The sequence below is a fragment of the Streptomyces sp. NRRL S-1813 genome (assembly GCF_000719605.1).
In the GTDB taxonomy this organism is placed as follows: Bacteria; Actinomycetota; Actinomycetes; order Streptomycetales; family Streptomycetaceae; genus Streptomyces; species Streptomyces decoyicus.
The window spans coordinates 228,079-282,973 of sequence record NZ_JOHB01000006.1 but is presented as its reverse complement, the minus strand read 5'-3'; the positions used below and the strand labels follow the sequence as shown (position 1 = coordinate 282,973).

The 54,895-nt window shown below is 70.4% G+C and carries 57 protein-coding genes and 3 pseudogenes (2 of these 60 running past the window's edge); 28 read left to right on the top strand and 32 right to left on the bottom strand.

Annotated elements, in window-relative coordinates:
• On the bottom strand, window positions 1-236 hold the 5' portion of the coding sequence (locus IF67_RS0112705; protein WP_030985115.1) for an exonuclease SbcCD subunit D. Its footprint begins 931 nt before the window's first position; 236 of the gene's 1,167 nt are visible here — the first part of the coding sequence; the start codon lies at window positions 234-236; its stop codon lies off the left edge, out of view.
• 202 nt (window positions 237-438) lie between these two features.
• Between IF67_RS0112705 and IF67_RS43675 the strand changes: the two genes are divergently transcribed.
• Complete coding sequence (locus tag IF67_RS43675) at window positions 439-606, top strand: hypothetical protein (RefSeq protein ID WP_158713078.1); 168 nt, start codon at window positions 439-441, stop codon at window positions 604-606.
• Between the two features lie 59 nt (window positions 607-665).
• Here the strand turns inward: IF67_RS43675 and IF67_RS0112695 are convergent, their stop codons facing one another.
• Window positions 666-2,171: an APC family permease gene (locus IF67_RS0112695; protein WP_030985112.1), complete on the bottom strand. Its 1,506-nt coding sequence runs from the start codon at window positions 2,169-2,171 to the stop codon at window positions 666-668.
• A gap of 172 nt (window positions 2,172-2,343) precedes the next feature.
• Window positions 2,344-2,970: a YigZ family protein gene (locus IF67_RS0112690; protein ID WP_030985110.1), complete on the bottom strand. Its 627-nt coding sequence runs from the start codon at window positions 2,968-2,970 to the stop codon at window positions 2,344-2,346.
• A 262-nt stretch (window positions 2,971-3,232) separates the two neighbouring features.
• Here IF67_RS0112690 and IF67_RS39100 point away from each other — a divergent pair, with 262 nt between their 5' ends.
• From IF67_RS39100 to IF67_RS0112675, 3 genes are all read left to right on the top strand, one after another.
• Window positions 3,233-4,009 (top strand): type VII secretion system-associated protein, encoded by a 777-nt coding sequence (locus IF67_RS39100; RefSeq protein ID WP_030985108.1) that lies wholly within the window; start codon window positions 3,233-3,235, stop codon window positions 4,007-4,009.
• A 223-nt stretch (window positions 4,010-4,232) separates the two neighbouring features.
• Window positions 4,233-4,640 (top strand): CoA-binding protein, encoded by a 408-nt coding sequence (locus IF67_RS0112680; RefSeq protein WP_030985106.1) that lies wholly within the window; start codon window positions 4,233-4,235, stop codon window positions 4,638-4,640.
• 25 nt (window positions 4,641-4,665) lie between these two features.
• Entirely contained in the window at window positions 4,666-5,250 is a 585-nt protein-coding gene (locus IF67_RS0112675) for a GNAT family N-acetyltransferase (protein WP_078889395.1), read from the top strand.
• 197 nt (window positions 5,251-5,447) lie between these two features.
• Here the strand turns inward: IF67_RS0112675 and IF67_RS0112670 are convergent, their stop codons facing one another.
• From IF67_RS0112670 to IF67_RS0112660, 3 genes are all read right to left on the bottom strand, one after another.
• Window positions 5,448-5,738, bottom strand: a complete 291-nt coding sequence (locus IF67_RS0112670) for a muconolactone Delta-isomerase family protein (protein ID WP_030985102.1) — start codon at window positions 5,736-5,738, stop codon at window positions 5,448-5,450.
• Window positions 5,739-5,873: 135 nt separating this feature from the next.
• Window positions 5,874-6,431 carry a YbaK/EbsC family protein gene (locus tag IF67_RS0112665; RefSeq protein ID WP_030985100.1) on the bottom strand — a complete coding sequence of 186 codons (558 nt, stop codon included), beginning with the start codon at window positions 6,429-6,431 and terminating at the stop codon, window positions 5,874-5,876.
• Window positions 6,432-6,473: 42 nt separating this feature from the next.
• Complete coding sequence (locus IF67_RS0112660; RefSeq protein WP_030985098.1) at window positions 6,474-7,046, bottom strand: helix-turn-helix domain-containing protein; 573 nt, start codon at window positions 7,044-7,046, stop codon at window positions 6,474-6,476.
• Window positions 7,047-7,152: 106 nt separating this feature from the next.
• On the opposite strand from IF67_RS0112660, the gene IF67_RS0112655 reads away from it, so the two are divergent.
• Window positions 7,153-8,022 carry a DMT family transporter gene (locus IF67_RS0112655; RefSeq protein WP_030985096.1) on the top strand — a complete coding sequence of 290 codons (870 nt, stop codon included), beginning with the start codon at window positions 7,153-7,155 and terminating at the stop codon, window positions 8,020-8,022.
• A 46-nt stretch (window positions 8,023-8,068) separates the two neighbouring features.
• On the opposite strand, the gene IF67_RS0112650 is transcribed toward IF67_RS0112655, so the two are convergent.
• Complete coding sequence (locus tag IF67_RS0112650; protein ID WP_030985094.1) at window positions 8,069-8,833, bottom strand: acyltransferase; 765 nt, start codon at window positions 8,831-8,833, stop codon at window positions 8,069-8,071.
• A 142-nt stretch (window positions 8,834-8,975) separates the two neighbouring features.
• Between IF67_RS0112650 and IF67_RS0112645 the strand changes: the two genes are divergently transcribed.
• Complete coding sequence (locus IF67_RS0112645) at window positions 8,976-9,515, top strand: gamma carbonic anhydrase family protein (protein ID WP_030985092.1); 540 nt, start codon at window positions 8,976-8,978, stop codon at window positions 9,513-9,515.
• A 75-nt stretch (window positions 9,516-9,590) separates the two neighbouring features.
• On the opposite strand, the gene IF67_RS0112640 is transcribed toward IF67_RS0112645, so the two are convergent.
• From IF67_RS0112640 to IF67_RS0112600, 9 genes are all read right to left on the bottom strand, one after another.
• Entirely contained in the window at window positions 9,591-10,352 is a 762-nt protein-coding gene (locus IF67_RS0112640; protein WP_030985090.1) for an enoyl-CoA hydratase/isomerase family protein, read from the bottom strand.
• Window positions 10,353-10,406: 54 nt separating this feature from the next.
• Complete coding sequence (locus IF67_RS0112635; RefSeq protein ID WP_030985089.1) at window positions 10,407-11,660, bottom strand: cytochrome P450; 1,254 nt, start codon at window positions 11,658-11,660, stop codon at window positions 10,407-10,409.
• 102 nt (window positions 11,661-11,762) lie between these two features.
• A complete protein-coding gene (locus IF67_RS0112630) occupies window positions 11,763-13,133 on the bottom strand; it encodes a cytochrome P450 (RefSeq protein WP_030985087.1) in 1,371 nt (456 codons plus the stop codon).
• Between the two features lie 10 nt (window positions 13,134-13,143).
• Window positions 13,144-13,734, bottom strand: coding sequence for a GTP-binding protein (locus tag IF67_RS0112625; RefSeq protein WP_030985085.1), 591 nt, complete (start codon window positions 13,732-13,734; stop codon window positions 13,144-13,146).
• Window positions 13,709-14,089 (bottom strand): DUF742 domain-containing protein, encoded by a 381-nt coding sequence (locus IF67_RS0112620; RefSeq protein ID WP_030985083.1) that lies wholly within the window; start codon window positions 14,087-14,089, stop codon window positions 13,709-13,711. The genes IF67_RS0112625 and IF67_RS0112620 overlap by 26 nt, the downstream gene beginning before the upstream one ends.
• Entirely contained in the window at window positions 14,086-14,499 is a 414-nt protein-coding gene (locus IF67_RS0112615; RefSeq protein ID WP_030985081.1) for a roadblock/LC7 domain-containing protein, read from the bottom strand. The genes IF67_RS0112620 and IF67_RS0112615 overlap by 4 nt, the downstream gene beginning before the upstream one ends.
• Entirely contained in the window at window positions 14,496-15,734 is a 1,239-nt protein-coding gene (locus IF67_RS0112610) for an ATP-binding protein (RefSeq protein WP_030985080.1), read from the bottom strand. Before IF67_RS0112610 ends, IF67_RS0112615 begins: the two co-directional genes overlap by 4 nt.
• Before the next feature lie 434 nt (window positions 15,735-16,168).
• Window positions 16,169-16,525 carry a DUF4333 domain-containing protein gene (locus IF67_RS0112605; RefSeq protein WP_030985078.1) on the bottom strand — a complete coding sequence of 119 codons (357 nt, stop codon included), beginning with the start codon at window positions 16,523-16,525 and terminating at the stop codon, window positions 16,169-16,171.
• Window positions 16,526-16,655: 130 nt separating this feature from the next.
• Window positions 16,656-17,654: an alpha/beta hydrolase gene (locus IF67_RS0112600; protein WP_030985077.1), complete on the bottom strand. Its 999-nt coding sequence runs from the start codon at window positions 17,652-17,654 to the stop codon at window positions 16,656-16,658.
• A 297-nt stretch (window positions 17,655-17,951) separates the two neighbouring features.
• On the opposite strand from IF67_RS0112600, the gene IF67_RS0112595 reads away from it, so the two are divergent.
• Both IF67_RS0112595 and IF67_RS0112590 read left to right on the top strand, forming a co-directional pair.
• Window positions 17,952-20,006: an ATP-binding protein gene (locus IF67_RS0112595; protein ID WP_030985075.1), complete on the top strand. Its 2,055-nt coding sequence runs from the start codon at window positions 17,952-17,954 to the stop codon at window positions 20,004-20,006.
• Between the two features lie 100 nt (window positions 20,007-20,106).
• The gene (locus tag IF67_RS0112590) at window positions 20,107-20,316 is read left to right on the top strand and encodes a hypothetical protein (protein ID WP_030985073.1); all 210 of its coding nucleotides are present in this window, start codon (window positions 20,107-20,109) and stop codon (window positions 20,314-20,316) included.
• A gap of 146 nt (window positions 20,317-20,462) precedes the next feature.
• Here IF67_RS0112590 and IF67_RS0112585 read toward each other — a convergent pair whose 3' ends face one another.
• Window positions 20,463-21,113, bottom strand: a complete 651-nt coding sequence (locus IF67_RS0112585; RefSeq protein WP_030985071.1) for a DedA family protein — start codon at window positions 21,111-21,113, stop codon at window positions 20,463-20,465.
• A gap of 257 nt (window positions 21,114-21,370) precedes the next feature.
• A complete protein-coding gene (locus IF67_RS0112580; RefSeq protein WP_030985070.1) occupies window positions 21,371-21,826 on the bottom strand; it encodes a DUF4442 domain-containing protein in 456 nt (151 codons plus the stop codon).
• A gap of 308 nt (window positions 21,827-22,134) precedes the next feature.
• Here IF67_RS0112580 and IF67_RS0112575 point away from each other — a divergent pair, with 308 nt between their 5' ends.
• Complete coding sequence (locus IF67_RS0112575; protein ID WP_078889393.1) at window positions 22,135-23,421, top strand: MFS transporter; 1,287 nt, start codon at window positions 22,135-22,137, stop codon at window positions 23,419-23,421.
• Between the two features lie 42 nt (window positions 23,422-23,463).
• Here IF67_RS0112575 and IF67_RS0112570 read toward each other — a convergent pair whose 3' ends face one another.
• The 4 genes and pseudogenes from IF67_RS0112570 to IF67_RS44205 all read right to left on the bottom strand — a co-directional run bounded on the left by IF67_RS0112570 (window position 23,464) and on the right by IF67_RS44205 (window position 26,837).
• Window positions 23,464-24,318: a spermidine synthase gene (locus tag IF67_RS0112570; RefSeq protein WP_030985066.1), complete on the bottom strand. Its 855-nt coding sequence runs from the start codon at window positions 24,316-24,318 to the stop codon at window positions 23,464-23,466.
• Between the two features lie 55 nt (window positions 24,319-24,373).
• Window positions 24,374-25,215: pseudogene (locus IF67_RS39095) on the bottom strand (patatin-like phospholipase family protein).
• Window positions 25,216-25,387: 172 nt separating this feature from the next.
• On the bottom strand, window positions 25,388-26,560 hold the full coding sequence (gene tuf / locus IF67_RS0112560; RefSeq protein WP_030985065.1) for an elongation factor Tu: 1,173 nt from the start codon (window positions 26,558-26,560) through the stop codon (window positions 25,388-25,390).
• Between the two features lie 109 nt (window positions 26,561-26,669).
• Window positions 26,670-26,837 carry a hypothetical protein gene (locus tag IF67_RS44205; protein ID WP_199812715.1) on the bottom strand — a complete coding sequence of 56 codons (168 nt, stop codon included), beginning with the start codon at window positions 26,835-26,837 and terminating at the stop codon, window positions 26,670-26,672.
• Window positions 26,838-26,961: 124 nt separating this feature from the next.
• Here IF67_RS44205 and IF67_RS0112550 point away from each other — a divergent pair, with 124 nt between their 5' ends.
• Both IF67_RS0112550 and IF67_RS0112545 read left to right on the top strand, forming a co-directional pair.
• Window positions 26,962-27,663: a TVP38/TMEM64 family protein gene (locus tag IF67_RS0112550; protein WP_030985063.1), complete on the top strand. Its 702-nt coding sequence runs from the start codon at window positions 26,962-26,964 to the stop codon at window positions 27,661-27,663.
• A 202-nt stretch (window positions 27,664-27,865) separates the two neighbouring features.
• Window positions 27,866-28,738, top strand: a complete 873-nt coding sequence (locus IF67_RS0112545) for an undecaprenyl-diphosphate phosphatase (RefSeq protein WP_030985061.1) — start codon at window positions 27,866-27,868, stop codon at window positions 28,736-28,738.
• Window positions 28,739-28,907: 169 nt separating this feature from the next.
• Here IF67_RS0112545 and IF67_RS39090 read toward each other — a convergent pair.
• Window positions 28,908-29,845, bottom strand: a pseudogene (locus IF67_RS39090) (SDR family oxidoreductase).
• A 125-nt stretch (window positions 29,846-29,970) separates the two neighbouring features.
• Entirely contained in the window at window positions 29,971-30,810 is an 840-nt protein-coding gene (locus IF67_RS40290; protein WP_030985059.1) for a hypothetical protein, read from the bottom strand.
• Window positions 30,811-31,069: 259 nt separating this feature from the next.
• Here IF67_RS40290 and IF67_RS0112530 point away from each other — a divergent pair, with 259 nt between their 5' ends.
• Entirely contained in the window at window positions 31,070-31,948 is an 879-nt protein-coding gene (locus IF67_RS0112530; protein WP_030985057.1) for a hypothetical protein, read from the top strand.
• Here the strand turns inward: IF67_RS0112530 and IF67_RS0112525 are convergent.
• Entirely contained in the window at window positions 31,945-32,826 is an 882-nt protein-coding gene (locus tag IF67_RS0112525; RefSeq protein WP_030985055.1) for an SCO6745 family protein, read from the bottom strand. The two genes, IF67_RS0112530 and IF67_RS0112525, sit on opposite strands and share 4 nt — an antisense overlap.
• A 107-nt stretch (window positions 32,827-32,933) precedes the next feature.
• On the opposite strand from IF67_RS0112525, the gene IF67_RS0112520 reads away from it, so the two are divergent.
• A complete protein-coding gene (locus IF67_RS0112520; protein WP_030985052.1) occupies window positions 32,934-33,824 on the top strand; it encodes a S41 family peptidase in 891 nt (296 codons plus the stop codon).
• Between the two features lie 113 nt (window positions 33,825-33,937).
• Here IF67_RS0112520 and IF67_RS0112515 read toward each other — a convergent pair whose 3' ends face one another.
• The 4 genes from IF67_RS0112515 to IF67_RS0112500 all read right to left on the bottom strand — a co-directional run bounded on the left by IF67_RS0112515 (window position 33,938) and on the right by IF67_RS0112500 (window position 36,686).
• Window positions 33,938-34,168: a hypothetical protein gene (locus tag IF67_RS0112515; RefSeq protein ID WP_030083811.1), complete on the bottom strand. Its 231-nt coding sequence runs from the start codon at window positions 34,166-34,168 to the stop codon at window positions 33,938-33,940.
• A 2-nt stretch (window positions 34,169-34,170) separates the two neighbouring features.
• A complete protein-coding gene (locus tag IF67_RS0112510; protein WP_030985050.1) occupies window positions 34,171-34,407 on the bottom strand; it encodes a DUF6400 family protein in 237 nt (78 codons plus the stop codon).
• Window positions 34,408-34,636: 229 nt separating this feature from the next.
• Window positions 34,637-35,935, bottom strand: coding sequence for a PP2C family protein-serine/threonine phosphatase (locus IF67_RS0112505; RefSeq protein WP_234341062.1), 1,299 nt, complete (start codon window positions 35,933-35,935; stop codon window positions 34,637-34,639).
• 46 nt (window positions 35,936-35,981) lie between these two features.
• On the bottom strand, window positions 35,982-36,686 hold the full coding sequence (locus IF67_RS0112500) for a TetR/AcrR family transcriptional regulator (RefSeq protein ID WP_030985047.1): 705 nt from the start codon (window positions 36,684-36,686) through the stop codon (window positions 35,982-35,984).
• A gap of 288 nt (window positions 36,687-36,974) precedes the next feature.
• Between IF67_RS0112500 and IF67_RS0112495 the strand changes: the two genes are divergently transcribed.
• The gene (locus tag IF67_RS0112495) at window positions 36,975-38,501 is read left to right on the top strand and encodes an APC family permease (RefSeq protein ID WP_030985045.1); all 1,527 of its coding nucleotides are present in this window, start codon (window positions 36,975-36,977) and stop codon (window positions 38,499-38,501) included.
• A 113-nt stretch (window positions 38,502-38,614) separates the two neighbouring features.
• Window positions 38,615-40,330: an amidohydrolase gene (locus IF67_RS0112490; RefSeq protein ID WP_030985043.1), complete on the top strand. Its 1,716-nt coding sequence runs from the start codon at window positions 38,615-38,617 to the stop codon at window positions 40,328-40,330.
• Window positions 40,331-40,432: 102 nt separating this feature from the next.
• Here IF67_RS0112490 and IF67_RS0112485 read toward each other — a convergent pair whose 3' ends face one another.
• A complete protein-coding gene (locus IF67_RS0112485) occupies window positions 40,433-41,752 on the bottom strand; it encodes an ROK family transcriptional regulator (protein ID WP_037839220.1) in 1,320 nt (439 codons plus the stop codon).
• 152 nt (window positions 41,753-41,904) lie between these two features.
• On the opposite strand from IF67_RS0112485, the gene IF67_RS0112480 reads away from it, so the two are divergent.
• Genes IF67_RS0112480 through IF67_RS0112465 form a run of 4 tightly spaced genes read left to right on the top strand, consistent with a single transcriptional unit; the run spans window position 41,905 to window position 46,412 of the window.
• Window positions 41,905-43,218, top strand: coding sequence for an ABC transporter substrate-binding protein (locus tag IF67_RS0112480; RefSeq protein WP_030985041.1), 1,314 nt, complete (start codon window positions 41,905-41,907; stop codon window positions 43,216-43,218).
• Complete coding sequence (locus IF67_RS0112475; RefSeq protein WP_037839218.1) at window positions 43,215-44,138, top strand: carbohydrate ABC transporter permease; 924 nt, start codon at window positions 43,215-43,217, stop codon at window positions 44,136-44,138. The genes IF67_RS0112480 and IF67_RS0112475 overlap by 4 nt, the downstream gene beginning before the upstream one ends.
• A complete protein-coding gene (locus IF67_RS0112470) occupies window positions 44,131-45,024 on the top strand; it encodes a carbohydrate ABC transporter permease (RefSeq protein ID WP_030985037.1) in 894 nt (297 codons plus the stop codon). Before IF67_RS0112475 ends, IF67_RS0112470 begins: the two co-directional genes overlap by 8 nt.
• Window positions 45,021-46,412, top strand: coding sequence for a GH1 family beta-glucosidase (locus IF67_RS0112465; protein WP_051817937.1), 1,392 nt, complete (start codon window positions 45,021-45,023; stop codon window positions 46,410-46,412). Before IF67_RS0112470 ends, IF67_RS0112465 begins: the two co-directional genes overlap by 4 nt.
• Before the next feature lie 67 nt (window positions 46,413-46,479).
• Here the strand turns inward: IF67_RS0112465 and IF67_RS0112460 are convergent, their stop codons facing one another.
• A complete protein-coding gene (locus IF67_RS0112460) occupies window positions 46,480-46,890 on the bottom strand; it encodes an organic hydroperoxide resistance protein (RefSeq protein ID WP_030985034.1) in 411 nt (136 codons plus the stop codon).
• Between the two features lie 129 nt (window positions 46,891-47,019).
• Here IF67_RS0112460 and IF67_RS0112455 point away from each other — a divergent pair, with 129 nt between their 5' ends.
• The 7 genes from IF67_RS0112455 to IF67_RS0112425 all read left to right on the top strand — a co-directional run bounded on the left by IF67_RS0112455 (window position 47,020) and on the right by IF67_RS0112425 (window position 52,344).
• Window positions 47,020-47,481, top strand: a complete 462-nt coding sequence (locus tag IF67_RS0112455) for a MarR family winged helix-turn-helix transcriptional regulator (RefSeq protein ID WP_030083789.1) — start codon at window positions 47,020-47,022, stop codon at window positions 47,479-47,481.
• A 271-nt stretch (window positions 47,482-47,752) separates the two neighbouring features.
• The gene (locus IF67_RS0112450) at window positions 47,753-47,986 is read left to right on the top strand and encodes an acyl carrier protein (RefSeq protein ID WP_030985031.1); all 234 of its coding nucleotides are present in this window, start codon (window positions 47,753-47,755) and stop codon (window positions 47,984-47,986) included.
• Window positions 47,983-49,221, top strand: coding sequence for a beta-ketoacyl-[acyl-carrier-protein] synthase family protein (locus IF67_RS0112445; protein ID WP_030985030.1), 1,239 nt, complete (start codon window positions 47,983-47,985; stop codon window positions 49,219-49,221). Before IF67_RS0112450 ends, IF67_RS0112445 begins: the two co-directional genes overlap by 4 nt.
• Window positions 49,222-49,281: 60 nt before the next feature.
• The gene (locus IF67_RS0112440; protein ID WP_030985028.1) at window positions 49,282-50,181 is read left to right on the top strand and encodes an alpha/beta fold hydrolase; all 900 of its coding nucleotides are present in this window, start codon (window positions 49,282-49,284) and stop codon (window positions 50,179-50,181) included.
• A gap of 59 nt (window positions 50,182-50,240) precedes the next feature.
• Window positions 50,241-50,558, top strand: coding sequence for an ArsR/SmtB family transcription factor (locus tag IF67_RS0112435; RefSeq protein ID WP_030985026.1), 318 nt, complete (start codon window positions 50,241-50,243; stop codon window positions 50,556-50,558).
• A complete protein-coding gene (locus tag IF67_RS0112430) occupies window positions 50,555-51,403 on the top strand; it encodes an SRPBCC family protein (RefSeq protein ID WP_030985025.1) in 849 nt (282 codons plus the stop codon). The genes IF67_RS0112435 and IF67_RS0112430 overlap by 4 nt, the downstream gene beginning before the upstream one ends.
• A 461-nt stretch (window positions 51,404-51,864) precedes the next feature.
• On the top strand, window positions 51,865-52,344 hold the full coding sequence (locus tag IF67_RS0112425; RefSeq protein ID WP_030985023.1) for a transglycosylase SLT domain-containing protein: 480 nt from the start codon (window positions 51,865-51,867) through the stop codon (window positions 52,342-52,344).
• Window positions 52,345-52,552: 208 nt separating this feature from the next.
• Here the strand turns inward: IF67_RS0112425 and IF67_RS0112420 are convergent, their stop codons facing one another.
• Complete coding sequence (locus tag IF67_RS0112420) at window positions 52,553-52,768, bottom strand: hypothetical protein (RefSeq protein WP_030985021.1); 216 nt, start codon at window positions 52,766-52,768, stop codon at window positions 52,553-52,555.
• A gap of 714 nt (window positions 52,769-53,482) precedes the next feature.
• Between IF67_RS0112420 and IF67_RS39080 the strand changes: the two are divergent.
• Window positions 53,483-54,015 (top strand): annotated as a pseudogene (locus IF67_RS39080) (transglycosylase SLT domain-containing protein).
• 377 nt (window positions 54,016-54,392) lie between these two features.
• Window positions 54,393-54,895, top strand: the 5' portion of a protein-coding gene (locus IF67_RS0112410) for a lysozyme (protein WP_030985020.1). It continues 361 nt past the right edge of the window; only the first 503 of its 864 coding nucleotides appear in the window; it begins with the start codon at window positions 54,393-54,395; its stop codon lies beyond the right edge, outside the window.

The window sequence follows — 54,895 nt, the reverse complement described above, 5'->3', positions numbered from 1 at the left end:
ATCACCGTCGGGACACCGAGACCGGCGAGCCGGTGCAGGGCGTCGTCGAAGAGCTCGACGGCGGCGAGCGGCGGCACGGCACGGTCGTAGACATCGCCGGCGACCAGCACCGCGTCGATCTCCCTGGCACGCACCGTCTCGACGAGATGATCGAGGAACGCACGCTGGGCGGAAAGCAGGCTCACCCGATGGAAGGACCGTCCCAGATGCCAGTCGGAGGTGTGCAGAAACCTCACCTAGCGGCTCCGACCTGCATTTTTCCCTCCGAGAGCACACGAACCTGCACCGGTCAGCCGGGTACGGCGACCGGTCCCAGCCCGTCGGCTGCCGCCCGCACCCCGCCTGTCACGGCCCACATTCTTGCATCCACACCGGTGCGTTTGTGCCCGGAAGCCACTTCAGGCCCGCGTCCCGGACCAGCAGTGCCATCTGCACCCGGTGGGAAGCCCCAGCCTGGCGAGCGCACGACTGACGTGCGCTTTCACCGCCGCCGGAATCGTCGGTCTGTCGCCGATCGGCATGGCCCTCGCGGCAGTGCCGGCCGCGATGTGGCCGGCCCGCCGGGCGGCCCGTACGCACATGCTGGCGGCGATCGCCACCGAGTAGCCCTCGTCGGGAACGGCGGCCCCACGGCAAGGAGGGCACGCTCACCGCGAAAGGAGGTCTCAACTGCCCCCGGTGGCGCCCACCGCTCCCGCGACTCCCTTGTCCCCCTCGTCTCCCCCGGCCTCCTCGGCGTCCGGGTCCACGCCGTGCAGATACTCCTCGCTGATCCGCTTCGGCCCGAACGGCCACTCCTTCTCGTAACGGGCCCATGCGAGAAAGGCCACGAGGCCCGCCCCGACCCACGCCAACGACCATTCGATGGGGTGCCTGCCGGGCGAGTTGCGGTCCGCGTAGCCGTAGATCACCAGCCAGCCGACCAGCGCCACGACGCTCGGCAGCGGATAGAGCCACATCCGGTACGGGCGGCGCAGCCCCGGCTGACGGCGGCGCAGCACGGTCACCGCCGCGACCTGGGCCAGCGACTGCACGATCACCATGACGGTGGTCAGCAGCTGGATGACGGTGGCCAGGCCGGTGTGCCGTCCGATGAGGAAGCCCACCGCCATCACGGCGCCCATGGTCAGCAGGCCCAGCACGGGGAAGCGGTGGCGCGGGTGCAGCTTGCCGTACGGGCGGAAGAAGACCCGGTCGCGGGCGGCGTCGTAGGGGACCCGGGAGCCGCCGAGGAGTCCGGTGAAGACGGAGGCGACGGCGGTGATGAGGATGAGCACGGTGACGGTCTCGGCGGCGCCCCTGCCCCAGGCCTTCTCCAGCACGGCGGAGGCGACCGAGGAGGACGCCGTGGAGTGCGGGTCGAGCATGTCCTGCCAGTTCACGATGCCCAGGGTGCCGATCTGTAGCAGCAGATAGATCGTCATGATGCCCAGGATGGAGGTGATGACGGCGCGGGGGATGGTGCGGCCGGGCTGCCTGATCTCGGCGCCCATGTACGCGATGGTGTTGTAGCCGAGGTAGTCGTAGATGCCGATCGTCAGGCCGGCCGCGAAGCCGATCCAGAAGTGACTAGCCGTCAGCTCGAAGGCGTGGGCAGGGTAGGTGAAGGCACGCTCCGGGCTGAAGTGGGTGAAGGCGGCGACGATGACCAGGAGGACGGAGGCGATCATCACCGTCCACAGGACGACGGTGAGCTTGGCGATGTTCTCCACCCGTCGCCACAGCAGCACGATGATGCCCACGGTGACGACGAGGCCGACGAGGTCGCCCTGCCCCGGGCTCATGTCCGGCCACAGATAGCCGAGGTACTGGACAAAGCCGATCACGCCGGTGGACATCCCCAGCGGGATGAACAGCATGGCCGTCCAGACGAACAGAAACGGCATCAGCTTGCCGGTCCGGTACTGGAAAGCCTGCCGCAGATAGACATAGCTGCCGCCCGCACCGGGCAGCGACGCCCCCAGCTCGGCCCAGATCAGCCCGTCGGCGAGCGCCAGGACCGCGCCGGCGAGAAACCCGGTCACGGCCTGCGGCCCGCCGAACGCCGCGACCATCAGCGGGATGGTCACAAAGGGGCCGATGCCGCACATCTGACTCATGTTGATGGCGGTGGCCTGGAACAGGCCGATCCGGCGGACGAATCCCACGCGCTCATCGAGGAGTTCAGGCATGGGGAAGCCTTTCTCGTGCCGGCACGCACACCGGTTTCGCGGCCCGTTCTCACCGCGCCACAGGCTGACACGATCCGCGCCCCGGCGCACCGGTCCGTACCGGACTTTCCGGCGCAACAGGCCCACCCTCCGGCCGCCGGACCCCGCCGCCCCCGGGAACAGGCCGCCCCTCTCAGAGCTCCCCGTACGCCTCGCCGCCGAGCTCCAGCCGGGCCGTGCCGGCGGTGGTGTCCGCGAGCCAGCCGCGGAAGGCGTCGAGATCGGCCTCCGGCAGCCCGATCTCGATGCTTACCTCCGCTCCGTAGGTCACCTCGCGCACCGCCCGTCCCGTCGTGCGCAGATCGTTCTCCACCCGGCCCGCGCGCTGGTGGTCGACGGTGACCGTCACCAGGCGGAAGCGCTTCCGGGTGACCGTGCCGAGCGCATCCAGCGCCTCGCCGACGACGCCTCCGTACGCGCGGATGAGGCCGCCCGCGCCCAGCTTGACCCCGCCGAAGTAGCGGGTGACGACGGCCACGACATAGCGCAACTCGCGGCGCACCAGCATCTGGAGCATCGGTACGCCCGCGGTGCCGCCCGGCTCGCCGTCGTCGCTCGCCTTCTGGATGCCGCCGTCGGCGCCCAGGACGTAGGCGAAGCAGTGATGGCGGGCCGTGGGGTGCTCCTTGCGGATGCGCGCGATGAAGTCCTGGGCCTCGGCCTCAGTCGCTACCGGCGCGAGCGCGCAGAGGAAGCGGGACTTGTTGATCTCGATCTCATGGACGCCCTCGCGCGCGAGCGTGCGGTACTGCTCCTGCATCCGACCAGCCTATGCGGCCCCTGTGACAGGCGGACACCGGCCGCTCCCCCGGACCGCGCCGCGCTGGGGTGTCCGCCGTAAGGGCGCGGGTGTCCGCCGTACGGGCGCGTTCCGCGCGGCCAGGCGGCGTACCCACCCCGTCCGCACGGTGCGTCGGTGAGACGTGCGCCCCGGCCGTGGGCACTGTGAGGTCAGTGCGAGAGCCTCGTGTTTCCGGGGCCCCGCTCGTACGTGTAGGAACGGCGGGTTTGCGGAGGGCTGCATGGAAGAGAGCACACAGTCGGCGATGACGGCGGGAGTTCCGGTGACGGGCGAGGAGATGCCCGAGCCCCCGCCGGAGGTCATCGAGGCGGCACGCAAGGCACCCGACCACTGGCTGGCCATGGTGGATCTGACCTGGCAGGGCGAGGGGCCACCGCCCCTGTGGGCGCTGATCGGACAATGGCGCTCGAGCCCGACGGGCGAGATCGTGGAGTGGCGGGACAACCCGGAGTACCGGCCGTCACCCCAGATGCTGGACTGGGCGGAGCCGACCGATGCGGTCGACAGCGCGCTCCAGCTCGCCGCGACCGGCTACGGACCGGGAGAGGCCGTCTCCGAGGCACTGGCGCGCGCGGAGGTCTCCGTCCTGGTCACCGCGACCGGTACGCCACTGGCCGCCGCCTCGCCCGAGGGCACCCCGGTGATCCCCGTCTATACCTCGCAGAGCTACCTCGAATCGGTGGGCCGTCTGCTGTACGACCGACGGCCGGTGGCCGAACTCGTCGAGCAGCTGCCGCCGGGGCATGCGCTGTACCTCAACCCGACCGGCCCGGTGAGCATGCTGGTGGACACCGAGGAGCTGCGCGCGACGCTGACGGGCGCATCCGGTACGACGGCCGAGACGCGGGAACCCGTGGCGCCGCGGCCCGGCACCGGAGCCGGCGGCGCGGAGCCGGTGGGCAGCGGCCGGGCGATCGGCAAACCGGCCCGTGCCGCGACGGGCAGCACCGTCGGGGCCGGGCTGGCCGGCAGCGGAAGGGCCCGCGGCGCGAACTGAGCCGCCGGCGCAGAAACCCGCCCCGCCCGTCTTCCCCTTCGGGCGGGGCGTCTGCCGTCCGGCTCGCGCACCCATGGCTGCACGCCGCACGGCCAAGGCCTCTCGTTCGGCTCGTGCCGGGCTGATCCGAGCGAAAGACCCTGGTCATCTCCCGCGACGGGAATCTCCGGGTCGCGCCGTCCGTTGAGCCGCACAGGACCCTTCCATCCGCAGGAGGCAGTGCGTGTACGGCGACTCCAGCACGATCCGCAAGATCCTCACCGAGCTCGGCGACACCTGGGCCGTCGTGGGCCTGTCCCACAACGAGCAGCGCGCCGCGCACGGCGTCGCGGAGGTGTTGCAGCGGTACGGCAAGCGGATCGTGCCGGTGCATCCGAAGGCCGAGACGGTGCACGGCGAGCAGGGGTACCCCTCACTGGCCGCGATTCCCTTTCCGGTCGATGTGGTCGATGTGTTCGTCAACAGCGAGCATGCGGGTGGCGTCGCCGATGAGGCCGTGGCGGTCGGGGCGAAGGCCGTCTGGTTCCAGCTCGGGGTGATCGACGAGGCGGCCTGGGACCGGGTGCACGACTCCGGGCTCGACATGGTGATGGACCGCTGTCCGGCGATTGAGATTCCCCGTTTGGGCTGAGCGGCGGGTGCGTTAGCGTCCGGGCATGATCGTGACCCGAGCCGCTGTTCCCGAGGACGCCACCGAACTTGTCCGGCTGCGCCGGCTGATGTTCCTTGCGATGAACGGGCGTGATGCACGGGGGAGTTGGGAGCAGGACGCGGAGACGACGGTGCGGCGGCAGCTGGCCGGCGCGGATGCCCGGCTGGCCGGGTTCGTGGTGGCGGGTGACGAGGCGGGTGCGCCGCATCTTGCGGCGTGCGCACTCGGGACCGTCGAGGAACGGCTGCCGTCACCGAGCCACCCGTCGGGGCGCTTCGGCTTCGTCTTCAACGTCTGTACGGACCCCCGCTACCGGGGCCGCGGCTATGCGCGCGCCACGACGGAGGCGCTGCTGGGCTGGTTCGCCGAGCGGGGCGTCACCCGGGTCGATCTGCATGCCACCGACGATGCCGAGCCGCTGTACCGCAGCCTGGGCTTCGCCGAGCACTCCCTGGCGCTGTCGCTGGATGTGCGGTCCGGCGAGTGCGCCGTCCCGCAGGCCCCGACCCGGCCCGCCGCGGAACTACCGCGCGCTGCGTGGCGAGGTGAGGTGGCGAGGTCCGGGTGCCGGAACACAGCCGCTGAGTGAACCCTCCCGGTGAGGAGCCGGTGAGTACGCCCACCCCGTGAGTAGGATTCGTCGTCCTTCGTGCTGTTCATCGGGGTTCTCCTGTCGGGTGGAGCCGAGGGCCGATCAGTGTGGGTAACGGCCCCGCGCGCCGTCGTGATCGATCGTGGCGGCGTGCTCCAGCCCCCGACCGATCCGGACGGCCGGGGTCGGCGCGCCTAAAGGCCCGGGTCATTCGGGTGCGGGGACAGCGGCGTCACCGTGTCGTGCCGCCACACCCGCAGCGGCATCGACACGAGCACCTGCTCCAACTGCTCCGCGTCGTCCGCGCGGAAAAGACCCCATGTGCGCCATTCACCCGGGGCAAGCGGCGGACGCCACAGCCGCAGCAGGCTTCCCTGCCCGGCCAGTTCCCGCGCCCGTACCGCTTCCCGGGCCCGGAGCTCCTCCACGGCCTCCGCCGATGTGCCCTCCGGAACGGTGGTCACCATGTCGACCAGGAACTCCATGCGCGGCTCTTCCCGTCACGTCACGCCATGCCCGATGACGGAAACACTAGCCGCGGCCGCGGCTCATCGGGGATCACGCACGGGCGCGGCGCGCCGGGTGGTGACCCGGACGAGACGGCCCAGGGGAGACAGCCCCTAGGCGATGCCCAGCCCGTCCAGGACCGTGGCGCCGGGCAGTTCGGCCAGGGCCTTGCCGGGAACGATGAGCTTGCCTCGGCGGCTGCCGCTGCCGATCAGGGCGTAGGGGATGTCGGCGACGGCGGCGTCCACCAGCAGCGGCCAGTCGGCGGGCAGGCCGATCGGGGTGATCCCGCCGTACTCCATCCCGCTGTCGCCGACCGCCTTGTCCATCGGCGCGAACGACGCCTTGCGGGCGCCCAGTTGACGCCGCACCACACCGTTGACGTCGACGCGGGTGTGGGAGAGCACGACACAGGCGGCCAGGGTGGTTTCGCCGCCGCGCTTGCCGGCCACCACCACACAGTTCGCCGACTGCTCCAGGAGCCAGGCACCGTGGTGCTCGACGAGCAGTGCGGTGTCCGCGATGGCGGGGTCCGTCTCGACGTAGCGCAGTTCGCCGGCCGGCACGGATCCGCTCCAGGCGCGGATCGCGGTGGCCACCGGCTCCACCAGCAGGTCCAGGCACTCGGCAGCGGGGCGGACATCGTCAAAAGCATCCATCGGCACGCGCATGGCGCCAAGCTAACAGCCCAGCCGGAGCGGCGGCGGACCGTCTCAGCGGGCGGGCGGGATGATCACCGACATGGTCATCTCGACCGGTTCCGCACCGTCGTTGCGGTAGCCGTGCGCGACCTTGGCCTCGAAGGTCGCCGAGGCACCGGCGGGCACCGTGCGCTCCGCGCCGTCCACGATCAGCGTCAGCGTGCCGGCCCGGACATGGAGCAGTTCCACGGTGCCGGGCGGATGCGGATCCGAGGCGCTGCTGTCGCCGGGCATCAGGCGCCAGTCCCACAGTTCGTACGGCCCCGGCGCCTCGGCGCCGACAAGGAGCGTGGTGAAGCTGCCGGCCTCGGTGGACCACAGGCGGACCGCCTCGCTCGGCGCCACGATGCGCACCTGCGCGCCCTGTTCGTAGTCGAGGAGCGTGGTGATGCTGACCCCGAGCGCGTCGGCGATCTTGACGGTGGTTCCCACGCTCGGATTCGTCCGGGCCTGCTCGATCTGGATGATCATGCCGCGGCTGACCCCGGCACGGGCCGCCAGTGCATCGAGGGTGAAGCCGCGCTCGGCGCGCCAGTGCTTGAGGTTGCGGGCGAGCGACTGCGTGAGCTGGTCGAGGTCCGTCACGGTCCGTCCAAGTCGGAGGGCAATATATTGGATGCCGCAATGCAGTCCGCTGCACTACGGTGTGGTGTACTTCAGCGTCCGGTTCACTGTACTGCGAGGTTTCACCATGACAGCGGTCTTCGCCCTGGCCACCAGTCTTCTGTGGGGGCTCGCCGACTTCGGCGGTGGACTGCTCACCCGACGCCTCCAGGCACTGACCGTGGTGGTCGTCTCGCAGACCCTGGCCGCCGTGGTGCTGGGCGCCATCGTGCTGGCCACCGGCGGCTGGCGGGAGGCCGGACCACAGCTGTGGTTCGCCGTCGGGGCGGGCGTCGTGGGGCCCGCCGCCATGCTCTGCTTCTACCGCGCCCTGGCGCTCGGCCCGATGGGCGTGGTCTCCCCGCTCGCCTCGGTCGGCACCGTCCTCGTACCGCTCGGCGTCGGGATCGTGGCGGGCGAGCGGCCGGGGCTGCTCCAGGCCTCCGGCATGGTCGTGGCCGTGATCGGTGTCCTGCTGGCCGGCGGCCCGCGGGTCAGCGGGGCGTCCGTGGCCCGCCAGACCATCGTACTGACGCTGGTCTCGGCGCTCGGGTTCGGCGCGGTGATGGCGCTGATCTCGGAGGCGTCTACGACCCTGACCGGGCTCTTCCTCGCCCTGTTCGTGCAGCGGGTGTGCAATGTCGCCGTTGGCGGCGCCGCCCTGTACGCGTCGGTGCGGCGTGGCACCCCGGCGCTCCCCGAGGGCGGGCTCCCGGCCCTCCGGGGTGCGCTGCCCGCGCTCGGTTTCGTCGGGATCGCCGATGTCGCCGCCAATGGCACCTACGCCCTCGCCGCCCAGAACGGGCCGGTCACCATGGCGGCGGTGCTCGCCTCCCTCTATCCCGTCGTCACCTCGCTGGCCGCACTCGGCGTCCTCAAGGAGCGGCTGCGGGCGATCCAGACGGCCGGCGCCTCCCTCGCGCTGGTCGGCTCGGTGCTGCTCGCCTCGGGGAGCTGACACGGACGGAGCCGACGACGGCGGCCCCGTTGTGCCTGACGGCGGCTCAGGAGGCTTCGTACGCCTCCTTGGCTTCCTCCGCCTGCCAGGCGCGCAACGCGACCAGCTGGTCCGAGGTGACACCTTCGGGGATCGGCACCGGCGCCGGCGTGCGCAGCGGCGGCTGCCAGCCCTGCCGGGGATCCCAGCTGCGGACGACCTTGGCGGGTGCGCCGGCGACCACTGCGTGATCGGGGACCTCACCGCGGACCACGGCCCCGGCCGCGACCACGACATTCCGCCCCAGCCGTGCCCCGGGCAGGATCACCGCCCCGGTACCGATCCAGCTGCCGGCGCCGATGGCCACCGGGTCGGTGCGCGGCCACTGCTTGCCGACCGGCACATCGGGGTCGTCGTAGCTGTGGTTGGTGGTGGTGACGTAGACACCGGGGCCGAAGAAGCAGTCGTCACCGATCGTCAGCCGGACATCCGCGATCACGTGGCTGCCACGGCCGAGCACCACACCGTTTCCCAGGGTGAGGATCGGGTCCGGGCCGAGATCGAGGTCCGGCATCATCCCGGCCGTGAGCGTCACGTCCTGGGCGATGATGCAGTAGTCGCCGAGCTCGATCCACGGATCGCCGAAGACCGTGCCCTGCGGAAAGGCGAGCCGGGTGCCGGTACCGATCCGCCGGAAGCGGTAGGGGCCCGGACGTTCGGCCGTGACGGCCGCGGCTTCTCTCACCCAGCGCGCGCCACGGTGGACCGCGCGCGACACGGCCCGGCGCCGCCAGGCCGCGACGGATGAGAACACGTTCTGGTTTATCGGCACTCGCACACCGTACTCAGCCTGCGGACGGCGGGCCGCGCACCGGGCTGTGATCTTCGCCCCACCGTCGTCCGTCCCTGCCCGGCGCAGCGGCCGTCGTCTACGGTGCTGTTGGCGCGGCGCACAACGGCAAGGAGATCCAGAGATGGCGGGACGGGCGTTGATTTCACCGGTGGGCGGCAAGGAGCCGAAGGTCGATCAGGGGGCATTCACCGCCCCGACGTCCGTCGTGCTCGGCGAGGTCACCATGGCGGCGGGCGCCAGCGTCTGGTACCACGCGGTGCTGCGGGCCGACTGCGGCCCCATCGTGCTCGGCCCGGACAGCAACATCCAGGACAACTGCACGGTGCATGTGGATCCCGGATTCCCGGTGACCGTCGGCGCGCGGGTCTCGGTCGGGCACAACGCGGTCCTGCACGGCTGCACCGTCGAGGACGACGCCCTGATCGGCATGGGTGCCACGGTGCTCAACGGGGCGCACATCGGCGCAGGCTCGCTGATCGCCGCGCAGGCGCTGGTCCCGCAGGGCATGCGGGTTCCGCCCGGCTCACTGGTCGCCGGGGTACCGGCGAAGGTCAAGCGGGAGCTGACCGATGAGGAGCGCGAACTCCTCACCGTCAACGCCACGATGTACGTGGAACTGGCGGCACAGCACCGGGAAGCATTCACGGCCTCCGAGGAGTGAGCCGGCCGCGCGGCCGAGCCGAGCCCGGCCGCGTGCCGCGGTGCGGACCTGGAAGGGCCCGCACCGCGGTCGGTGTCAGCGCCGGGCGGAGGCCGCGGCGGTCAGCGCGGAGGACAGCAGCTCGGCGTCGAACAGGGTGGCGTCCGCGAGGCGGTTGGCGTTGGCGTACGCGTTCAGCATCAGCTTCGCGGTCCGCAGGGCCGAGGGGGAACGGCGGACCAGCGGCTTGATCCACCGCGTGACGGTGCCATCGAGCTGATCCTCGGGGACGACCTTGTGGAGGATGGACAGCTCCTGCGCGGTGGCGGCATCGAAGTTGTCCGCGGTCAATATCAGCTCACGGATCCTCGCCGCGCCCGCCTCGTGCAGCAGCCGCGGCATGATCCCGCCCCAGGCAGGCGGCACCCCCAGCCCCAGCTCCGGCAGCCGGAAGCGGCAGGTGTCCGCGCCGACCCGCAGATCGCAGAAGACCGCGAGCCCCACTCCGGCCCCGACCACCCCGCCGTGCAGCCGCGCGATGGTCACCGCGTCGGTGCTCGCAAGGGCATCACACACCCGTCGCGCCTTGTTGCCGAGGGCCCGCAGTCCCACTCCGGTGGGGTCCTCGGCGAGCAGGGCGGGGAACTCCGCGCGGTCACCGCCCAGACAGAAGTCCTCGCCCGCACCGGAGAGGACCAGGACCCTGATACCGGCCTCGTCGTCCAGGGCTCCCAGCACGGCGAGCAGCTCGTCGAGGATCTCCCCCGAGATGGCGTTGCCCGTCTCGGGGCAGTTCAACTGCACGGTGAGGACGGGCCCCTCGTGTGTCACGAGGAGGGACTTGAAGTCGTGCATCATGGCCGTTCCTTGTTTCGTTGTTCCGCTGTGCGGGAGACCGGTGCGCCGGGTATGTCAGACACGGACGACCGGAAGCGTGATGAGGCGGCGGAAGGCCACGCGTGGCTCCCAGACGGGAGGAGCGCTGATCCGTAGTCCGGGCAGACGCTCGAGCAGCGCGGTGAGCAGGCACTCCGCCTCCAGACGGGCCAGCGCGTTGCCCAGGCAATAGTGGATTCCCCCGCCGAAGCTGAGGTGGGAGGCCCGGCGGCTGATGTCGAAGACTTCGGGGGAGGCAAAGTGGTCCGGGTCGTGATGGGCGGCGCCGACCATGATCTGCACCATCTCGTTCTTGCGGATGGTCACCCCGGCGAGCTCGGTGTCCTCGGGAGCCACCCGGCTGATCATGTGGATCGGCGGGTCGTGGCGGAGCGCCTCCTCGATCGCGTCCGGTATCTGCTCGGGATGGACGCGCAGCCAGTTCAGCTGGCGGGGGTGCTCCAGAAGCAGCCGGACCATGCTGGAGAGGACATGTGCCGTCGTCTCCAGCGCCGCCAGGACCATGAACAGCGTGAGGAAGTAGACGTCCTCGTCGGCGGCTTCCCGGTCGGGTTCCTGCCTGTCCCAGGCGCGGAGCCACGAAGAGACCGGGTCGTCCCCCGGATTTCTCCTGCGCTCGTTCACCAAAGAGGTAAAATATTCATGCAATTGACGGCTCGACTCGTCGGAGAGCGAGAGCTGGCTCGGAGTCGGAAACAGTTCCTGGGTATACACCTGGTCATGGGTGAGCGAGCGCAAAAGCGCGTAGTCGGCCGGCGGTATTTGTAGCCATTCGCCGATGGTGACCACCGGAAGTTCTTCGCTGACCAGTGCACAGAAATCAGCCGGGCCGTGCCTGAGTTCTTCCTCGAACCGGTCGAGCAGTCGGTTGGTCGTCTGCTCGACCGACGTCCTCATCTCGGCCAGGGAATTGCGGTCGAAAACATTGCCCACCAGCCGCCGCACTCGGGTGTGGTGCGGCGGGTTCAGCATGGGCATCGTGCCGCCCATCTGGCGTGACGCGCTCGCGCTCCAGCGGGCCGCATCGACCTGGCGGGCCCGCCAACCACGGTCAGGGACCCGCCAGGATCTACTTCGCAAAAGCTGGTGACTCAGACCGAAAGAGGTCACCAAATGGCCGCCCCATGGCGCCGGAACGATATCCCCCATCGCCCTGAGTTTCGCGTACAGCGGCAACGGATTCGACTGGCCATCGGCCGTGCGCAGACGGGAAAAAAGCGAAACTACACTGCGCCGGTCGACGGGGGCAGCGGCCAGAGCGGGCTGCAAGGCGATACCTTCTTTCAGAAGATCACTCGATAGTGGCCAGCCCTGCATACCCCTACGACTGAACGTTCATGCGAACAACGAACATTCAAGCTGTAGCAAAGGTCACACTCGCCACCAGCTGAGGAACCCGCTCCACCAACTGCCTTTCTGAGGCTTGCTCTGCTGTTCCCGGGCCCGGGTGTCTCCCCCGTCGTGGCCGCCCATCGAGGCGGGCATGGAACCCCGCCTCGTGCTGCGTACCGGAGTGAAGCGGGCGGGCAGCGCGTTGAGCGCACGGTGGAAGGGGCCGGGCCGCCAGGTCAGCGTGTCCGCGGGAACACCCAGTTCGATGTCGGGCAGCGCGTTCAGCAGCTTCTCGATCGCCCGTATGGAGATCAGCAGCGCGGGGTCCTTCGCCGGGCAGGCATGCGGCCCGGCGCCCCAGGCAAGATGGGCCCGCTTGCTGAACGTCTGCCGGCTCGCGGACAGGCTCGGGTCCGCGTTGGCCGCCGCGAAGCTGATGAGCACCGGTGCCCCGGCTGCCAGCTTGTTCCCGGCGAGTTCCACTTCGTGCACCGGGTAGTGGGTGGCGTAGTTGGCGATCGGCGGGCTGTTCCACAGCACCTCGTTGATGGCGTCCTCGACCAGGAGGTCGCCGCCGCCCTGCGGGCCGCCGCCGAACTGCTCGTCGGACAGCAGCAGTCGCAGCGCATTGGCGATGATGTTCTGCACCGGCTCGGTGCCCGCCCCGATGAGCAGAGCGAGCTGGTGGACCATCTCCTCGTCGGTCAGCCGCGACTGGTGCTGCATCAGCCAGGAGGTGATGTCGTCGCCCGGCGTGCTGCGCTTCAGGGTGACCAGCTCGAACAGGGAACCCGCCATGACCTCGTTGGCCCGCTCCACATCGACCCCGTCGAAGAGGTTGGAGATGGCGCTGATCAGCCGGTCGCCTATCTCCGCCGGGCAGCCGAAGAGATCGTTGAAGACCAGCAGCGGCAGCAACTGCGCGTAATCGCTGATCAGGTCGGCTTTGCCCCGGACACTGAACTGGTCGACGAGGTAGGTGGCGACGCGGTCGACATGCCTGCTCACACGGTGCATGTCCAGACGCGCGAAGCTCTCCGTCACCGCCTGGCGCAGCCTCAGGTGCTCGGCGCCGTCGGAGAACATGCAATTCGGCCGGTACATCATCATCGGCAGCACAGGGCTGTCCATCGGCACACGCCCCTCGTTCAGCGCGCGCCAGCGGCGCGAATCCCTCGCGAAGGTGTCCGGATTCTGGAGGACATGGAGCGCTGTGGCGTAGTCCGTGACGAGTTCGGCCTCCACACCGGGAGCCAGCTCGACGGGCGCGCTCGGTCCGTACTGTCGCAGCATGCCGTAGAAGACGTCCGGCGCGGCGGCGAATTCCGGCCCGTGCAGGGGCACCCTTTCGCCACCGGCGTGCGCGGGGCAGCCGGGTGGCGGAGTCTGGAATTCCGAGTGAGATTGCATGCCTGAGCTCCTAGTTGACGCGGGACTGTAGATATCGGACGAGGGCGATCAGGGAATCCGCCGAGGAACGCTGATCCCGTGCGTCACAGTTGACGACGGGCGTCTCAGGAAGCAGGTCCAGCGCCTCCCGTATCTCATCGAGCGAATGCGAGGGAGTCCCGTCGAACCGGTTCACGGCGATGGCGTACGGGATTCCGTAGTGTTCCACCAGGTCCATGACAGGGAAGGACTCGTCGAGTCGCTGTGGGTCGACCAGAACCAGCGCACCGAGCGCCCCCCGCGTCATGTCTTCCCACACCTGAACGAAGCGTTGCTGTCCGGGCGTTCCGAACAGATAGAGGACCAGCTTCTCGCTGAGCGTGAGCCGGCCGAAGTCCATGGCGACCGTGGTCGTGGTCTTGTCCGGCGCACCTTTCGGGTCGTCAATTCCGGCGCCCGCCTGGGTCATTACTTCTTCGGTCCGCAGCGGCGGAATCTCGGACATGGTCCCGATGAATGTGGTCTTACCCACGGCGAAATGCCCGACCACGAGGATCTTCGCCGCGGTCTGCACGGAATCGCGCAGGTACACGCCGTCATCCAAAGCGAGCCTGGAGCCCATTCAGCACCTCCTCAAGGATCTGCCGGTCGACAAGCTGAGCGCTAGGTATGGGTGCACGGGAGTAGAGATAGCCCTCCCGCGCGAGATCGGACACCAGAATCTTGACGACGCCCACCGGCAGCCGGGTGTGCCCGGCTATCTCGGCGATCGAGAGGAAACCTCCCGAACACAGCTCCAGCAGGCGGAGCTTCTCCGGATCGAGGGGATTCGTCCGGGGCGGCTCCGTATGCATGGTCACCAGAGTGATCAGTGAGAAGTCGCTGTCGTCAAGAAGATCCCGGCCGTTGGTGATGACGTACGGCCGCACTAATTCCGCTGCTTCGTGTTCCAGCTCCGGCTCGTCATCTGTCGTCATGGCTGGATATCAGCCCTCTCGCGAGGCGGGCTTGTCAGTGCCTTACCGAGCTGGCCGACAAGCTGTTGCATGCGGAACGTGATCTCTGCCATGTCGACATCGGGCGACGCCGAAACCGCGAGATACGCGCCTTCACCGGCGGAGATGAGAAAGACCCAGCCATGGTCGAATTCGACCAGCGTCTGCCGCCATTGCGGCCGGCTGGCGTGCGCACCGCCGTGGCAGAAGTCGGCGACCGTACGGCTCAGCGACTGCATTCCGCTCATCGCGGCGGCAACGGTGTCGGCGTGGTCCCGGCCGACTTCCTTCGAGCGGGCCATGAGCAGGCCGTCGGCGGAGACGAGAATGGCATGCTGCGCTTCGGGCAATTCCAGAGCACTGTCAAGCATCCACGACAGATCGTAGTTCACTGAACCTCATGCCCTTCATTGCCTGCATTGGTGGAACGGCGGCCGGACTGCGTGCCGCGCTGAAATGCGCCCATGACGGACGCGGCCCTTGCGCTGTCGCGGGCCGGGGTTTCCGTGCTTTCGTTTTCGGTCGGCACGATGGATATCGCACCGCGACGGCGGCGCTTCGGCAGACCGCCGGCCGTCGTCTCGGGAACGGGGTGAGCGGGAGCCGGCTGCCCCAGCGGCGGACCGCCGGCAGCCGGGTGTCCTGCGGCCGGGTACCCAGGCGCGGCAGGGACCGGAGCCGGGCCCTCGGAGGCCGGGTGACCTGGAGGATTCTCGGGCGGCAACGGGGCGGAGGCGGCCACGGCAGGACTCTCCTCGGGCTCGTGCAGGGACGTCAGGAGATCGTCGGGGAGCAGGACGACCGCGCGCACGCCGCCGTAAGGAGAGGTGGAATCCACCGATACGCTGAACCCGTAGCGGGCGGCGAGCACACCGATGACGGTGAATCCGAACTGCGGCGGGTTACCGAGGCTGGAAACGCTGGCCGTATTCTCGCTCGACAGCAGCTGAGCGGCCCGCGCCTTCTCCTCCTCGTTCATACCGACACCGGCATCGTCGACAACGATGCACACACCCTTGGGCACCGGCCGGATATTGATCTCGATCATCGTTTCCGGCGCCGAGTAGCTGGTGGCATTGTCCAGCAGTTCGGCGAGCACGAGCGCAACCGGTTCAACAGCACGGCTCACGATGGCGAAATTACTCTGCGACCGGATCTCGACGCGCGTGAAATGGCGAATGCGGCCCTTGGCGCTGCGCACCACATCGTAGAGCGAGGCATTGTGCCGTCGCCGGCCGAGCCAGCCGTCACACAGGACGGCGATGGACTGGGCACGCCGCGCAAACTGCGAGTTCATGTGGTCGATGTCGAGCAGATCCTGAAGGATCTTGTGCTCGCCATAGGTTTCCTGGAGCTTGGAAATCGCCAGCTGCTGCTCGCTCGCCAGCCCCTGAAGCGTCCGCATGGCGGACTTCAGCGTGGTTTTGGTGGCCTCCTCGGCCCGATCCTTGGCCTCTTCCACAGCCTCCGTGTAGTGATCTTCAAGATTGGCGTAGTGCTGCTTGAGCTCAGCCTTTTCTTGTCGAAGCTCCGTGATCTTTTTTCTACCGCGAATAATCGCGGTAGCGGCGACAGGGGTACCAGCGATCAAACCCCAGAGCGCTGGATCCTGGAAATATTGCGTCATAGGACTCTCTTCGGACGACGGAGCCACCAGGTGTCGCATGTCTGGCCGCGACGTGCAGAATCAATCGCGCTCCCAGAGATACATGAACGGCCACGCACAGTCGCCTGCCAGAAAGCCATCAAAGGGCCGGCTAATGGCATAGTTCTCCCCGGGGTGGCGGTTTTCATAGGCCAATGCGCGGAATTTCTCACCTGCCATATCAGGTGACTACCCCGTTGGCAAGTGCGATGATCTTAGCATCACAGCAACACCCGTCGTCCAACGGCGATCTGAACACCGGACACATCCGAAGCAGATTCAACAAAGGCCTGCTTTGGGGCCATTGGGCGCGCTGCCGGACCTCGGAGCAAGCGAGTCGTCCGCTTCCTGACGACCTGTTGACACGTAGCCATGTGACCTGGCCCACAGCGAAAACGGGGACCGGTCAGCGAAGTTCAGCGATGCGGGGCGTCGTGGACATAAGTGATCTCGCCGCCGCGGACCCGGACCACGCGTACGGTCATGTCGCGGTCGGTCCCGCGCAAGTAGTGCGCCGTGCAGTGGGTCCATGCCCCCGTGACCGCGCGCAGGTCCCTGGCGCAGTCGACCGAGCGCGGCCCCCGGGGGATCACCGGAAGCGACAGATGGCCCGAGATCGAGCGGGCGACCTCGTCGCGCGGGACGGTGTCGGTCGTCCCGTCCACCTCACTGGTCGCGTCCCGCTCCGCCAGCCACTGGTTGCCCACCGTGAGGCTCCCTGCCAGCAGAGCCGTGCCCGCCAGCGCCAGACCGACGACTCGCAGATTTCGCACGGTTCTCCTTCCAGTGGGCCGACATCATCACCGGCCGCGCTCCCATGGCCGGGTCACGGACAATTCTTACGGGTGGCCCGGCGTCGGCAACAGGAAAGCCCTGCCGTGCGACCACCTGGGCGACGGTGCGTCAAACGGACGGCACGGGGCCCTGCATCCGCTCACTGATCCAGTGCAGCGAGTCGGCCATCCGCTGGATGTAGGTGTGACCGCTGTGCACACCGTCCGGTATCTCGAAGAGCGTGGAGTGGACCGGCCCGCCGGTGCAGTCCTTGATGAAGCGCTTCACATCGGGCACCGCCACCTCCTTGCTGCCCAGCTCGAAGGCCAGATAGACGGGCAGGCCCCTCCGCGCGGTCAGCTGCCGCGCCAGATGGCGGGGGTCATTGGCACGCATCTCGGCCGGATATCCCTGCCACATCGGCGAATCCGGCCTCGTGTCGGGGCCGTTGACGATGGCCGCCTTGAACTTCTGCGGCTCCTTGAGCACGGCCTTCAGCGCGGCGAACCCGCCGGACGAGGACCCCATGAAAGCCCAGCCGTCCCGGCTGTCGAACGTACGGAAGTTGGCCCGCGCGAAGTCCGGTACATCCTCGGTCAGCCACGTGCCCATCTTCGGCTGCCCCGGGATGTCACTGCCGTCGTAGTACTTCCTGCCCGGGTTGAGCACCGGCATGACGACGATGAACGGCAGCGTCTTACCCTGCCCCGACCACTCCGCGATCCGCTCCTCCAGCGCAAAGGCGTCCCCGGCCCAGTAGTTGAACGGATAGCCATAGGCGCCGGGCAGCGCGATCAGCACCGGAAACCCGCTCCTGGCGTACTGCGGATCGTGGTACTCCGGCGGCACCCAGGCCCAAATGTCGCCGGTGAAACCGGACTTCCGCCCGTGCCACTTCGTCATCACGACCTGGGTGCCGTCGTCCCCGGTGGTACGGAACGGCGTGAACGAGGAGCGCGGGCCACGGGGCACCACCGCCCGGGGCTTGCCGTTGAGGGCATCCGCCGCATGACGGGCCCGCAGCCGCGGCACACTCGATGCGTCGACGATGTCCCTGCCGTCGCCGCAACCGGCCAGCAGCCCCAGGGCCACCACACTCACCGCAGCACGGACGCGCAGGCGCTTCATCGGGACGTTCTCCTTGGACTCTTGGGCCGGCCGCGGGCAGCCACGCTGCCACCGTGGCGCCGGTCGAAAGACACCACTTTAAGATCGTCCGAAGCGCCCTCGGCGCCGCCCCCGGCCACCGTGACCTGGTGGTCCGTCCTCCCGGGCCCCTCGGCGAGAGGTCCGGCCGCGTCAAATACGGCGGCGGAGTTTCCCTCGTTCGATGAGCCCGCTGGTTGTTTACCGGACGGTCGGTTCTGGCATCGTTGGTTCCCTATTCGGAAGGGCGCGGCGCTGTGCCGTGGTTGGGGATGACCGATGACCGCGTGGGCAGATCGCCGGCCACTGCCCGGCGTAGTAGGACGGGCCGTTGAGCATGAGCAGGTGTCCGGGCTGCTGGGCGGTGCTCCGCTGGTGACGCTCACCGGAGCCGCCGGCGTGGGCAAGAGCGTGCTGGCCCGCGCCGTCCTGGAGGAGCACACCGCTCGGCACGGCGGCACGGTCATCCGGGTCGGCTGCTGGGACGGTCTGGCCGAGGGCGGTCTGGCCGACGCGCTGCTGCGGGCGGCCGGGCAGGCGGACACCGCCTGCCGCAACAGCGCCCGGCCGCTCGCCCGGCGTACGGCTCCGCCCTGCGTCGGCACACCGGTGTCCGGCCGGGCCGACCGGACGGAGCCCGCAGCGGGGTGCAGCGCCGCGGGCGGCACGGCCCTCGCGGCACTGACCGCACACTGCCGGCGGCATCGCGTGACCGTGCTGCTGGACGACTGCGACCCGGTGCTCGCCGAGTGCGCACAGCTCGTGCGCCGGCTGCTGCGGGCCGACCCGGCGCTGCGCATCGTGGCGACCGCACGGGGGCGGCTGGGACTGGCCGAGGAGCGCGTCGTCGAGATCGCGCCGCTTCCGGTGACGCTGGGCGAGGGGATCGCCGGACCGGCCGTCGAACTGCTGGCCGCGCGGACCGGCGCAGCGGCGCCCGAGCTCCTGGTCACGGTGTGCCAGGCCCTGGAGGGCTCACCGCTGGCGATCGCCCTGGCCGCGCACCAGCTGGACCGGATGTCGTTGCCGCAGCTCGCGGCGCAGGTGGGCACGGACGGTGCGCTGTTCTACTCGGGTCCTGCGGCGACCGCCCGGCACACCTCGCTGCACGCCGCGCAGGCCGCGGGCTACGCCCTCTGCTCGCCCACCGACCGGCGCGTATGGGCGAGACTCTCGGTGCTCCCCGACGATTTCGATCCCTGGCTCGCCGGATGCGTCTGCACCAGCAGTGACGTTCCTTCAGCCGCGGTCGACGGCGCACTGGAACGGCTCCGTACGGCCTCGGTCGTCGAACGCGTACGGGACGGGGGCGGCGCTCGCGAGGACACCGGGGCCGCGCTCCCGCCGCGCTACCGACTCCCGCGCGCCGCCCGCGACTTCGGGCGGACGCAGCTGCGCGAGGCGGGTGAGGAGTCCGCGGCGCTGCGGCGGTTCCGGCAGGCCTGTGCGGCACTCGCGGCCGAGGCCCAGATCGCCTGGCAGGGCCCGAACCAGCAGGTCGCCGTGCGGCTGGTGGAGGACGAACAGGCCAATCTCGACGCGGCGCTGACCCGGCCGCCGCAGGACGCGGAGGATGCGCTCGGGGCGCTGGAGATCGCGGTGTCGCTGTGGTTCCACTGGGCCGCCTGTGGCTTCCGTCGGGAGGGCCGGGCCCATCTGGACCGGCTGCTGCTGCTCTCCCGGGACGACACCGCGCTGCGCGCCCGGGCGTTGTGGCTGGCCGGCTATCTCGCCGCACAGGAACACTCGCTCGCCACCGCGGAGGCGCTGCTCGACCAGGCGTGGACGGCGGCCGTGATGCATGCGGACGGCGACGGGCTGGCCCGTATCGCGCATGCGCACGGGGTGCTGGCGCTGTACCGCGCGAACACCACGGCGGCCGTGGCGTGTCTGGAGGAAGCGGCCCGGCACCACTCCAGGGATCCATGGTTCGGTCCGGGGCCCGCCCACAGCCGGGCACTGCTGGCCGTCGCCCTGGCGCCGCTCGACGCGGCGCGGGCCCGGGCGGCGGCCGACCGCGCCTGGGAGACCCGGCACTCCGACGGCGACTTCTGGCTGTACTCGACGATCCTGTACGCCCATGCCCTGACCGAGTGCACCCATGGGAAGCCGGCGGCGGCGCTGCGGGCGTGTCACAAGGCGCTGGTGGCCAAGAAGGTGATCGGTGACCCGCTGTTGATCGCCGGGGTCCGCAACATGCTCACCGGTCTGCGGCGGACGGTGCGTGGCGGGACGCCGCCGCCGGACGGCGGCGAGGAGGCCCCGTGGTGGCTGCGCACCGGGCCGGGCGTACGGGCCCGGCCGTTCTTCTCGCGGCTGCGGGCGCGGTCCTGAGGGCCGGGCCGGAGTCGCGGAGAGGCCGGTGGACACGTTCCGTGACGCGCCGACCGCGTTCGGGATGCGCGAGCACCGGGCCGGTCGCATGCTGGGAAGCATGAAGCGTGCCCCCGTGATCGTGCATCCGCCCTGCTCGGGCGGCCGCCGTGTGACGCTCTACGGACAGGATCTGGGCCGGGCGCTGCGCCCTGGTGATGTGGCCGCGATCCTGCGCCGGGCCGGTTTCTGCACCACGAAGTTCGTCTGGGACGACACCGGTGTCTTCGAATGGCGCGACGGCGGACCGGACGTCTGGCTGATGCCCTGAGGCGACGCCGGTCCTCCGCCCGCCTGCGTGATCAGGTGTGTTGGGCCGGCTGAGCGCCGGACTTCCGCCTGAAGAGCGTCCGTTGAAGAGCGACCGTTGCAGGCCGGTGCGAGCCGTACGTAGGTGGCGCGGCAGGTCCGGGACGGTCAGTCGACCGTCGCGCCGACCGGGGTCTCCGTCGTCTCGCGCGCAGCGGCCGCCTTCTTCGCGCGGTGCTTCATGAGCAGGAGCGAGCCGATGCCGAACAGCAGGGCGGCGACCAGTCCCAGCCAGGAGAAACGCTTGAGCCACGACTCGGCGACGACGCCCACGCTGTAGATCAACGCGGTGGTGCCGCCGGCCCAGACGATGCCGCCGAGGACGTTGGCGATCAGGAACTTCCAGTACGGCATCTTCAGTACGCCGGCGAGCGGACCGGCGAAGATACGCAGCAGCGCGACGAACCGGCCGAAGAAGACCGCCCACATGCCCCACTTGTCGAACTTCGCCTCGGCCATCGCGACATGGTCGGGGCCGAAGTGCTTGGGGAACTTGCGGCCCGCCCACTGCAACAGGGGCTTCCCGCCCTTGCGCCCGATCAGATAGCCGACAGAGTCGCCCAGGATCGCGCCGGCGGATGCACAGGCGCCCAGCACGTACGGATTGATGTGGTCCTGGGTCGCCGCGAGAATCGCCGCACTGACGAGGACGATCTCACCGGGCAGCGGAATACCCACGCTCTCCAGTCCGATGACCACCCCCACCAGGAGGTAGACGCTCACGGCCGGTACCGTCTCGAGCCACTCCTGGATGTGCAACGCCGCTTCCTCCGCTGGTGTAGGGCCCCCGTGGGCCGTGCCCCGGCAGCCATGACACCGGTGCCGGTCGATCCCCCTGGCGCGCCGCAGCACGCCCGCCGAAGCGTACTCGATGGCGCCGTCCGGGAGCCGAATCCGCATGCGGTACGCAACGACCTTCTCGGCGGCCCCGGTCCGGCGCCGCGGAGCCCCTCAAAACGGCGGCGGCCCGCCGTGCGGTGCACGACGGGCCGGGGAGAACCCCACTGTGAAGCAGCTCACTTGTTGGGGCGCAGGGTCCACACGATGCTCATCTCGCCGGTGACCCCGCCGTCCTCGCGGGTGATGGCGATGTTCACGGGGAACTCCGGGCGCTCACCGGCGTCGAGCTCGGCGATCACCTCGGCCACCGGCCGGCCCAGTTCCGCGGTGGCGGTGACCGGTCCCATGGCGAGTTTCTTGTAGCCGATCTCGGCGCGCACCGCGAGCGGCACCGCCCGGCCGAGCTGGTCGCCGAAGGCCGCCATCACGATGGCACCGCTCGCCGACTCGGCGAGGGTGAACATGGCGCCGGCGTGCGGTCCGCCGACGTGGTTGTGGAAGTCCGGCTGGTCGGGCATGCGGACCACGGCGCGCTCGGCGGTGGTCTCGGTGAACTCGAGGTTCAGGGTGCGGGCCATCGGCACGGATGCCGCCATCATTTCGCCGATCGACGGCAGGGTCTCGGAGGACATGGGCCCATGTTACCTAGCGGTAGCTTAGGTGTGAAGGGGGTGCGGCGCTCTCCGGCCCCGGGGCATGAGGGACGACGGACGCGATCCCGTGACGTACGCCAGGCCCTGACGGACTCCGGGCCCGTAACGGCCGCCGGAAACCCCAGTGCGGCCGGCTCGCCACCCTCCGTATCGTTGACGCCCATGTGGCCAGGACAGCAGCACAGTGAAGACGGGCGGGTGACCTACCCGGAACGCGGCGTACGCCGAGCAGCCGGCAGCCCCGGCCGGAAGCTGTCGCGCACGGTCTCCGCCCCGCGGGCGCTCTCCTGGTGAGGACCCGCCCCGCGTGGGCGGGGAGGAACTATCTGCTGCTCACCGGCGCCACGGTGATCGCGAACCTCGGCAGCTCCGGTGCGCTGATCGCCACCGCTTTCGCGGTGCTCGCCGCCGGCGGTTCCGCCACCGACGTCGGGCTGGTGGCCGCCGCGCGGACCATCCCGCTCGTCCTCTTCCTGCTGATCGGCGGCGCGGTCGCCGACCGGCTCCCCCGGCATCGTGTGATGGTCGCCGCGAACGCCCTCAGCTGCGTCTCCCAGGGCCTGTTCGCGCTGCTCGTCCTGGCCGGCGAGCCGCGGCTGTGGCAGATGGCACTGCTGGCCGCCCTCGGTGGCACGGGGCAGGCGTTCTTCGCGCCGGCCTCCGAGGGCATGGTGCTCGCCAGTGTCACCGGCGAGCAGGCGGGGCGCGCCTTCGCCGTGTTCCGTATGGGCATGAACGGCGCGAACATCGGCGGCACGGCGCTCGGCGGCGCACTGGTCGCCGCGGTCGGCCCCGGCTGGGTGCTGGCCATCGACTCCGCGGCCTTCGCCCTCGCGGGCGCGCTGCGCGCCTTCCTCGACGTCAGCGGCGTCCCCGCACGGGCTCCCGGCGGCGGGGTGCTGCACGACCTTCGGGACGGCTGGCGCGAGGTCGCCTCCCGGCGGTGGCTGTGGGCGGTGGTCGTGCAGTTCTCCATCGTCAACGCGGTGGTGGCGGCCGCCGAGGCGGTCTACGGGCCGCTCGTCGCCGAGCAGCATCTGGGCGGACCCGGGCCCTGGGGGCTGGCGCTGGCCGCCTTCGGTGCGGGCACCGTGGGCGGCGCCCTCCTGATGACCCGGTTCAGACCGCACCGCCTCCTGCTCACCGGTGCGCTGTGTGTGTTCCCACTCGCCCTCCCGTCCGCCGCGCTCGCCCTCCCCCTCCCGGCGGGCGGGCTCACCGCGGTCATGTTCGGCACCGGGATCGCGGTCGAGGTCTTCGCGGTGACGTGGATGACGGCACTGCATCAGGAGATCTCCGAGGAGAAGTTCTCCCGGGTCTCGTCCTACGACTGGCTCGGGTCCCTGGCCGTGGTCCCGCTCGCCACCGCGCTGGCCGGCCCCGTACAGGACCTCGTCGGCCGGACGGCGGCGCTGTGGGGCTGCTCGGCGCTGATCGCGCTGCTGACGGCGGCGGTGCTGTGCGTGCCCGAGGTGCGGCGGCTCACCCGGCGTACGAAGCCGGAGCCCGCAGCGGGCGGAGCGGTCTCCCGTGCCGCCGGGGCGACGGAATCGCACACCACGGAGGCGGAGTGAGCGGGCGCCGCCGACCTGGTGCGAGGCCGCGGCGGACCGCGCTCAGCCGACGCTGAACGCGCCGTCCGGTGGCACCGGGGAAGCCACCGCCTCGGCATCGCGTACGGGGACTGCGTCCGCGATCAGCCGCCGCAGCGCCACGCCGTGCTCGACCCGGGCCGGGAACGCGTCACCGGCCGTCCGCCGGGCCAGCGCGATGATCGGCAGCGGTGCGCGCGAGGCGAGCAGCACGGCGTTGCCGAACCGGCGGCCGCGCAGCACCGAGGGCTCGGCGATCAGCGCGAGGTGCTCGAAGACCGTGGAGAAATTGGCGAGTTGACCACGCAGAAAGCCGAACGGCGCGCCGTCCGCAAGGTTCGCGGCATAGCAGCCGTCCGGTCGCAGAACCCGGGCGGCGGCCTGCGCGTACTCGACCGAGGTGAGGTGCGCGGGCACTCGCGAGCCGCCGAAGACATCCGCCACGATGACATCGGCGCTGTCCTCCGGCGCCGCCTCCAGCGCCGTACGGGCGTCCTCGGCGTGCACCGTGATCCCGCAGTCGCCGGGCAGCGGGAGATGCTCCGTGACCAGGGCGAGCAGCCCGCGGTCGGCCTCGATGACCTCCTGCCGGGAGTGCGGACGGACGGCGGCGAGATAGCGCGGCAGGGTCAGCGCCCCGCCGCCGAGGTGCAGCGCGTCGAGCGGCCGGGCCGGGGCGGCGGCCTCGTCCAGGACGTGTGCCAGCCGGCGCACATACTCGAATTCCAGATGTGTGGGCGCGTCGAGGTCCACGTAGGACTGCGGTGCACCGTCCACGGTGAGCAGCCAGGCGCGCGGCCGGTCGACGTCCGGCAGCAGCTTGGCGGTGCCGCAGTCCACGGTCCGGGTGACGGGTATCGGCTCGGGTGCTTCGTCCACCGTCCCATTGTGCCGGTGCGGTAACCGAGCCCCGGCCGCCGGTCCGGCCGGCCGGTCAGTCCGACCAGACCTGCTGGATCTGCGCCACATGGGCCGCTGCCTGCCGGCGCCCCGCGCGGGCCGCGTCGGCGCGCTTGGCGGGGTCCAGGACATTGCGGCCGAACGCCGCCCTGGCCGCACGGTCGGGGGTGAGCACGCACACCCGGGCGCCCTGGCGCACCAGTCGTTCGCCCTGCGCCCGCGGTCCGGCGATCGGCCCACCACTCGCGGCCATCGGCGCGACGATCACCACCCGGTCGTATCCGGCGGCCAGATCGGCGTTGGCGCTGGAGTGCACCCCGCCGTCGATCCACCGGGTGCCGTCGATGGTGACCGGCGGATAGATTCCGGGGACCGCGCAGCTCGCGCCCACCGCGTCGAGCAGCCGCACCCCGCTCGTGTCGTCGAAGGCGGTCCGCTCCCCCGTCGCCGCATCCACCGCCGTGATCACCAGCCGGCGGACCGGCCAGTCGGTGAGGTTCAGGGTCCGGGCGATCGCCGTGCGCTGTTCCGCCTCGGTGACGGTGCGGGCCGCGAGCGCCAGCCTGCCCATGCGTACGCCGAAGGAGACCGTGTCCCGGGAGCGCAGCGCGATGGCCGCGACCGGGCCAGTGCGGCCGGGCCCATACGGGCCGCCGAACCGTTCTCGGGCACGGCGAGCTGGTGTGCGTACATCTCGTCCAGGCCGAGATGCCGGGAGGTGAGGTGGGCGCCGACGATCGATCCGGCGGAGGTACCGATGACGACATCGGCGTCGGCGAGATCGAGGCCCGCCTCGGCGAGACCGGCGAGCACACCGATCTCCCAGCCGATGCCGGTGAGCCCTCCGCCGCCCAGGACCAGTGCCGTACCCGCCATCAGGTCTTCCTCCTGTCTCCGGCCGACCGCCCGCGCCGTGCGGCACAGGCAGTCTTCCTCGTGGCCGTTCACCCGGGCGTGCAGTCTTGCACCCGGGCGTCCCCCGGGACAGCAGGAGGCTGCGCCCCGCACCGGGAAAGGTGCCGGACGCAGCCTGCCGACCTGCGGTGTCTCACTCCTCGACGGTGCGCACCGTGCCCGCGCCGACGGTCCGGCCGCCCTCGCGGATGGCGAAGCCCAGGCCCCTCTCCAATGGCACGTCCCGGCCCAGTTCGACCGACACCGTCACCGTCTCACCGGGCCGGGCGATGCCCCGCTCGCCGAGGTCGAGGTCGCCGACCACGTCCGCGGTGCGGATGTAGAACTGCGGCCGGTAGCCGGTGGACAGTGGCGTACGGCGGCCGCCCTCCTCGGTGGAGAGCACATACACCTCGGCGGTGAAACGGCTCCGCGGTGTGACGCTGCCGGGCGCCGCGACCACATGCCCGCGGCGCACCTGGTCGCGGTGCAGACCGCGCAGCAGCAGCGCGACATTGTCCCCGGCCTCGGCGGACTCCATGGGCTTGCCGAACGTCTCCAGCCCGGTGACCGTCGTCTCGGTCTCCGCGCCGAGCACCGCGACCCGGTCGCCGACCCGCACGGTGCCGCGCTCGACGGCTCCGGTGACGACCGTGCCGCGGCCGGTGATGGTCAGCACGTTCTCCACCGGCAGCAGGAACGGCGCGTCGACATACCGCTCGGGCATCGGGACATAGGTGTCCACGGCGTCCAGCAGCGCGTCGATCGCCCCCGTCCAGCGCGGGTCGCCTTCCAGGGCGCGCAGCCCGGAGACCCGTACGACCGGTACGTGCTCCCCGTCGTAGCCGTGCGCGCCGAGCAGTTCGCGCACCTCCAGCTCCACGAGGTCGGTGAGCTCGGGGTCGCCGGCGTCGGCCTTGTTGAGGGCCACGACGATGTGCCGGACGCCCACTTGTTTGGCGAGCAGCACATGCTCGGCGGTCTGCGGCATGATCCCGTCGAGCGCGGAGACGACGAGGATCGCCCCGTCGAGCTGCGCCGCGCCGGTCACCATGTTCTTGATGAAGTCGGCATGGCCGGGCATGTCGACATGGGCGTAGTGCCGGGTGCCGGTCTCGTACTCGACATGCGAGATGTTGATGGTGATACCGCGGGCGGCCTCCTCCGGGGCCCGGTCGATCCGGTCGAAGGGCACGAACGTCCCGCTCCCCCGGTCGCTGAGGACCTTGGTGATGGCCGCCGTCAACGTGGTCTTGCCGTGGTCGACGTGGCCCATGGTGCCGATGTTCAGGTGCGGCTTGGTGCGCACGTATGCCGTCTTGGGCATGGTGTTCTTCCTCGCAACAATGCGGTGAGGACGGCGACTTGGCGCCGTGGGGACCCCTGAGCCCCGCCGACCCTCCCCCTGCGGGGTCCGCCGGACGATCCGGAGAGGGTCAGCTTCGTGCGCCGTCGGCCGCCGCGGCGGCCTGAACGGCGGCTGCCGCGACGGCAGTGACTGCGGGAGCGCAGTGGGCCGCGGCGAGGGCCGCGAAGAGTTCGACGGCAGCCTTCGGCTCGTCCGCGACTGCGGACGGGAGCGGGAGGAAGGCGTGCCGGATCATGCGTCATATGGTGCCGGGCGCGTCCTCCGGCGTCGAACGATTTATCCGGCCGCCGTCTTGGCCTTACAGCTCCCCGGCCTTGGCATTACGGCTCCTCGGCACCCTTGTCGGTTACGCTCCCGGGGTGCTTCCGCCCGCCGCAACGCCCGACGGCCTCGCCGCTCGCTGCACGCGTGTGCTCTTCTCCCCCTGGTGCCGGCTGGGCCTGCTGCTCGCCCTGCTGGCCTGCGCCGCGGCCATCACACTGTGGTGGCAGCCGCAGCACCTGCTGACCGGGGGCCGGCCCGCGCAGCTGTCCGGCCCGACCGCTCTGGTGGTCTTCGCGCTGGCATACGGGGCGTGCACCACCGCTTTCGTTCCGCGCCCGGTCCTCAATCTCGCGGCCGGGGCCCTCTTCGGCAGTCAGGCCGGCCTGGCCGGCGCGCTGGCCGGTACGGTCCTGGGCGCCGCTCTGGCCTTCGGGCTCGGCCGGCTGCTCGGGCAGGACGCCCTGCGCCCGTTGCTGCGCGCCCGGTGGCTGACCGCCGCCGACCGGCAGTTGAGCGAGCACGGCTTCCGCTCGATGCTGGCGATCCGTCTCTTCCCGGGTCTGCCCTTCTGCGCCACGAACTACTGCGCCGCGGTCTCCCGTATGGGCTGGCTCCCTTACCTCGTCGCGACGGCACTCGGCAGCATCCCGAACACCGCGGCCTACGCCGTTGCCGGTGCGCGGGCTTCCTCGCCCACCTCACCTGCGTTCCTCGTCGCCATGGGCTTCATCGCCGTCAGCGCTCTGGGCGCGCTGGTGGTGGCCTGGTACAAACGCAAGGCACTGCGCGGACACTGACAGCGGATCTGGCGGGCGACGGACTCTCCAGCGGGGTCCGTGGAGCGGTCGGGTGCGGTACGACCCGGCCCCTTTGGCCGCCCGTACACCTCCGGACGTTACGCTGCCCCCTGTCGGCGATGATCCGCATCCGCCGCCACCGTCCGCTTTCTCCCATCTTGCGCAGGTCAGCGCTTGATCACCCTTGGATAGCGTGTTTTCCATGTCTTGGTTTGAATCTTTCGTCCTCGGACTCGTCCAAGGGTTGACCGAGTTTCTGCCGATCTCGTCCAGTGCGCACCTTCGCCTGACCGCGGCGTTCGCCGGCTGGCAGGACCCCGGTGCGGCGTTCACCGCCATCACACAGATCGGCACCGAAGCGGCCGTCATCATCTACTTCCGCAAGGACATCGGGCGGATCATCTCGGCCTGGGCCCGCTCCCTCTTCAACCGGGAGCTGCGGCACGATCACGACGCCCAGATGGGCTGGCTGGTGATCGTCGGCTCGATCCCGATCGGCGTCCTGGGCATCACGCTCAAGGACGCCATCGAGGGCCCGTTCCGCGATCTGCGGCTGATCGCCACCACCCTCATCGTGATGGGTGTGGTCCTCGGCATCGCCGACCGGCTGGCCGCCCGCGACGAGACCGGCGGCCGGCACCGCGCCGCGAAACAGCGCAAGAGCCTCACCGACCTCAGCGTCAAGGACGGCCTGCTGTACGGCGTCTGCCAGGCCATGGCGCTCATCCCCGGTGTCTCCCGCTCGGGCGCCACGATCAGCGGCGGCCTCCTCATGGGCTACACCCGCGAATCCGCGGCCCGCTACTCGTTCCTGCTCGCCATCCCGGCGGTCCTGGCCTCCGGCGTGTTCGAGCTCAAGGACGCCGGCCAGGGCCATGTCGCCTGGGGCCCCACCGTCTTCGCCACGGTCATCGCCTTCATCGTCGGCTATGCCGTGATCGCATGGTTCATGAAGTTCATCTCCCACAAGAGCTTCATGCCCTTCGTCGTCTACCGCATCCTGCTGGGCATAGTCCTGTTCGCCCTGGTCGCGGCGGGAACGCTGTCTCCGCATGCGGGCGAGACGGCGGGCTAGAGAGCTCATCCGGGTCGTTGAATCTCGCCGCTCCTGACGCCAGGACCAGCGGCCCTCAGCGGCTGACCCTCAAGATCATCTCCCAGTTGTCTCCCACCCTCCCCCCTTCAGGGCCCGCCCGGAACAGGCACCCGCCAGGGCCGCGTGGCCTTCCCGTGACGAACGGCCGTCAGCGATAGCCGGTGTCGTCGGCCGGGAGGCCCCGGTCCTGGACCTCGACGAGGTAGCGCCAGCAGTCCGGCCGGGTGCCGTCGGTGTCGGTGAATCCGTAGAGGGGCGCGAGTTGTCCGCTGGAGACGACCGTGCCCGTCCAGCGCGCGACGTCCGGGGCGGCGGCGAGGGCGACGACCGCCCGCGCGACATAGACCGGGGATTCGGCGATGCAGAAGTGCGGCACGTTCACTGTCGCCTCCCGCCAGTTGTCCTCGGTCACACCGAAGGCTTCGAGCATCTTCTCCGAGCGCAGCCAGCCGGGGGTCACGGCGACGGCGGAGCCGTGGTGCGGGGCGAGTTCATGGCTCTGGGCCAGGGTCATGCGCTGCACGGCGGCCTTGACCAGGTCGTAGAAGAAGCCCTCGTGGTACCGGTAGGCGGCGTTGTACTCCGCGGTGCCGTCGGTCATCTCGATCACCAGCCCACCGGGACGACGGATGAGCAGTGGCAGCGCGTGGTGGCTGGTGATCGCATGGGTGTCGATGCCCATGCGCAGCATCCGCAGACCCCCGGTGAGATCGTGCTCCCAGAGGGTGGTGCCGAACTGGGCGTAGGCATCGCCGCCGAAGATGTCGTTGACGAGGATGTCGAGGCGGCCGTGGTCCGGTCGATGCGCCGGACGAGAGCGCTGACCTGGTCGCTGTCGAGGTGGTCCACCCGCAGGGCGGTACCGGTGCCCCCGGCCTCGGCGATCAGTTCACCGGTCTTCTCGATCGTCTCCGGCCGGTTGATCTCCGAGGGGCCTGCGGTCCGGCTGCTGCGCCCGGTGGCGTATACCACGGCGCCCGCGCGGGCGAGTTCCACCGCGATCGCCCGCCCGGCGCCTCGTGTGGCCCCGGCGACCAGCGCGACCTTTCCGTCCAGCGCACCGGCCCGCGCTTCCTCCGTCGCCATGGCCTCGGCCTCCTCCTCTCATCGTCCCCGCTCAGGAATCCGGGCGGGGACGTGTCGTCCTCGGCAGGGCCGGTGACGGCCTGCGGGGGCGGGCACATACGTATTGCCAGGGAATCGTGCCGGTGTCAGGAACTGAGGTGGTATTGGGCCCAGGGCTGATGGGCCGGTGCGGAATCCTCGTGCGAGGGCGCGAGGGTCCCCCACGGGGCGAGGGCGTTGTCCCATTCCGAGGCAAGTGCGGCCATGTCCGGAACGGAATCCGCGGACGGCGTCGTGCCGGTGTGCCAGGCCGATGCCATCTGGTATCCGGAGGGCGCGGCGTTCCAGGCGGCCGTCTGCTGTGCGGGGATGGTGTATTCGGTCTCGTGCACATCGCCGGGGCCGCGCCGGTGGCGTCCTGCATGGTTCTCGGCCGGGCCCGGATAGAACCGCCCCTGGGCGGACAGTTGTTGGGCACGGGTGACCAGCCGGGTGAGATCGAGCCCGAATTCGGCGGCAAGTTCACGCAAATCCACGCCGGTCTGCCAACTGCCGATGAGGACCGCGTCCATCGCCGGGGACCAGTTCTGTTCCGGGGCTCCTGTGCCGCCGGCACCTTCGCGGGGCGGGCCGGTGGGACGCGTTCCGGCAGTCGGGTTCTGGTGGGAATATTCGGCAGCGGGATCGGGCGCCGACGAGGCCTCGTCAGGCTCCCGCGCCGGCGCAGCGGGAGTGGTGGCCGCCAGCAGCTCTTCGGCCACGGCTCGGGCGTCGTCCTTGCCCACCGTGCGCCGGGCGATCCGCACTTCACGCTCATTCAAACCGAACAGACCGGCCACCGCGCCGGTACTGCCCACCGTTACCGCAAACGCCGCCAAAACCCGTGACCGGTCGGCCTGGGCCTCGTCAAGCCTGGCCTGCGCCTCACGCACCCGCTCATCGCCCAGACAAAACGCTTCTGCCAGCACGGCGTTGCGGTCCCACAACTCTCTAGGATCCATACTCATTCAACGCCTCTTGGGCAGAGGTGTCCCGATCTGGCTCAGCAAAGCACCCCAAAGCACCCATCGAACCACCAGATGAAAATCACCCCGGTGCGCGGCCCTCGATCGCGCTCGACGTGGTCCGGATGTCATATTCCCTGGTCACCGTGGCTGCGTAAATACGCAACGCGGATTGTCAGCGTCGTGGGCTAGTGTCGTGATCGACGACATTTTTATCGTTCCATGTGCTCATGGGGGGGCCATGACTCACTTTTCCCGTACCTCGTCCCGCGTCGTGGGGACGCTGCTCACCGGAGCCGTCCTGTGCGGCACGGCGGCATGCACGGCGTCCGGCGGCGCGTCCGACGACCGCAGAGCCGCGTCGGGGAACCTCAACGCCATGCCGGTCGCCGCGGTGCAGAAGGCCGTCAACAAGGGCGCCAAGCTCAACTCCGTGTCGTATCAACTCTCCGGCAAGGTCCCGGGCCAGGGGACCGTCGAGGGCAAGGTGTCGTTCAGCCTCCGCCCGCGCGCCATCGATATGCGGATGAAGGCCTCCGGGGGCAAGGAGGAGGGCGAGTTCTCGGTGCGGCTCGTCGGGGACGCGGTGTATCTCGGCGGGGGCCGGCAGGCGGCGGCCGCGATGGACGGGAAGCACTGGCTCAAGTTCGCCATGAAGGGCAAGAAGGGCGCGGGGGCCGGCGGCCTCGGGGGGATGGAGCGGCAGGCCGACCAGGACCCGGCGGCGCAGGCGTCGTTGCTCCCCCAGTCGGACAACGTCAAGAAGGTCGGCCAGGAGACCGTCGACGGGGTGCGGACGACGCACTACGCCGGTGTGGTCGATGTGACGGATCTGCTGACCAAGCGGGCCTCCAAGAGCGCACTCGACGCCGAGCGCCGCAAGAGGGTCATCGAGCAGTACAAGCAGCTCGGCGTGACCAAGCTGAGCCTGGACATGTGGGTCGGCCCCGACGACCGCACCGTGAAGTTCCGTGAGCGTGCGCAGGCGGCCCAGGGTCCGCTGGACGTGACCATACGGTTCTTCGACGTCAACCAGCCGGTCACGGTCCAGGCGCCGCCCGCATCCGACACGGTGGATCTCCAGCAGAAGCTCAAGGAAGCCGGAAAGCGGCTGGGTTAGCGGGAGTTGGCACCGCGCGGCGTGGGCTCGTCGAGGTGCGGCAGACCGATCGGGTTGGGGAAGGGCAGCACGTCCGCGGCCAGGATGCGCCGGACCACGGGTTCCAGCGTGTGCAGCATGCGCTCGGCCTCCGCCTCGGGCAGTGGATGCAGCAGCCGGCCGGCCAGCCGGTCGGTCGCCACCTCGATGCGCTCCCGTTCCTGCCGGCCGTGCTCGGTTGCGTCGCCCTGTGCGTCCACGAGGCCACGGGAGCGCAGCCGGACGGCCGCCGCGGACCACTCCTCCTCGCTCCAGCCGCGGTCCTGCCGCATGGTGTCCCGGGGAACACGGCCCGATGCGGCGGCCAGGACGAGGGCCTCGCAGCCGTCGAGACCCTCGTCGGCGAGCACGGCGAGATGCGCATCGCCTCGGAACTCCCGCAGGGTGGTGACCAGTTGCCACAACCGCTCGACGGGGTCGGCGTGGTCGCACAGCACGCGGTTGGCGGCGAACAGGGGGCGGGCGGTGGCCGGTGCCGCGTCGACGATCGTCTGGAGCGGGGGCAGCATGTCGGCTGCTGCGTGCTCCAGCTCGGGGGCGATCCCGCGCAGTGCGTGGGCCGCCCGGCTGCCGCGCTCGTCGAGGACGTGCGCCGGGCTGGTGGAGCTCCAGGCCGCGGGCAGCGCACGGGCCACCATCCCCGGGGCGAACACCCCGAGCACGGCCGTGGCCGCCGCGGGTTCCACCGCCCCCAAGGGCGCCGTGCGGGAGGCGAAGTACCCCATCCAGAAGCCCTTGAGGCCGAGGTCCTTGCCCAGGTCACGGCACCTCTCGTCGAAGTAGCACACCGCATGCAGCGGCTCGGTCAACAGCCAAAGCGATCGCGCGCGCAGCTCCATGAACCGCACGCTACCGCCGCCGGATGTCCGCCGCACCGCACCGAAGCGCGAAGGCCGCCATCCCCGGCGGCCTCGGCACACCCGACCCGAATCGAGGATCACTGGCAATGCCCGGCAACGCAGAGATCATCCACAGCGCCCTCGACCGCATCATGGCGGGCTATGTCTTCCCCCGGCGCGCCTCGGAGGCCGACCGGGCGGTCCGCGCCCGGCTGGCAGCCGGTGAGTACGACTCACTGAGCGGTGCCGCGCTGTGCGAGGCGGTGACCGCTCATCTCCAGGAGGCCTGCCCGGACAGACACCTCAGGCTGTTGTGGGAGGACGAGCCCCGGTCCACCGGACCCGGAGACGACGATGCGGGCCGGGCAGCCTTCCTCGCATTGATGCGGGCCGAAAACCAAGGCATCCACCGCTGTGAACAGCTCGACGGCAATATCGGCTGTCTGGACGTCCGATGGATGGCGGACGCCGGGGAGGGCGCCCGCGCGATCGGTGCGGCCATGGAGCTGGTGGCGCACACCCGTGCTCTCCTTCTCGATCTGCGGGAGTGCCGCGGCGGCTCACCCGCGGGCGCCGCGATGTGGTGCAGCTATTTCTTCCCCGACGACGAGGTCCACCTCAACGACTTCTACGAGCGCTCCACCGACTCCACCCGGCAGTATTGGACCCTCCCGTATCTGCCCGCGCCGCGCTATCTCGGTCGTCCGGTGTACGTACTCACCAGCGCGACGACCTTCTCGGGCGGCGAGGACGTGGCGTACACCCTCCAGGCTCACGGCCGTGCCGAGGTGGTCGGCGAGACGACGAGAGGCGGTGCGCACCCCACCGCCCGGCATCCGGTGACGGAGCACATCACGGTCACCGTGCCGATGGCCCGGACCATCAACGCCGTCACGGGCACCAACTGGGAGGGCGTCGGGGTGCAGCCGGATCGTGCCGTACCGGCCGAGAAGGCACTCGAGACCGCGCACGGGAAGGCGAGGCAGCGGCTGACGTAGGACGCGCCGCGGACGGGGGCGGTGGGCGGCGCCCGGTGCGCGGGGTACCCGGCGGCCGTCCCGTACTCCTCGGCGTCCGGGGGCGCGGCCGTCGGCCCGGCGGTGGTCCGGCGTCAGCCGTCGGTGCGGCCGCCCGCTCCGAAGCCCGACTGCCAGGCCCACAGGTGGGTGCAGTTGGGGCACTGGAGGTGCAGGACGCTGCCCTTGTTCGACAGAAGGTAGCGCCAGTGGTCACCGCAGGTGCGGCCGTCGAGGCAGGTGCCGCAGCCCTGGTGGTCCTGGCAGCGGGGGCACGGGACCCAGGCGCGGCGGCCGATATCGGCGGTCGGGTCGAGCGGCAGCATGCTCAGGCCTGCCCGGGGCCCGGCAGCACCTCGGCGGCGACCAGCATGTCGTAGGTGGCCTGCTGCTCCGCGTCCAGGCCCGAGTAGAGGAGCCGGTACGCGTCGTTCTCGCCCTCCATCACCGCGACGGGGTCCCAGGTGTCACCCAGCGCCGCGAGGACTTCGGTCCGTCGACGGGCTTCGTGAGCGGCGAGGTCGAGCTCGAATATCTGGTGGTCAGAGGTGTTGCGGTCGGTCATGGTGCGCGTCCTGTGCCACTTGCGGATGATGCGGACGTGTCTATCAAGTGGGGCGGCACTGAGGAAGCGTCAGGCGGAGAGCAGCGGACCGGAGGGGCGGCGGAGGGGAAGGGTCGGTGGCGCAGGGTGACGCCATGAAACGGAATATGTAGGAGCAAAGAGGAATTTTCGGAGGGAATTTCGTTTGCGGCATGCCCGATATGTTGCGGAATCTAGAGGGTGATGGAATTCATCCCTGCGATGTCGGATCGCCCGCCCCGCCCCCCGAGGAAACGCCGGGCCCCGCGGCAGGCGGCGGGCCGGGCAGGCGCCGTAGCGCGACCGCGGCAGCGTCGTCGCCGAGCCGGCCGTTCGTGTGCGCCAGCAGGTCCGCGCGCAGTCGGCACAGCACCTGCTGAGGACTGCTCTCGCTCCAGGCTCCGGCGCGCTCGGCAAGGGGGTAGAAGGTGCCCTTGCCGTCACGGGCCTCGCTCACCCCGTCCGTGTAGAGCAGCAGCAGATCTCCTGGTTCGAAGGGGAAGGTCTCGACCTCGTAGTCCGGGGCGCCGGCCAGCCCGCCGAGGCCGATGGGCAGCGCGGGCCGCTTTGCGGACAGCGGGGTGGCCCGCCCGTCGCGCAGCAGCAGTGGGGGCGGGTGACCGCAGCTGATGAGGCGGAGCACGTGCCAGCGGTCGGGGATGTCCAGCAGCACGACGGTCGCGAAGGTCTCGTCGGTGTCGAGGACGGGGTCGGGGGCGGGGTCGGGGGCGGGGTCGGGGGCGGAAACCGGAGTGGCGACGGGGAGGGAGCCGGCACCCGTGCCGGGGGCGGCGCCGATCACCGCTTCCGGCCCGCTCTCGGCGCCCGGCGCGTTGTCCCACTGACTGCTGTCCCAGCGGACGGCTCCGTCGAGGTGGACGGCCAGTCTGGGCAGAGTGGCCTGGCGGTGGGCGGCGGCCCGGAAGGCGCCAAGGAGGAGGGCGGCGTGACTGTAGGCGGGCAGACCCTTGCCCCGGACATCGCCGATGATCAGCCGGGTACTGGTGGTGGTGCGCGCCGCAGCGAACAGATCACCGCCCATCTCCGCCTCCTCCTCGGCCGCCTGATAGAAGGAGGCGATCTCCAGGGCACCGCTGCGGGCGGGCAGCGGCCGGAGCAGGACCTGCTGCGCGACGGTGGCCACCGAGCGGCTCTGTGTGAGCCGGCGTTCGTTTCGCTCCCGTACGACCGTGAAGAGCACGACCAGCCCGGAGACGACCACCAGCGAGGCGATCTGGGCCTGTAGGTTCCCGGTGAACAGCACCTGGCGCGCGATGCCGATGGACACCTGGGCGGCCACCGCCAGCGCACCGATCGCCGCCGTCAGACGAGGCCCGGCGAAGGCCGCGGTGATCGCGGGAGCCGCGACGAGCAGCGGCCCCAGATGGATGTCGGGCGGCGCGAGAACATCGATCACGAAGACCGCCACGATGAGCCCGATCGGGAGCAGCACCAGGACGTGGCTCAGTTCCCGTCGTTCGCGCAGAGGCATCCGCCGCGGAAAGGACATGCCTCATGTTTGCACCCGGGTGAGCGAAATGCCCGGATAGCCCCCTTCACCCCTCCCGTTCCGCCGCCTCTCGCCGCAGGGCCCCGATGAGCAGGTCGAGCGCGGGCTCGACGGCCGAGCCCGCCATGAGCGGGAGGTGCTCCCGTACGCGGTGCAGGCTGGGGAAGTCCTCCGCGGGCAGACCGGCGTACTCGTCCTGCCAGGCCTGCTCGTCCGCCGCGCGCTGGGCGGGCGCCAGTCGCAGCACGCCGGCGTCCAGGGCCGCATGGCCGAGGGCGGTGTCGACGAGTGCGTGGTAGTGGCGGACGGCGCCGGCCTCGTCGAACCCGGCCTGGAGCAGCAGACCGATGCCCGTGTCGACCGCGTGCTGCTCATGGGGCCGGCCCGTGACCCGGACGGTGCTGAACACGGCGATCTGCGGGTGGCGCAGCGCGGAACGGTAGGCCCGCAGGCCGAAGTCGCGCAGGTCGGCGGCCCAGTCGCCACTGGGCGCGAAACCGGTCATGGACTCGCCGATGAGGCGGTCGGCCAGCGCCAGCAGCAGATCCTCGGTGTTGCGGAAGTAGCGGTAGACCGCGGACGGGTCGGCGCCGAGCGCCGCGCCGAGTTTGCGCACCGTGAAGGCCTGCGCCCCCTGGGCGTCGATGAGTTCGCATGCGGCGTCGACGATGAGGTCGGCCGACAGGACCACGCCTGAACTGGTCGGCCGGCGCCGCTTGCGCTCGACCGGGACGCGCTCGCTCTCCGCCACGCCGAACCCTCCGCTTCACTCCGCCCCGGCCCCCGGGCCCTCGCGGAGCCAGTTAATCACCAGGTTACGTCAACACCGTTGACACAAGGATGAAGGGGCTGTTTCATCGGCGGACATACACGGATCACCGCGGTGCCACATCCCGCACCACCTCCCTTCCGTACGACGCGACCGGACCCCGATCCAGGGCCCGGCCCGCGCCGCCCTGCCCCGCCGCCCCACCCGCACCTCCGCGTCCCCCTGGCCGGCCGAGACCGGTCCCGGCCCGCCGCCCAAGGAGTGAGTGCCATGCCTTCCGCAGTGCAGCAGGACCCCGGCCCGGCGAGAATGCGCCGCTCGCTGGGGGTGAAGGACGGGGTGGCGATCGCCGCGTCGAGCACCGCCGCGACCACCAGCATCGGCATCGGAATGGGCACCCTGGCCGCGTACACCGGCCGGCAGACGCCCGCGCTGTTGCTGCTGGCCTTTCTGCCCATCCTCGGTATCGCGCTGTCGTACGCCCGGCTCAACCGCACCGAACCGAACTGCGGCAGCGGCTACACCTGGGTGGGCCGGTCCATCGGCCCCTGGCCCGGATTCCTGACCGGGTGGGTGGTGATGGTCGGCACCGTGATCTTCATGGCGTACACGGGTGCGGTGACCGGCTCCGTCGTGCTCCAGTTCCTCAACAAGATGGGCCTGTACAGCATCTGGGGGCTCCGGCTGGATCCGGCCTCGACCGGCATCAGCACCGCCGTCGGTCTGGTCGCGCTGGTCATCGTCACGGTCACCGCCATCACGGGCGTGCGGGCCGCGACCCGTTTGCAGATGTGGCTGCTGGTCTTCGAGTACACGGTTCTGCTGCTCTTCTGCGGCTACGCCCTGTTCACCGGCGATCAGCCGTTCTCGCTGTCCTGGCTCAACCCCTTCGAGATCTCCTCACCCCAGGCGCTGGCCCAGGGGATGGTGCTGGCGGTGTTCTTCTACTGGGGCTGGGACGCCGCGTTCAGTGTCAACGAGGAGACCCGCAGCGCCACCGACGCGGCCCGCGGCGGACTGATAGCGCTGGTGGCGATGCTGGGGCTGTTCCTGGTCGGTGCGCTCGCCTTCCAGCGGGTGATGAGCACCGGCGAACTCATCCACAACGGGCCGCAGGCACTCACCTTCCTCGGCAGCCGGCTGGCACCGGAACCCTGGGCCTCGCTGCCCCTGGCCGCCCTGATGTGCTCGGCCTTCGCCTCCCTCCAGTCGAGCGTCATCCCCACCGCCCGCGGCGCGCTGGCGATGGCCCGCGACCGGACGCTGGGCCCGGTGTGGCAGCGGGTGCACCCGCGCTACGGCTCCCCCGCCGCGGGCACCGTGCTGATCATGGCGCTCGCCGCACTGCTCGCCGTGCTCGCCGTCGGCATACCCAAGCTCAACGACATGATCCTGACGGCGGTCAACTCGATCGGCCTGACCGTGGCCCTCTACTACGGACTCACCGCGCTCGCCTGCGCGGTGCGCTTCCGCGACAGCCTGCGCGGCGGAGCGGTGCGCGCGCTGCGGGACGTGGTCGTCCCGGCGGCGAGCGCGCTGGCACTCTTCGGGCTCGGCGGCTACCTCGTCTGGGACTACGCCACCATGAGCGACCACTTCGAGGCGAGCCCGGACAACGGCTGGTTCATGCTGCTGCTGCCCGCGCTGTTCATCCTGCTGGGCCTGGCCACCGCCGCCTGGGCCAAGTGGGTACGCCGCTCCCCGTACTTCCGCACCGGGCAAGGGACGGATGCCGAGGCGGTCAGTCTGCCGATGGACGCGAACGCCGCCCCGCTCCCCAGCCCCACGGAGGGCTGACCGCGCGCCCGGCCCACCGCCCGCCCGAGCACCTGGCGACCACCCTCGCCCCCCCCACACACACCATTACCCAAAACACCCAACACACCCAACACACCTGGAGCAGCAACCACATGGATCTCCGTACCACCCTGGACCCGGAGCCGAACCCGGACACCGCCGGCCCCGGCGCCACCGGCAACGGCCCCGCCGACCTCGTCTTCCTCTCCGGCCCCGTGCACACCGTCGACCCCGCACGCACCCGGGCGAGCGCGGTGGCGGTGCGCAGGGACCGCATCATCGCCGTCGGGCACGACGCGGAGGTCCATGACCTGATCGGGCCCGCCACGGAGGTCGTCAATCTGCACGGGAAGCTGCTCATCCCCGGCTTCCAGGACGCCCATGTCCATCCGGTCGGCGGCGGGCTGGAGCTGGCGCTGTGCGATCTGAGCGCGGCCGACACCGCCCAGGCGTACCGCGAGCTGATCAGCGCCTACGCGGCAGCGCATCCGGAGGCACCGTGGATCACGGGGGGCGGCTGGTCCCTGGAGGCCTTCCCCGGCGGCATGCCGACAAAGGAGTTCCTGGACGCCCTCGTGCCCGACCGCCCGGTGTTCCTCCTCAACCGCGATCATCACGGCGGCTGGGCCAACTCCCGCGCCCTGGAACGGGCCGGGGTCACCTCCCGTACGCCGGACCCGGCCGACGGGCGGATCGAGCGGGACGCCGAAGGCCACCCGACCGGCATGCTCCAGGAGGGTGCCATGCAGCTGGTGGCCGATCTGATCCCGGAAGCGACGCTCGCCGAACAGACCGCCGGACTGCTCAGGGCGCAGCGTCTCCTCCACGGGTACGGAGTCACCGCATGGCAGGACGCGATGCTGGGCCGCGGTCCCGGCGGGGCCGACGCCACCCCCGCGTACGTGGCCGCCCGGCGCGACGGCAAGCTCACCGCGCGGGTGACGGGGGCGCTGTGGTGGGACCGGTCCCGCGGGGCGGAGCAGATCCCTGAACTCATCGCCCGCCGCGAGGAGTTGACCGGCGGACGGCTCCGGGCGACCAGCGTCAAGATCATGCAGGACGGGATCGCCGAGAACCACACGGCCGCCCTGCTCAGCCCCTATCTCACCGCCTGCGGCTGCGCCTCCGACAACAGCGGCATCTCCTTCATCGACCCCGAGGACCTGCGGAAGTACGTCACCCAGCTGGACGCGGAGGGCTTCCAGGTGCACTTCCACGCCCTCGGTGACCGGGCCGTACGCGAGGCGCTGGACGCGGTCGAGGCGGCCCGGCGGACGAACGGACTGCGCGACACCCGGCCGCACCTCGCCCATCTCCAGGTGGTCCACCCCGACGACGTCCCGCGCTTCCGCAGGCTCGGCGCGACGGCGAACATCCAGGCTCTCTGGGCGGCCCACGAGCCGCAGATGGACGAGCTGACCATCCCCTACCTGGGCCCCGAACGGGCCGCCTGGCAGTACCCGTTCGGGGATCTGCTGCGCTCGGGCGCGACCCTCGCGGCGGGCAGCGACTGGCCGGTCAGCTCCCCCGACCCGATCGCCGCCCTGCATGTCGCGGTCAACCGCCGCACGCCGGACGGCCCGCCCTCGGTACCCGTCTTCCTGCCCGAGCAGCGCATCGACCTGGGCTCGGCGCTCGCCGCGTACACGGCCGGCAGCGCCTACGCCAACCACCTCGACGACACCGGCACCATCCAGCCGGGAAAGCTGGCCGACCTGGCTGTCCTCGACCGGGACCCCTTCGACGGCGCCGACGAGGAGATCGCCACGACCCGTGTGCTCCAGACGTTCGTCGGGGGGCGGCGGGTCTACGCGGCCGAGGATGCCTGAGGACGAGGCGCAGGGGGCCCGCCCGTCGGCGGAGCGGCCGGCCGCCGCACGGTCGCCGTCCGACGGGTCCGGGCCTCCCGCGCCGCGCCACTGCGGCGCTGTTCACCCACCCCGCGGCCGCCCCGCCGGTGCCCTGCGCCCTGTCGGCACGGTCACCCGCTCCCCCGGTGTCCGGGCCGGCGCGGCGCGTCGCCCCCCGTTGGCGAAGAAGTCCGCCAGCGGCAGTGTCGCCGCGCCGACCGTGACGGCGTCCGGGCCGAGGCTGCCGAGGTCGATGGTGACGCGCCCGGCGGGGTGGGCGAGGGAGTAGGCGGTGGCGTAGGCGCGCACGGCGGGGAGGAGGTACGGGCCGAGCTGGAGGCCGGCCCAGCCGCCGATGAGGACCCGTTCGGGGCTGAAGAGGTTGATGAGGTCGGAGATCCCGGCGCCGAGGTACTCCGCGGTCTCGTCCAGGACGGAGCGCGCGACCGGGTCGGCGGCCCTACCGTCGTCCGGTGGGCAGGCGGCGGCGAGCAGGGCCGTGACCCCCGCCTCCTCGCCGACGTCTGCGGGCAGCCGGCCGCCCGCCTCCTGCCAGCGCTGTAGCAGCGCCTCGGCCCCGGTGTACGCCTCCAGACAGCCGCGGGCACCGCAGCGGCAGCGCCGGCCGCGGACGCTGACCGTCAGATGCCCCCACTCACCTGCACTGTCACCCGCACCGCCGTCGATGACGCCGTCGGTGACGATGCAGGCGCCGACACCGGATCCGAAGAGCACGATGGCCGCGTCCTTGGCACCGCGGCCGCCGCCGAACCACATCTCGGCCTGGCCCAGCGCCTTGGCGCCGTTGCTGAGGAAGAAGCCCACGCCGTCGGGGAGTTCTACGGCCTCGCACAGCAGTGCCTCCAGCGGTACGGCGTCCCAGCCGATGGTCTGACCGTGGACGACCGCGCCGCCGGGCGCGCACCGGTCGAGGATGCCGGGGACACCGACGCCGACGCCGAGCAGGCTCTCGGGAGCCACCGCGCTCTCCCGCAGCACGGTGGCGATGCCGTCGGCGATACGGCGGATGATCAGGTTCACGTCGTATCCGTGGTGCGTCAACGGGAGTTCCGAACGGGCGAGTTCGGTCATGGCGAGGTCGAAGAGTTCCACCCTGACCCGGGTCTCGCCGACATCCACACCGATCAGAGCGCCGCTCGCCGGGGCCACCCGGAGCAGGGTGCGTGGCCGGCCGCCGTCGGATTCGACCACACCGGCCTCCTCCAGCAGTCCGTCGTCGGCGAGTTCGGTGACCACGTTGCTGACGGAGCCTGAACTGAGGCCCGTTGCGGGCCCGAGCTCCTGCCGGCTCATGGGACCGTCGGAATACAGCCGTTGCAGGACCGCCCTGCGATTGGCCCTCCGCAGGTCACGCACGGTGCGTTGGGATCGCTCGACCATCTTGTTCCCTCCTGGCCCGCGACCTGGCGGCGTCCGCTCTCTTGACGCACCCTTCTCTCGGGCCTTAACTCACGTTCTAAGTTAAGCCATGAGGCCGTTCAGGAAGTGAACTCGGCCTCCCTCCGGACTCCTCAGAGAGAGGCGTATCCGTCATGCGCATACTCCGAGCCGCGATCGTCACCGCCACCGCCACCGCACTCGCCGCCGCGGCATCCGGATGCGGCGGCGGGACGAGCCCCGGAGGGGCCGGCGACGGCTCCCCCACGACGCTGACGTACTGGGCTTCCAACCAGGGGCCGAATGTCGAGGCGGACAAGAAGATCCTCGGTCCCGAGCTGAAGAAGTTCGAGCGGCAGACCGGGATCAAGGTGAAGCTGGAGGTGATCCCCTGGCCCGATCTGCTCAACCGGATCCTCACCGCCACCACGTCGGGGCAGGGGCCCGACGTCCTCAACATCGGCAACACCTGGTCCGCTTCGCTTCAGGCCACCGGCGCTCTGCTCCCCTGGGACAAGGAGAACCTGGACGCGATCGGCGGACGCGACCGCTTCCTTGCCCCCGCGCTGGACGCCACGGGTGTGGCCGGCAAGGCCCCGGCCGCGATCCCGCTGTACTCGCTGGCCTATGCGCTCTACTACAACAAGCAGATGTTCAAGGACGCCGGGATCAGCAAACCCCCTGCCACCTGGGACGAGTTGGTCGCGGCCGGCAAGCGGATCGCCAAGAACGGCAAGTGGGGCCTGGGCGCCGAGGGCGGTCAGCTGACCAACAACATCCATCAGGCCTTCGCCCTCGGCAAGCAGCACGGCGCCGACTTCTTCGACCGCTCCGGCAAGCCCACCTTCACCTCGGACGGCGCGGTCGCGGCGGTCAAGCAGTACATCGACTTCATGGCCAAGGACAAGATCATCGCCCCGGGCAACGCCGAGTACGGGCAGAACCAGTCGCTGCGGGACTTCGCCACGGGCCGGACCGCGATGGTGCTGTGGCAGGCCGCGGCCACCACCTTCGCGGCCGACGGGATGAAGCCGGACGACTGGGGCGTCGCTCCGGTGCCCGTCCCGTCCGGCACCCCGGGCACCGGCCGGCAGACCAACTCCATGCTCGCCGGCATCAATATCGCCGTCTTCAAGAACACCCGCAATCTGCCCGGCGCGCGGAAGTTCGTGAAGTTCATGACGAGCGACAGCGAACAGCGGCTGCTCAACAAGACCTACGGCTCCATACCGCCCGTCACGGCCGCCCAGCAGGACCCCGCGTTCAACCGCCAGGACACCAAGGTGCTGCGCGAAACGCTCGCCAGGAGTGCCACGCCGCTCCCCCAGATCGCCGAGGAGTCGCAGTTCGAGACGTCCGTCGGCACCGCCGTCAAGGACCTGTTCGCCGACGCGGCGGCCGGCCACCCGGTGACGACCGCCTCCGTCAAGGCGCGGCTGGTCAAGGCCGAGCAGCAGATGACGAAATGAGGACCGTCGCCAGGCTGCGCCGCACCGGCCTGCCCTACCTGCTGCTGCTCCCCGCGCTGCTGCTGGAACTGCTGGTCCACCTCGTCCCGATGGTCATCGGCATCGTGATGAGCTTCAAGGACCTGACCCAGCTCTTCCTCGGCAACTGGGGCGCCGCCCCGTGGAAGGGGCTGGGCAACTACCGCGTCACCGTGGATTTCGACGCCCCGGTGGGTGCCACGCTGCTGCACTCCTTCTTCGTCACCTGTGCGTTCAGTGTGCTGACGGTCGGCCTGTGCTGGCTCCTGGGCACCGCGGCCGCGCTCTTCCTCCAGGAGAACTTCCGGGGCCGCGGTCTGCTGCGGGCCGTCTTCCTCACGCCGTACGCGCTGCCCATCTACGCCGCGGTGATCACCTGGGCCTTTATGTTCCAAAGGGACAACGGCCTGGTCAACCATGTGCTGCACGATCAACTGCACCTCACCGACGGCCGGCCCTTCTGGCTGCTCGGCGACAACAGCTTCCTCGCGCTGCTCGTGGTCGCCGTCTGGAAGACCTGGCCGTTCGCCTTCCTCGTGGTGATGGCCGCACTCCAGAACATCCCCAAGGACCTCTACGAGGCGGCGGCGCTCGACGGAGCGGGCATGGTCCGGCAGATCCGCCGGATCACCCTGCCTTCCTTACGGCCCATCAACCAGGTGCTGGTGCTGGTGCTGTTCCTGTGGTCGTTCAACGACTTCAACACGCCGTATGTGCTGTTCGGGAAGGCCGCTCCGGAGGCCGCCGACCTCCTCTCCATCCACATCTACCAGTCCTCGTTCGTCACCTGGAACTTCGGTACCGGCTCGGCCATGTCCGTCCTGCTGCTGCTCTTCCTGCTGGTGGTGACGGCCGGCTATCTCCTGGCCACCTCGCGCGGAAGGAGGCATACCGATGCCTAGCGCCACCGCCCGCGCGCCCCGTACAGCCGACCGCCGGCGCTCCCCCACCGCCCCGCCCCGCTCGTTCCTCTGGACCCGCCGGATCGTCCTCACCGCACTGGCCGGCTTCGTGCTGCTCCCCGTGTACGTCATGCTCAGCAGCTCGCTCAAACCGCTGGAGGATGTCTCGGGCGCCTTCCGCTGGCTGCCGAGCGAGCTGACGGTCCGCCCCTACCTCGACATCTGGCACACCGTTCCGCTCGCCCGGTACTTCACCAACTCGCTGATCGTGGCGGGCTCGGCCACCCTCTGCTCGGTGACCGTCGCGGTCTTCGCCGCCTACGCGGTCAGCCGCTATCAGTTCCGCGGCAAGCGGGTCTTCACCGTCACGGTCCTGTCCACGCAGATGTTCCCGGGCATCCTCTTCCTGCTCCCGCTCTTCCTGATCTACGTCAACATCGGGAACTCCACCGGTGTCGCCCTCTACGGCTCCCGCGGCGGCCTGATCCTGACCTATCTGACGTTCTCCCTCCCGTTCTCCATCTGGATGCTCACCGGGTACTTCGCGTCGGTGCCGCGCGAGCTGGACGAGGCCGCGTACGTGGACGGCTGCGGGCCGCTCGGTGCGCTCTTCCGGGTCGTGGTGCCGGCCGCGCTCCCCGGGATCATCGCGGTCGCCGTGTACGCCTTCATGACCGCCTGGGGCGAGGTGCTGTTCGCCTCGGTGATGACCAACGACACCACCCGCACCCTCTCGGTCGGGCTCCAGGGCTACGCCACCCAGAACGACGTCTACTGGAATCAGGTGATGGCCGCGTCCTTGGTCGTCAGCGTCCCGGTGGTCGCCGGGTTTCTGCTGCTCCAGCGCTATCTGGTCGCCGGGCTCACCGCCGGGGCCGTCAAATGACGCACGCCGAAAGGAACTCCGTGACCGACCGGATCGACTTCGCCGCCCTGCCGGACGACTTCGCCTGGGGCGTGGCCACCTCGGCGTACCAGATCGAGGGAGCGGTGGCCGAGGACGGCCGCGCCCCCTCCATCTGGGACACCTACGCGCACACGCCCGGAAAGACCGACAACGGCGACACGGGAGACCGGGCCTGCGAGCACTATCACCGCTGGCGCGAGGACATCGCGCTGATGCGCCAACTGGGCGTCGGCGCCTACCGGTTCTCGGTGGCCTGGCCGCGAGTGGTGCCAGACGGCGACGGCCGGGTCAACGCCGCGGGCCTGGCCTTCTACGACCGGCTCGTCGACGGCCTCCTGGAGGCGGGCATCACCCCGTACGCCACGCTCTACCACTGGGACCTGCCGCAGGCGCTCCAGGACCGCGGCGGCTGGCCCGTACGGGAGACCGCCGAGCGTTTCGCGGCGTACGCCTCGGTGGTCGCCGCGAAGCTCGGCGACCGGGTCCCGCACTGGGCCACGCTCAACGAGCCGCTGTGTGCGGCCTGGATCGGCCATCTCGAAGGCCGGATGGCGCCCGGTCTCACGGATCTTCCGGCGGCCGTACGTGCCTCGTACCACCTGCTGCTCGGTCACGGCCTGGCCGTACAGGCGATCCGGGCCGCGGCCGCGGACGCCGGGATCGGCATCGTCAACAATCTGAGCACCGTCGAGCCCGCCACCGGGTCCGAGGCCGACGCCGCGGCGGCACGGCGGATGGACGGGCACACCAACCGCTGGTGGCTCGACCCGGTGCACGGCCGCGGCTTCCCCGCGGACATGCGCGAGGTGTACGGCGTCGAGCTGCCGGAGCGCGCCGGTGATCTGAAGACCATGGCGGAGCCGCTGGACTGGCTGGGGCTGAACTACTACTTCCCGGCCGTGGTCGCCGCCGAGCCGGCCGGTCCGCCGCCCTTCGCCCGTCCGGTGCGCCGGCTGCACATGCCCCGTACGGGCATGGACTGGGAGATCGACGCGGGCGGCATCGAGACGCTGCTGCTGCGGCTGACCCGGGAGTACGCGGCGCACAGGATCTATGTCACCGAGAACGGCTCCGCCTACCCGGACGTGGTCGGCCCCGGGGGCACCGTCGAGGATCCCGAGCGCACCGCGTATCTGCACCGGCATGTGGGCGCATGTGCCCGCGCGGTCCGGCAGGGCGCACCGCTCGCCGGGTATTTCGCCTGGTCGCTGATGGACAACTTCGAGTGGGCCTACGGCTACGACAAGCGCTTCGGCCTGTTCCATGTCGACTTCGCGACCCAGGCCCGCACCCTCAAGGACAGCGGCCGGCACTACGCGGAGCTGATCCGCAGCCACCGGCGCCGCGGGACCCCGCACGCGCACTGATCTGTACATGCTGGCGGACCGGGCCCCGCGAGTTCGCCGGGCCCGGTCCGCCGGGCACACCGCGTGACTACTCGACGACGAGCTCGACGTCGATGTTGCCGCGGGTGGCCTTGGAGTACGGGCAGTACGCGTGCGTCGCCTCGACCAGCTGCCGCCCCGTCTCGCCCGCGAGGGCGTCCGGCAGCTCCACCCGCATGACGACCCCCAGGCCGAAGCCGGTGTCGTCCTTGCCGATGGACACCTCGGCGGTGACCGAGACGTCCTTGGTGTCGAGCTTCATCTGGCGGCCGACATTGCTCATCGCGCTGGCGAAGCAGGCCGCGTAGCCGGCGGCGAAGAGCTGCTCCGGGTTGGTGCCGGCGCCGTTGCCCCCCAGCGCCGGGGGCATGGCCAGGGCCAGGTCGATCTGGCCGTCGGAGCTGACCGCCCGGCCCTCGCGGCCGTTGGCGGTGGCGACAGCGGTGTACAGCGCGTCCATCTCAGTTCCCCTTCGGTAGCGCGGCGGCCGTTCCCCGGCCACCCGATGACCTCACAGTGGCACACATTTAAATTGCTCGCAACTAAGTTGTGCGCAACTAAATGGCTTACGGGGAGCTAACCTGGCCCCATGACCCCGACGACCAGGCCCCCGGTCCCCGACGCCGAACTGCTCCGCCTCGACCACCAGGTCTGCTTCTCGCTGCACGCCGCCTCGCGGGCCTTCGGCGGCGTCTACCGGGACGCCCTCAAGGACCTGGGCCTGACCTACCCCCAGTACCTGGTCATGCTGGTCCTGTGGGAGCACGGCTCCCAGCCGGTCAAGGCCATCGGCGAACAGCTCCGGCTGGACTCCGGCACCCTCTCCCCGCTCCTCAAACGCCTGGAGTCGGCCGGCCTGGTACGCCGCGAACGGAGCAGCGAGGACGAGCGGTCGGTCACCATCCACCTCACCCCCGCCGGCGACGACCTGCGCGAGGCGGCCCTGCCGGTTCCCCGCAGGATGCTGGCCGCGACCGGCCTCACCATCGAGGAACTGCGCACGCTCCAGGGCCTGTTGGGGCGCGTGACGAGCGCCCTCGACGAAGCCTGACACCGGAGGATTCCGCAGTCCGCCGGCTTCCGGCCCGTGCCTCTCGCCCCTCCGCGGCGTTACGTACGTAGGTGCTTTCCACGGCGTCCGCAAGGCGAGGCACCCACGCCCTGTCCACCCCGGTGCGCTCATCACCCCATTGAGCTACCAAGGTTGGGGAGTCATCGGGACAAAGGCGTATAAAGAGGGGTCAAACCAGCCGGAGCCGCCGGTGAAATCCCGCCCACGACGCGGTTGGCAGCATCGCCTACGACAAGCGGAGGAGCGCCACGTGAAAGCGGCAGAAGTTGTCAACACCTTGCTGGTCCAACGATTCGGGGTCTCCTCGGTCGACATCGCCGACGAGACTCCGCTGCGCAGTCTGCGCCTCGACTCCCTGGCGCTGGAAGAACTCCGCGTCCTCATTGAGGAACGACTGGACATCGACCTCGACGAGGTCTCGCTGACCCCGCGGAACACCGTGGCCCAGCTGGTCTCGGCCGTCGACGGCAAAGTCCCGGCATGACGGCCCGCCCGGAGCCGTTCTCCGCGGCCGTAACAGGACTGGGGCTGGTGACCGCGGCGGGCGTGGGAGCGAAGGCCACCTGGCACTCCGTCACCCAGGAAACCGTGCCCGGCGGAGTGACCCATCAGGAAGAACTCGCCGACCTGCCCTGCGACTTCATGTACACCATCGCCGATCTGGACACCACCGAGCTGCTCGGGGTGGCCACCCAGCGGCTGATGGACCGCTTCGCCCAGCTCGCGGTGATCGCCGCCCGGGAGGCCGTCTCCGATGCCGGACTCGACCCGGAGTCCTGGGACAGCAGCCGCGTCGCGGTGGTCATCGGCTCCGCTCACGGCGGACTGCCGTTCTACGACCAGCAGCATGTCGCCATGGCCGGGCGCGGCGCCCGCCGGGTCTCCCCCAAGCTCGCCCCGCTGACCGTCGTCAACAGTGCCGCCAGCAGCGTCTGCATGGACGTCGGCGCACAGGGCCCCAGCCTGGGCGTGGCCACGGCCTGCTCCTCCGGCACCGTCGCCCTGGGCACCGCACACCAGCTGCTGCGCGCCGGGGTTTGCGATATCGCCATCGCCGGCGGGGCCGAGTCGGTCCTCTCCCGGCTGCTGATCGCCAGCGCCTGCCAGATGAAGGCGGTCTCCACCCGCCGGGACGATCCGGCCGCCGCCTGCCGCCCCTTCGACGCCGGCCGGGACGGCTTCGTGGTCGGCGAGGGTGCCGGGCTTCTCGTGCTGGAGCGGCCCGAGCACGCCAGGGCCCGCCGGGCGCCCGTCCGCGCACACATCCGCGGATACGGCGCCTCCAGCGATGCCTACTCGGCCGTGGCCCCGGAGCCCGAGGGCAAGGGCATCGAGCGGGCGCTGCGCAGTGCGCTGGCCGACGCGGGAGTGCAGGCCGGCGATATCGGCCATGTCAACGCACACGGCACCTCGACGGTCGCCAACGACCACATCGAGGCGGCCGTGCTCCAGCGGGTCCTCGGCGATCACCCGCTGGTCACCTCGACCAAGGGGATGACCGGGCACGCACTGGGCGCCGCCGGCGGGATCGAGGCCGCGCTGACCGTGCTCGCCCTGGAGCAGCAGCTGGTGCCACCGACCGCCAACCTCGAGGTACTGGATCCGCGGATCCCGATCGACATCGTGCACAAGGAAGCCCGGCAGGCGGCGTTCGACTGCGCGGTCAAGACGTCGCTCGGCTTCGGCGGGCACAACGCCGCACTGGTCCTGACCCGCTAGACCGCCCCCGCGCGCCGCGTCGTCGCGCCCGTTCCCGCCGTGCCCCGAGAAGGAATCTGAATGTCCGAGGAAACGATCCGCTCCTTGTCGGTGCACGGGGTGTCCTATTCCTACCGGCGGCTGCGACAGCCGCGGCGGATCACCGAGCCCGTGCTGGTGCTGGGCGGCGCGCTGCAAGGGATGTTCGGCTGGCCGCAGATGGAAGATCATGTGGGGCCGTTGGCGGACGTGGTGACCGCCGATCTGCCGGGCATGGGGAGCGCCGACCCGCTTCCGCCGGGGCCGAGCATCGATGTCGTGTGCGCGGCGATCGAGGGCATCATTGACGATCTGGACGTCCCGCGGATCAATCTCTTCGGCTTCTCCTATGGGGCGGGCCTGGCCTACGGATGCGCCCGGCGCTTCCCCGGGCGCATCGCACGGCTCGCCCTGGGCGGCGTTCCGGCGCACATCAGCGAAGCGCAGATGGAGCTGTGGCGACGGGCGTCCGACCATCTCTCGCACGGCGACACCGAGGCCTTCGCGACCCTGGTCACCGAGGGTCTGATGTGCCTCGACGACCGTCGGCACGTCGCCCACCGGAAGCTGGCGTACCGCTATGTCAGACGCTCGATGCTGCATGCGGCCCGGAGCTCGCGGCACGCCGTCGACTCGCTGCGCCGCGGGATCTCGGACCGTCCGGACTTCTCCGGCGGACTGACCGGTGTCCCCACGCTCGTTTTCAGCGGCGAGCACGACACGGTGACCTCCCCGGCCCGGCAGCGGGACTTCGCGGCCACCATCCCGGGCAGCCGCTTTCTGATGATTCCCGACGCCGATCACTGGGTGGTGCTCGAACGGCCGCAAGAGGTCGCGGACTTGGCGGCCCGGTTCTTCACCGATGGGCCGCTGAGCTCGGCGCCCTGTCTCGCGCCGGTGGTGCGCGAGGAGGCGTCGGCGGCCGATCCGGCGTGTGTGTGATCCGCCGGCGGCTGTTGCATTCCCTTGCAGTTATATAACCTCAGGGGCATGCTAGGGGTATGCCCCTACCGTTCGAGGTACTCGCGGAGCCGAGCCGGCGCAGGATTCTCGACCTGCTCCTGGAGCGCCCACGGCTGGTCGGCGAGCTCACGGAGCAGCTCGGACTGAGCCAGCCCGGCACCTCCAAGCATCTGCGGGTGCTGCGCGAGGCCGGGCTGGTCCAGGTCCGGCAGGACGGCCGGCGCCGCTGGTACGCGCTCCGGTCCGAGCCCCTGGCGGAGCTGGACGCCTGGCTCGCGCACTACCGGCATCTGTGGACCGGGAGCCTTGACGCCCTGGAACGGCATCTCGACGCCATGGAGGACGACCCCCGATGAACCCGCACTCCGACCGCCTCACCACCAGCGACGGCCGCAACGCACTCCGTATGGAGCGCAGGCTCGCCCATCCGCCCGCGAAGGTCTGGGCGGCGATCACCGACCCGGCGCAGATCGGGCGGTGGTTCCCCTCCGAGGTCACCGTCGAACTCCGGCCCGGCGGCGCGATGACCTTCTCCATGCCCGGTGTGAGCGGTGTCGCCATGACCGGTGCGGTCACCGATGCCGAGGAGCCCCGGCTGTTCGCCTTCACCTGGGGCGAGGACCATCTGCGCTGGGAGATCACACCGGACGGCAACGGCTCGCTGCTGACCTTGGTGCACACCTTCGGCGACCGGTTCGGCGGCGCGAGCTTCGCCTCCGGCTGGCATCTGTGCCTCACCGCACTGTCCCAGCTGCTCGACGGCGAACCGACGGCCGTGCCGCGCGACACGGGAGAGCTGCACGAGGCGTATGTCGAGCAGTTCGATCTCGGACAGGGGGTGATCGAGGACACCCCGGAGGGGCCGCGGGTCCGCTTCGAGCGCCAGCTCGTACGGTCCGCCGAGACTGTCTGGGCGGCGCTGACCTCGGGAAACAAACCTGCGGTAGGTGCGCCCGCGCCGGAAGGCTTCACCACGGGGAAGGCCCCGGCCGGGCCCGTCACCGAGGCGGTGGCCGCCTCGGTGCTCGCCTACCGCTGGCACCCGGAAGGCACGGTCCGCTGGGAGCTGGGCCGGGGCACCGGCCATGGCGCCCGGCTCGTCCTCACCCAGACCGGCCCGCGGGGCTTTGCCGCCGACGCCGCACGGAATGCGTGGCACGAACGCATCGAGCACCTTGCGGCACGACTGCTGGAGAACTGAGAAGCCGCGGCCCCCGCTGCCGCATACGCGCGCCCCCCATGGACTCCATAGGGGGCGCGAGCGCTTCAAGGGCCTGTCTTCAAAGTCCCGCCTGCGGAATTGCGCTTCCCTCGTGTGAGCCAGGCAACTTTGCGGTGCCGCGGAGGGGCTTTGGACGGCGGTGCCGGGTGATGCCCGGCACGAGACGTACGTCACGTACGAGCATGCCTAGTCGATGCCATTCCCCGCGCTGAGCGCAAAGCACGGCATTTACAACGGACATCTCGCCCTATCTCACGAAGATAGGTAGTACAAGGCATCTTTGCCACCATCCAGGGCGCTCGCTAACCATGTTCGGCGTAACACCGGGAACGAGCCTGCGACCTCAGCCAGCACGGCGAACGCGGCCATTCCCCTCGGTCTGACGCGCCAACCGAAGGCCGCTCTCCCCGCCACCAAGCCCTGGAAGAGGTCACACTCACATGCCCAACTTCACCCTGCCCCGCCCTGTCCGTATCAGCCGCGGCCAGAAGGTCTCCGCGGCGCTGGTGGCCACCGCGAGCTGCGCCGCCGCCCTGGCGTTCACCGCGGCGCCGAGCAACGCCCAGACCACCGCCGCGGACGTAGCGGCCACGGTGAAGCCGGTCAGCGCCAACGGCCTTCCGCTCACCGCGAAGGACCGCGCCGACGACGGCAAGAAGGCCCAGCAGGCCGCCTCGTCCGTCACCGCCGGCCACCTCAAGGTCACCGCGGTCGAGAAGCAGGGGCACGACTGGGACATCAACGCCATCAACGGCGTGCCCTCCAAGGGCCTGCTCCAGGTGATCCAGCCCACCTTCGACACCTACCACGTCAAGGGCACCCCCAAGAAGCTCACCGACCCGATCGCCAACATCACCGCGGCCGCCAACTACGCGGCCCACCGGTACGGCTCGATCGACAACGTCAACTCGGCCTACTGAGCCGGAGGGACGCGACCGTGAGGACGGTCGGAGCAGACTGATACGGGTGCCGCAGTGCGGCCCCAGGCATGGCAACGGCAGTGGCCCTGCCCGCATCTCGCGGGTAGGGCCATTGCCGTTTCCCTTGCCGTTCGGCGCTCGTGCCAGGCGTCGGCACACGTGCCGGACGTCGGTGCCCGCGCCGGACGCCGGCGCCCGGCGCCGCGCGTCAGTAGCGGTCGCGCCCCGCCAGGCCGCCGCCGAAGAGCATGTCGAGAACCTGGCCCGCGAAGCGAAGTCCCTCTCGCTCCTTGAGCGTGAGGTGGTGCCGGCGGTACGAGCCGTCCTGCTGGTGGCCATCGGCCGGTGCCGCGGCGGCGACGCCCGTCGTCAGGAGGCCCGTGGCGAGAAGCCCGGTGAGAACTACGGCGATACGACGGATCATGAGCACGTCCCTACGGTGAGTGATGACTGTCTGCGTGTCACCTTCGGGGAGTGGAGGGCCCGTAGTCATGCGACAGGTCCGGGCGCTGCTGCGAACGGACCAGCAGCACCGCCGTATCGCCGTATCGGGGCCGCACCTGCGGCCCGTCCGGCGCGCTCCCTTCCGCGACTGCCGCGCACCCGCGAAACCGGCCCCGTCCCGATCGTGAATCAGGGCACAATTGCCGCCCTATTCGGCCCCGGACTCGGTGTCCCGCAGCACATTTGGGGATTCTCGGCGCTCCGCACCGGGTCGCCGGCCGCACAAATGGGCTGCCCTCCGTGCCGGAATCAGTGCCGGAGAACCGTAATTCCGGTGTGAGCCAGGCAACTTATACACACCGGCCGAGCGGCCTTTGAAGCCGCTCTCACGTGACTCGGGGCACGCGACGTACGTCACTTACGAGCCCGCTTAGTCGATGGCTATGCCGCCATTCCGGGCCAACGCCGCCAGGAACGCTTATCACTTCTGGAATCCGGGTTTATCTCACGAAGATGAGTAGTACCGAGCACCATTGCCTCGATTCGGGACCGGCGTTAACCATGGATTCCGACGCACCGAGAGCGAGCTTGCGACTCACGCCCCAAGGCGATCGCAGCAAAGACCTCCAGTGCGGATCGCGCCGCCAAAAAAGGCCGCCTCCCCGTCCCCAGTACCTGGAAGAGGTCAATCTGCATGCCCAGCTTTACCCTGCCCCGCGCTGCCCGCATCACCCGCACCCACAAGATCGCCGTGGCCGTTCTGGCCGCCGCAGGTGCCACCTCGGGCCTGGCCGTCACCTCGGCGCCGGACACCGCTCAGGCCGCTTCTGAGCACGCCCCGGCCGCGGTCAAGCCCGTCGATGCGAAGGGTCAGCCGGCCAAGGCGGACGACGCCAAGACCGGCCGCGCGGTGACCGCCTCGGTCGCCGACCACGTCAAGGTCGACTCCGTCGCCAAGCAGCACAGCGCCAAGCAGGCCGCCAGCCGCTCCGCCGAGCGCCCGGCCGTCAAGGACTACCCGAACAACCTGGACGCGACTGGGACATCAACGCCATCAACGGCGTGCCCTCCAAGGGCCTGCTCCAGGTGATCCAGCCCACCTTCGACACCTACCACGTCAAGGGCACCCCCAATAAGCTCACCGACCCGATCGCCAACATCACGGCTGCCGCCAACTACGCGGCCGACCGGTACGGCTCGATCGACAACGTCGACTCGGCCTACTGAGCCGAAGAACCGTCGCCGGCCCTCCGAGCCGGCCCGGCCGGATGAGGCCACGGGAATGACGGACCATAAAAGCGAGCCGGCGGGCTCGGCATAGAGCAGCTTGCGAAGCGGCGGAATGGCGCGTTCGCCGCTGCGCGGTGGAGCGGGTCCCGGCAGTGCCGGGGCCCGCTTCGCTCTGTCGTACGGCATCACGGCGCGGGCCGGGGGCGCGGGTGACCGAGTCCGGCCGCCAGACGGGTGAGATGCGGGGCCGGTCGGCGGACGAACGGCCTGTTGGGTCATAGAGTCAGGCGGTTCTGCGTATAAGTCTCTTATCGGCAGGATTCTGCTCAAAAGCTGCCGAACCTGACTCAACCGAAGGCCTTCGGAGGCATGCGATGCCCTTGCGCAGATCCGGTCCGGCCCGCCGTACAGTCCCTATTGCGGCCGGAACTCTCTTCTCTCTTCTCTCCGTGCTCGCTCTGCCCCTCGCGCTGCCCGGCTCCGCCACGGCGTCGGATGCCGAGAAGAGACCCGCCCACCCCGAACAGGACTGGATGGGTTCCACCATCGCGGCCCATGAAGGCGTCGTCCGGGCCGGCGGTGCCCAGCCGCGGGCCTCCTCCAAAAGGGCCGTGTCCGGCGTCGATGTCTCCAGCCACAACGGCAAGGTCGGCTGGCATGCACTGCGCAAGTCCGGGGTGCGTTTCGCGTACGTCAAGGCCAGCGAGGGGACCAGCTACACGAACCCGTACTTCGCGCAGCAGTACAGAGGCTCGTACGCCTCCGGCATGATCCACGGCGCGTACCACTTCGCGCTGCCCGACCACTCCAGCGGCGGTTCCCAGGCGCGGTACTTCGCCGACCACGGCGGCGACTGGTCCGCTGACGGCAAGACCCT

What these genes read in the sequence shown, in the direction of transcription:
- IF67_RS0112695 (WP_030985112.1), bottom strand. Translation starts at nt 2,171, where the DNA reads ATGCCTGAACTCCTCGATGAGCGCGTGGGATTCGTCCGCCGGATCGGC.
- IF67_RS0112690 (WP_030985110.1), bottom strand. Translation starts at nt 2,970, where the DNA reads ATGCAGGAGCAGTACCGCACGCTCGCGCGCGAGGGCGTCCATGAGATC.
- IF67_RS39100 (WP_030985108.1), top strand. Translation starts at nt 3,233, where the DNA reads ATGGAAGAGAGCACACAGTCGGCGATGACGGCGGGAGTTCCGGTGACG.
- IF67_RS0112675 (WP_078889395.1), top strand. Translation starts at nt 4,666, where the DNA reads ATGATCGTGACCCGAGCCGCTGTTCCCGAGGACGCCACCGAACTTGTC.
- IF67_RS0112670 (WP_030985102.1), bottom strand. Translation starts at nt 5,738, where the DNA reads ATGGAGTTCCTGGTCGACATGGTGACCACCGTTCCGGAGGGCACATCG.
- IF67_RS0112665 (WP_030985100.1), bottom strand. Translation starts at nt 6,431, where the DNA reads ATGCGCGTGCCGATGGATGCTTTTGACGATGTCCGCCCCGCTGCCGAG.
- IF67_RS0112655 (WP_030985096.1), top strand. Translation starts at nt 7,153, where the DNA reads ATGACAGCGGTCTTCGCCCTGGCCACCAGTCTTCTGTGGGGGCTCGCC.
- IF67_RS0112645 (WP_030985092.1), top strand. Translation starts at nt 8,976, where the DNA reads ATGGCGGGACGGGCGTTGATTTCACCGGTGGGCGGCAAGGAGCCGAAG.
- IF67_RS0112640 (WP_030985090.1), bottom strand. Translation starts at nt 10,352, where the DNA reads ATGATGCACGACTTCAAGTCCCTCCTCGTGACACACGAGGGGCCCGTC.
- IF67_RS0112630 (WP_030985087.1), bottom strand. Translation starts at nt 13,133, where the DNA reads ATGCAATCTCACTCGGAATTCCAGACTCCGCCACCCGGCTGCCCCGCG.
- IF67_RS0112625 (WP_030985085.1), bottom strand. Translation starts at nt 13,734, where the DNA reads ATGGGCTCCAGGCTCGCTTTGGATGACGGCGTGTACCTGCGCGATTCC.
- IF67_RS0112620 (WP_030985083.1), bottom strand. Translation starts at nt 14,089, where the DNA reads ATGACGACAGATGACGAGCCGGAGCTGGAACACGAAGCAGCGGAATTA.
- IF67_RS0112610 (WP_030985080.1), bottom strand. Translation starts at nt 15,734, where the DNA reads ATGACGCAATATTTCCAGGATCCAGCGCTCTGGGGTTTGATCGCTGGT.
- IF67_RS0112600 (WP_030985077.1), bottom strand. Translation starts at nt 17,654, where the DNA reads ATGAAGCGCCTGCGCGTCCGTGCTGCGGTGAGTGTGGTGGCCCTGGGG.
- IF67_RS0112595 (WP_030985075.1), top strand. Translation starts at nt 17,952, where the DNA reads ATGACCGCGTGGGCAGATCGCCGGCCACTGCCCGGCGTAGTAGGACGG.
- IF67_RS0112590 (WP_030985073.1), top strand. Translation starts at nt 20,107, where the DNA reads ATGAAGCGTGCCCCCGTGATCGTGCATCCGCCCTGCTCGGGCGGCCGC.
- IF67_RS0112580 (WP_030985070.1), bottom strand. Translation starts at nt 21,826, where the DNA reads ATGTCCTCCGAGACCCTGCCGTCGATCGGCGAAATGATGGCGGCATCC.
- tuf (WP_030985065.1), bottom strand. Translation starts at nt 26,560, where the DNA reads ATGCCCAAGACGGCATACGTGCGCACCAAGCCGCACCTGAACATCGGC.
- IF67_RS44205 (WP_199812715.1), bottom strand. Translation starts at nt 26,837, where the DNA reads ATGATCCGGCACGCCTTCCTCCCGCTCCCGTCCGCAGTCGCGGACGAG.
- IF67_RS0112545 (WP_030985061.1), top strand. Translation starts at nt 27,866, where the DNA reads ATGTCTTGGTTTGAATCTTTCGTCCTCGGACTCGTCCAAGGGTTGACC.
- IF67_RS0112530 (WP_030985057.1), top strand. Translation starts at nt 31,070, where the DNA reads ATGACTCACTTTTCCCGTACCTCGTCCCGCGTCGTGGGGACGCTGCTC.
- IF67_RS0112525 (WP_030985055.1), bottom strand. Translation starts at nt 32,826, where the DNA reads ATGGAGCTGCGCGCGCGATCGCTTTGGCTGTTGACCGAGCCGCTGCAT.
- IF67_RS0112520 (WP_030985052.1), top strand. Translation starts at nt 32,934, where the DNA reads ATGCCCGGCAACGCAGAGATCATCCACAGCGCCCTCGACCGCATCATG.
- IF67_RS0112515 (WP_030083811.1), bottom strand. Translation starts at nt 34,168, where the DNA reads ATGCTGCCGCTCGACCCGACCGCCGATATCGGCCGCCGCGCCTGGGTC.
- IF67_RS0112510 (WP_030985050.1), bottom strand. Translation starts at nt 34,407, where the DNA reads ATGACCGACCGCAACACCTCTGACCACCAGATATTCGAGCTCGACCTC.
- IF67_RS0112505 (WP_234341062.1), bottom strand. Translation starts at nt 35,935, where the DNA reads ATGTCCTTTCCGCGGCGGATGCCTCTGCGCGAACGACGGGAACTGAGC.
- IF67_RS0112495 (WP_030985045.1), top strand. Translation starts at nt 36,975, where the DNA reads ATGCCTTCCGCAGTGCAGCAGGACCCCGGCCCGGCGAGAATGCGCCGC.
- IF67_RS0112490 (WP_030985043.1), top strand. Translation starts at nt 38,615, where the DNA reads ATGGATCTCCGTACCACCCTGGACCCGGAGCCGAACCCGGACACCGCC.
- IF67_RS0112485 (WP_037839220.1), bottom strand. Translation starts at nt 41,752, where the DNA reads ATGGTCGAGCGATCCCAACGCACCGTGCGTGACCTGCGGAGGGCCAAT.
- IF67_RS0112480 (WP_030985041.1), top strand. Translation starts at nt 41,905, where the DNA reads ATGCGCATACTCCGAGCCGCGATCGTCACCGCCACCGCCACCGCACTC.
- IF67_RS0112475 (WP_037839218.1), top strand. Translation starts at nt 43,215, where the DNA reads ATGAGGACCGTCGCCAGGCTGCGCCGCACCGGCCTGCCCTACCTGCTG.
- IF67_RS0112470 (WP_030985037.1), top strand. Translation starts at nt 44,131, where the DNA reads ATGCCTAGCGCCACCGCCCGCGCGCCCCGTACAGCCGACCGCCGGCGC.
- IF67_RS0112465 (WP_051817937.1), top strand. Translation starts at nt 45,021, where the DNA reads ATGACGCACGCCGAAAGGAACTCCGTGACCGACCGGATCGACTTCGCC.
- IF67_RS0112460 (WP_030985034.1), bottom strand. Translation starts at nt 46,890, where the DNA reads ATGGACGCGCTGTACACCGCTGTCGCCACCGCCAACGGCCGCGAGGGC.
- IF67_RS0112455 (WP_030083789.1), top strand. Translation starts at nt 47,020, where the DNA reads ATGACCCCGACGACCAGGCCCCCGGTCCCCGACGCCGAACTGCTCCGC.
- IF67_RS0112445 (WP_030985030.1), top strand. Translation starts at nt 47,983, where the DNA reads ATGACGGCCCGCCCGGAGCCGTTCTCCGCGGCCGTAACAGGACTGGGG.
- IF67_RS0112440 (WP_030985028.1), top strand. Translation starts at nt 49,282, where the DNA reads ATGTCCGAGGAAACGATCCGCTCCTTGTCGGTGCACGGGGTGTCCTAT.
- IF67_RS0112435 (WP_030985026.1), top strand. Translation starts at nt 50,241, where the DNA reads ATGCCCCTACCGTTCGAGGTACTCGCGGAGCCGAGCCGGCGCAGGATT.
- IF67_RS0112430 (WP_030985025.1), top strand. Translation starts at nt 50,555, where the DNA reads ATGAACCCGCACTCCGACCGCCTCACCACCAGCGACGGCCGCAACGCA.
- IF67_RS0112425 (WP_030985023.1), top strand. Translation starts at nt 51,865, where the DNA reads ATGCCCAACTTCACCCTGCCCCGCCCTGTCCGTATCAGCCGCGGCCAG.
- IF67_RS0112420 (WP_030985021.1), bottom strand. Translation starts at nt 52,768, where the DNA reads ATGATCCGTCGTATCGCCGTAGTTCTCACCGGGCTTCTCGCCACGGGC.